This is a genomic window from Phycicoccus sp. DTK01 (assembly GCF_017312765.1).
GTDB lineage: Bacteria > Actinomycetota > Actinomycetes > Actinomycetales > Dermatophilaceae > Phycicoccus > Phycicoccus jejuensis.
Genome location: NZ_BOPU01000014.1, coordinates 1 through 56170 on the forward strand (window position 1 = coordinate 1; position 56170 = coordinate 56170).

At 73.6% G+C, this 56170-nt stretch carries 53 protein-coding genes (1 of these 53 cut by a window edge); 24 read left to right on the forward strand and 29 right to left on the reverse strand.

The window, feature by feature from the left end:
- Positions 1 to 536 precede the first annotated feature (536 nt).
- Positions 537 to 1601 carry a CoA ester lyase gene (locus J3473_RS18600; protein ID WP_207025304.1) on the forward strand — a complete coding sequence of 355 codons (1065 nt, stop codon included), beginning with the start codon at positions 537 to 539 and terminating at the stop codon, positions 1599 to 1601.
- The gene (locus J3473_RS18605; RefSeq protein ID WP_207025305.1) at positions 1598 to 2461 is read left to right on the forward strand and encodes a CoA ester lyase; all 864 of its coding nucleotides are present in this window, start codon (positions 1598 to 1600) and stop codon (positions 2459 to 2461) included. Before J3473_RS18600 ends, J3473_RS18605 begins: the two co-directional genes overlap by 4 nt.
- Before the next feature lie 21 nt (positions 2462 to 2482).
- On the opposite strand, the gene J3473_RS18610 is transcribed toward J3473_RS18605, so the two are convergent.
- From J3473_RS18610 to J3473_RS18625, 4 genes are read right to left on the reverse strand one after another with little or no spacing between them, the layout of a single operon-like run.
- Positions 2483 to 3511, reverse strand: a complete 1029-nt coding sequence (locus tag J3473_RS18610) for a saccharopine dehydrogenase (RefSeq protein WP_207025306.1) — start codon at positions 3509 to 3511, stop codon at positions 2483 to 2485.
- Positions 3512 to 3516: 5 nt separating this feature from the next.
- On the reverse strand, positions 3517 to 4557 hold the full coding sequence (locus tag J3473_RS18615; RefSeq protein WP_207025307.1) for a Gfo/Idh/MocA family protein: 1041 nt from the start codon (positions 4555 to 4557) through the stop codon (positions 3517 to 3519).
- A 9-nt stretch (positions 4558 to 4566) separates the two neighbouring features.
- Complete coding sequence (locus tag J3473_RS18620) at positions 4567 to 5361, reverse strand: alpha/beta hydrolase family protein (RefSeq protein ID WP_207025308.1); 795 nt, start codon at positions 5359 to 5361, stop codon at positions 4567 to 4569.
- Positions 5362 to 5394: 33 nt separating this feature from the next.
- The gene (locus tag J3473_RS18625; protein WP_207025352.1) at positions 5395 to 6240 is read right to left on the reverse strand and encodes a serine protein kinase RIO; all 846 of its coding nucleotides are present in this window, start codon (positions 6238 to 6240) and stop codon (positions 5395 to 5397) included.
- A 292-nt stretch (positions 6241 to 6532) separates the two neighbouring features.
- On the opposite strand from J3473_RS18625, the gene J3473_RS18630 reads away from it, so the two are divergent.
- From J3473_RS18630 to J3473_RS18640, 3 genes are all read left to right on the forward strand, one after another.
- The gene (locus tag J3473_RS18630) at positions 6533 to 7732 is read left to right on the forward strand and encodes an acyl-CoA dehydrogenase family protein (protein ID WP_207025309.1); all 1200 of its coding nucleotides are present in this window, start codon (positions 6533 to 6535) and stop codon (positions 7730 to 7732) included.
- A 70-nt stretch (positions 7733 to 7802) separates the two neighbouring features.
- On the forward strand, positions 7803 to 8390 hold the full coding sequence (locus J3473_RS18635) for a general stress protein (RefSeq protein WP_051750731.1): 588 nt from the start codon (positions 7803 to 7805) through the stop codon (positions 8388 to 8390).
- Between the two features lie 32 nt (positions 8391 to 8422).
- The gene (locus J3473_RS18640) at positions 8423 to 9166 is read left to right on the forward strand and encodes a PIG-L deacetylase family protein (protein WP_207025310.1); all 744 of its coding nucleotides are present in this window, start codon (positions 8423 to 8425) and stop codon (positions 9164 to 9166) included.
- Between the two features lie 13 nt (positions 9167 to 9179).
- Here the strand turns inward: J3473_RS18640 and J3473_RS18645 are convergent, their stop codons facing one another.
- Entirely contained in the window at positions 9180 to 10670 is a 1491-nt protein-coding gene (locus J3473_RS18645; protein WP_207025311.1) for an aminopeptidase P family protein, read from the reverse strand.
- 86 nt (positions 10671 to 10756) lie between these two features.
- Between J3473_RS18645 and J3473_RS18650 the strand changes: the two genes are divergently transcribed.
- Both J3473_RS18650 and J3473_RS18655 read left to right on the forward strand, forming a co-directional pair.
- The gene (locus J3473_RS18650) at positions 10757 to 11830 is read left to right on the forward strand and encodes a DUF2332 domain-containing protein (protein WP_242525963.1); all 1074 of its coding nucleotides are present in this window, start codon (positions 10757 to 10759) and stop codon (positions 11828 to 11830) included.
- Positions 11827 to 13371 carry a class I adenylate-forming enzyme family protein gene (locus J3473_RS18655; protein ID WP_207025312.1) on the forward strand — a complete coding sequence of 515 codons (1545 nt, stop codon included), beginning with the start codon at positions 11827 to 11829 and terminating at the stop codon, positions 13369 to 13371. Before J3473_RS18650 ends, J3473_RS18655 begins: the two co-directional genes overlap by 4 nt.
- 8 nt (positions 13372 to 13379) lie before the next feature.
- Here the strand turns inward: J3473_RS18655 and glpK are convergent, their stop codons facing one another.
- Positions 13380 to 14891 carry a glycerol kinase GlpK gene (glpK, locus tag J3473_RS18660; RefSeq protein ID WP_207025313.1) on the reverse strand — a complete coding sequence of 504 codons (1512 nt, stop codon included), beginning with the start codon at positions 14889 to 14891 and terminating at the stop codon, positions 13380 to 13382.
- Between the two features lie 380 nt (positions 14892 to 15271).
- On the opposite strand from glpK, the gene J3473_RS18665 reads away from it, so the two are divergent.
- Together J3473_RS18665 and J3473_RS18670 are read left to right on the forward strand one after the other, a co-directional pair.
- Complete coding sequence (locus J3473_RS18665) at positions 15272 to 15754, forward strand: endonuclease domain-containing protein (RefSeq protein WP_207025314.1); 483 nt, start codon at positions 15272 to 15274, stop codon at positions 15752 to 15754.
- Positions 15755 to 15914: 160 nt separating this feature from the next.
- The gene (locus J3473_RS18670) at positions 15915 to 16418 is read left to right on the forward strand and encodes a MaoC family dehydratase (RefSeq protein ID WP_207025315.1); all 504 of its coding nucleotides are present in this window, start codon (positions 15915 to 15917) and stop codon (positions 16416 to 16418) included.
- A gap of 4 nt (positions 16419 to 16422) precedes the next feature.
- On the opposite strand, the gene J3473_RS18675 is transcribed toward J3473_RS18670, so the two are convergent.
- Positions 16423 to 17541 (reverse strand): hypothetical protein, encoded by a 1119-nt coding sequence (locus tag J3473_RS18675; RefSeq protein ID WP_207025316.1) that lies wholly within the window; start codon positions 17539 to 17541, stop codon positions 16423 to 16425.
- On the reverse strand, positions 17538 to 18044 hold the full coding sequence (locus tag J3473_RS18680) for a SigE family RNA polymerase sigma factor (RefSeq protein WP_207025317.1): 507 nt from the start codon (positions 18042 to 18044) through the stop codon (positions 17538 to 17540). The genes J3473_RS18675 and J3473_RS18680 overlap by 4 nt, the downstream gene beginning before the upstream one ends.
- A gap of 97 nt (positions 18045 to 18141) precedes the next feature.
- Between J3473_RS18680 and J3473_RS18685 the strand changes: the two genes are divergently transcribed.
- Positions 18142 to 18987 (forward strand): PHP domain-containing protein, encoded by an 846-nt coding sequence (locus J3473_RS18685; protein ID WP_207025318.1) that lies wholly within the window; start codon positions 18142 to 18144, stop codon positions 18985 to 18987.
- Entirely contained in the window at positions 18984 to 19607 is a 624-nt protein-coding gene (locus J3473_RS18690; RefSeq protein WP_207025319.1) for a MarC family protein, read from the forward strand. The genes J3473_RS18685 and J3473_RS18690 overlap by 4 nt, the downstream gene beginning before the upstream one ends.
- A 23-nt stretch (positions 19608 to 19630) precedes the next feature.
- Here J3473_RS18690 and J3473_RS18695 read toward each other — a convergent pair whose 3' ends face one another.
- Positions 19631 to 21019, reverse strand: coding sequence for a HAMP domain-containing sensor histidine kinase (locus J3473_RS18695; RefSeq protein WP_242525964.1), 1389 nt, complete (start codon positions 21017 to 21019; stop codon positions 19631 to 19633).
- Positions 21016 to 21681, reverse strand: coding sequence for a response regulator transcription factor (locus tag J3473_RS18700; RefSeq protein ID WP_207025320.1), 666 nt, complete (start codon positions 21679 to 21681; stop codon positions 21016 to 21018). Before J3473_RS18700 ends, J3473_RS18695 begins: the two co-directional genes overlap by 4 nt.
- A gap of 143 nt (positions 21682 to 21824) precedes the next feature.
- Between J3473_RS18700 and J3473_RS18705 the strand changes: the two genes are divergently transcribed.
- Both J3473_RS18705 and purU read left to right on the forward strand, forming a co-directional pair.
- Positions 21825 to 22406 (forward strand): hypothetical protein, encoded by a 582-nt coding sequence (locus J3473_RS18705; RefSeq protein WP_207025321.1) that lies wholly within the window; start codon positions 21825 to 21827, stop codon positions 22404 to 22406.
- 73 nt (positions 22407 to 22479) lie between these two features.
- Positions 22480 to 23331 carry a formyltetrahydrofolate deformylase gene (gene purU, locus J3473_RS18710; protein ID WP_207025322.1) on the forward strand — a complete coding sequence of 284 codons (852 nt, stop codon included), beginning with the start codon at positions 22480 to 22482 and terminating at the stop codon, positions 23329 to 23331.
- A gap of 21 nt (positions 23332 to 23352) precedes the next feature.
- Here purU and J3473_RS18715 read toward each other — a convergent pair whose 3' ends face one another.
- Positions 23353 to 23523, reverse strand: a complete 171-nt coding sequence (locus J3473_RS18715) for a hypothetical protein (protein ID WP_157577715.1) — start codon at positions 23521 to 23523, stop codon at positions 23353 to 23355.
- Positions 23524 to 23567: 44 nt separating this feature from the next.
- Positions 23568 to 24017 carry a hypothetical protein gene (locus J3473_RS18720; protein ID WP_030529585.1) on the reverse strand — a complete coding sequence of 150 codons (450 nt, stop codon included), beginning with the start codon at positions 24015 to 24017 and terminating at the stop codon, positions 23568 to 23570.
- A 72-nt stretch (positions 24018 to 24089) separates the two neighbouring features.
- Here J3473_RS18720 and J3473_RS18725 point away from each other — a divergent pair, with 72 nt between their 5' ends.
- Positions 24090 to 24524, forward strand: a complete 435-nt coding sequence (locus tag J3473_RS18725; RefSeq protein WP_030529586.1) for a hypothetical protein — start codon at positions 24090 to 24092, stop codon at positions 24522 to 24524.
- A gap of 24 nt (positions 24525 to 24548) precedes the next feature.
- Here the strand turns inward: J3473_RS18725 and J3473_RS18730 are convergent, their stop codons facing one another.
- The gene (locus J3473_RS18730; protein ID WP_207025323.1) at positions 24549 to 25121 is read right to left on the reverse strand and encodes a CGNR zinc finger domain-containing protein; all 573 of its coding nucleotides are present in this window, start codon (positions 25119 to 25121) and stop codon (positions 24549 to 24551) included.
- A gap of 26 nt (positions 25122 to 25147) precedes the next feature.
- Between J3473_RS18730 and J3473_RS18735 the strand changes: the two genes are divergently transcribed.
- Positions 25148 to 26356, forward strand: a complete 1209-nt coding sequence (locus J3473_RS18735) for an MFS transporter (RefSeq protein ID WP_207025324.1) — start codon at positions 25148 to 25150, stop codon at positions 26354 to 26356.
- Here J3473_RS18735 and betT read toward each other — a convergent pair.
- The 4 genes from betT to J3473_RS18755 all read right to left on the reverse strand — a co-directional run bounded on the left by betT (position 26280) and on the right by J3473_RS18755 (position 33162).
- Positions 26280 to 28364 (reverse strand): choline BCCT transporter BetT, encoded by a 2085-nt coding sequence (betT, locus tag J3473_RS18740; protein WP_207025325.1) that lies wholly within the window; start codon positions 28362 to 28364, stop codon positions 26280 to 26282. The two genes, J3473_RS18735 and betT, sit on opposite strands and share 77 nt — an antisense overlap.
- A gap of 22 nt (positions 28365 to 28386) precedes the next feature.
- Positions 28387 to 30066, reverse strand: coding sequence for a choline dehydrogenase (gene betA, locus J3473_RS18745; RefSeq protein ID WP_207025355.1), 1680 nt, complete (start codon positions 30064 to 30066; stop codon positions 28387 to 28389).
- A 53-nt stretch (positions 30067 to 30119) separates the two neighbouring features.
- Entirely contained in the window at positions 30120 to 31589 is a 1470-nt protein-coding gene (locus J3473_RS18750; protein WP_207025326.1) for an aldehyde dehydrogenase family protein, read from the reverse strand.
- Between the two features lie 184 nt (positions 31590 to 31773).
- Positions 31774 to 33162, reverse strand: coding sequence for an L-serine ammonia-lyase (locus tag J3473_RS18755; RefSeq protein ID WP_207025327.1), 1389 nt, complete (start codon positions 33160 to 33162; stop codon positions 31774 to 31776).
- 82 nt (positions 33163 to 33244) lie between these two features.
- Here J3473_RS18755 and J3473_RS18760 point away from each other — a divergent pair, with 82 nt between their 5' ends.
- Positions 33245 to 34096 (forward strand): PD-(D/E)XK nuclease family protein, encoded by an 852-nt coding sequence (locus J3473_RS18760; protein ID WP_242525965.1) that lies wholly within the window; start codon positions 33245 to 33247, stop codon positions 34094 to 34096.
- A gap of 14 nt (positions 34097 to 34110) precedes the next feature.
- Here J3473_RS18760 and J3473_RS18765 read toward each other — a convergent pair whose 3' ends face one another.
- From J3473_RS18765 to J3473_RS18805, 9 genes are all read right to left on the reverse strand, one after another.
- Positions 34111 to 35067: an electron transfer flavoprotein subunit alpha/FixB family protein gene (locus J3473_RS18765; RefSeq protein ID WP_207025328.1), complete on the reverse strand. Its 957-nt coding sequence runs from the start codon at positions 35065 to 35067 to the stop codon at positions 34111 to 34113.
- Positions 35064 to 35837 (reverse strand): electron transfer flavoprotein subunit beta/FixA family protein, encoded by a 774-nt coding sequence (locus tag J3473_RS18770; protein ID WP_207025329.1) that lies wholly within the window; start codon positions 35835 to 35837, stop codon positions 35064 to 35066. Before J3473_RS18770 ends, J3473_RS18765 begins: the two co-directional genes overlap by 4 nt.
- On the reverse strand, positions 35834 to 38359 hold the full coding sequence (locus J3473_RS18775) for an FAD-dependent oxidoreductase (RefSeq protein WP_207025330.1): 2526 nt from the start codon (positions 38357 to 38359) through the stop codon (positions 35834 to 35836). Before J3473_RS18775 ends, J3473_RS18770 begins: the two co-directional genes overlap by 4 nt.
- Positions 38360 to 38478: 119 nt before the next feature.
- A complete protein-coding gene (locus J3473_RS18780) occupies positions 38479 to 40098 on the reverse strand; it encodes a BCCT family transporter (RefSeq protein ID WP_207025331.1) in 1620 nt (539 codons plus the stop codon).
- 142 nt (positions 40099 to 40240) lie between these two features.
- Positions 40241 to 41215, reverse strand: coding sequence for an ABC transporter substrate-binding protein (locus tag J3473_RS18785; protein WP_207025332.1), 975 nt, complete (start codon positions 41213 to 41215; stop codon positions 40241 to 40243).
- A 56-nt stretch (positions 41216 to 41271) separates the two neighbouring features.
- The gene (locus tag J3473_RS18790; protein ID WP_207025333.1) at positions 41272 to 43386 is read right to left on the reverse strand and encodes a proline/glycine betaine ABC transporter permease; all 2115 of its coding nucleotides are present in this window, start codon (positions 43384 to 43386) and stop codon (positions 41272 to 41274) included.
- Positions 43383 to 44462: a glycine betaine/L-proline ABC transporter ATP-binding protein gene (locus J3473_RS18795; RefSeq protein WP_207025334.1), complete on the reverse strand. Its 1080-nt coding sequence runs from the start codon at positions 44460 to 44462 to the stop codon at positions 43383 to 43385. The genes J3473_RS18790 and J3473_RS18795 overlap by 4 nt, the downstream gene beginning before the upstream one ends.
- A 138-nt stretch (positions 44463 to 44600) precedes the next feature.
- Positions 44601 to 45383, reverse strand: a complete 783-nt coding sequence (locus tag J3473_RS18800) for an IclR family transcriptional regulator (RefSeq protein WP_207025335.1) — start codon at positions 45381 to 45383, stop codon at positions 44601 to 44603.
- A 46-nt stretch (positions 45384 to 45429) separates the two neighbouring features.
- Positions 45430 to 46869 (reverse strand): trimethylamine methyltransferase family protein, encoded by a 1440-nt coding sequence (locus J3473_RS18805; protein ID WP_207025336.1) that lies wholly within the window; start codon positions 46867 to 46869, stop codon positions 45430 to 45432.
- A 136-nt stretch (positions 46870 to 47005) separates the two neighbouring features.
- On the opposite strand from J3473_RS18805, the gene J3473_RS18810 reads away from it, so the two are divergent.
- The 5 genes from J3473_RS18810 to J3473_RS18830 are packed head-to-tail and all read left to right on the forward strand — an operon-like array spanning position 47006 to position 51911.
- The gene (locus J3473_RS18810) at positions 47006 to 47773 is read left to right on the forward strand and encodes an IclR family transcriptional regulator (protein WP_207025337.1); all 768 of its coding nucleotides are present in this window, start codon (positions 47006 to 47008) and stop codon (positions 47771 to 47773) included.
- Entirely contained in the window at positions 47770 to 48435 is a 666-nt protein-coding gene (locus tag J3473_RS18815; protein WP_207025338.1) for a corrinoid protein, read from the forward strand. Before J3473_RS18810 ends, J3473_RS18815 begins: the two co-directional genes overlap by 4 nt.
- Positions 48432 to 49325, forward strand: coding sequence for a methyltetrahydrofolate--corrinoid methyltransferase (locus tag J3473_RS18820; RefSeq protein WP_030529605.1), 894 nt, complete (start codon positions 48432 to 48434; stop codon positions 49323 to 49325). Before J3473_RS18815 ends, J3473_RS18820 begins: the two co-directional genes overlap by 4 nt.
- Complete coding sequence (locus tag J3473_RS18825) at positions 49322 to 51298, forward strand: ASKHA domain-containing protein (RefSeq protein WP_207025339.1); 1977 nt, start codon at positions 49322 to 49324, stop codon at positions 51296 to 51298. The genes J3473_RS18820 and J3473_RS18825 overlap by 4 nt, the downstream gene beginning before the upstream one ends.
- A gap of 28 nt (positions 51299 to 51326) precedes the next feature.
- Entirely contained in the window at positions 51327 to 51911 is a 585-nt protein-coding gene (locus J3473_RS18830; protein ID WP_207025340.1) for a DUF1638 domain-containing protein, read from the forward strand.
- Here J3473_RS18830 and J3473_RS18835 read toward each other — a convergent pair.
- Both J3473_RS18835 and J3473_RS18840 read right to left on the reverse strand, forming a co-directional pair.
- Positions 51898 to 52782 (reverse strand): homocysteine S-methyltransferase family protein, encoded by an 885-nt coding sequence (locus tag J3473_RS18835; protein ID WP_030529608.1) that lies wholly within the window; start codon positions 52780 to 52782, stop codon positions 51898 to 51900. The genes J3473_RS18830 and J3473_RS18835 overlap by 14 nt on opposite strands.
- Positions 52783 to 52810: 28 nt before the next feature.
- Positions 52811 to 53677 carry a methylenetetrahydrofolate reductase gene (locus J3473_RS18840; RefSeq protein WP_030529609.1) on the reverse strand — a complete coding sequence of 289 codons (867 nt, stop codon included), beginning with the start codon at positions 53675 to 53677 and terminating at the stop codon, positions 52811 to 52813.
- Positions 53678 to 53778: 101 nt separating this feature from the next.
- On the opposite strand from J3473_RS18840, the gene J3473_RS18845 reads away from it, so the two are divergent.
- The gene (locus J3473_RS18845) at positions 53779 to 54219 is read left to right on the forward strand and encodes a VOC family protein (RefSeq protein WP_207025342.1); all 441 of its coding nucleotides are present in this window, start codon (positions 53779 to 53781) and stop codon (positions 54217 to 54219) included.
- 7 nt (positions 54220 to 54226) lie between these two features.
- On the opposite strand, the gene J3473_RS18850 is transcribed toward J3473_RS18845, so the two are convergent.
- Positions 54227 to 54493 (reverse strand): hypothetical protein, encoded by a 267-nt coding sequence (locus J3473_RS18850; RefSeq protein ID WP_207025343.1) that lies wholly within the window; start codon positions 54491 to 54493, stop codon positions 54227 to 54229.
- Between the two features lie 76 nt (positions 54494 to 54569).
- Between J3473_RS18850 and J3473_RS18855 the strand changes: the two genes are divergently transcribed.
- Together J3473_RS18855 and J3473_RS18860 are read left to right on the forward strand one after the other, a co-directional pair.
- A complete protein-coding gene (locus J3473_RS18855) occupies positions 54570 to 55475 on the forward strand; it encodes a LysR family transcriptional regulator (RefSeq protein WP_207025344.1) in 906 nt (301 codons plus the stop codon).
- 43 nt (positions 55476 to 55518) lie between these two features.
- Positions 55519 to 56170, forward strand: the 5' portion of a protein-coding gene (locus J3473_RS18860; RefSeq protein ID WP_207025345.1) for a ParA family protein. The gene runs 122 nt beyond the window's last position; 652 of the gene's 774 nt are visible here — the first part of the coding sequence; its start codon is at positions 55519 to 55521; its stop codon lies beyond the right edge, outside the window.

Here is a 56170-nt window from a genome sequence, read left to right on the forward strand (position 1 = left end):
GCAAGGCCGGTGGCGACCCCGCCTCGACCCGGACGGCACCGTCACCTGGCACGGCCCCGACGGTGCCACCCGCACCACCGAACCCCAGCACCGCATCACCGGCTGACCACAGCCTCGGACTGCCGACGTCCACCCTCTCGCCCCACGGGGCGGCGTACAGAAATCGACGCTTTCGTCACTTCGTGTCCGGCTCGATGTCGGCACGAGCGGCGTCGCTGGGTGCGCCTGCCGGGCCGCCCTGTCCTCGTCCTGCCGTCCCGATCTCGTCCTGCCGCCCCGATCTCGTCCTGCCGCCCTGTCATGACACCCCGGCGCGGTGAGACGACCCCGGCACCGCGAGCCCGCCCCGACCTCGTCCGGCCGTCCCGACCTCGTCCTGCTGCCCCGATCTCGTCCTGCCGGCCCCGTGTGGCGCCCGGCGGGGCGAGGAGTCCCGCCGCGGCGTGGGTCACACCGTGACGTGGCTCATGCGGAGGGGGCCCGGCCCGCTGCTAGCGTCCGACGCGACCGTGCACCCCGCCTCGGAAGGCTCGACGATGCGCAGCGCCAAGGACTTCTTCGCCCCCCTCGCCGTGGGGGCGCCGACGCCGCTCCGGGAGGTGCCCGCCCGGCCCAGCCGGATGATCCACTTCTTCGACCCGAGCAACCCGAAGATGGCCGCGAAGGTGCCCGACATGGTCGGCACCGTCGACGTGCTCCTCGGCAACCTCGAGGACGCGGTCAAGGCCGAGAACAAGGAGGCCGCTCGCCAGGGGCTCGTCGACATCGCGCGGGCCACCGACTTCGGGGAGCACACCCAGCTCTGGACGCGCGTCAACGCCCTCGACAGCCCGTGGGCGCTCGACGACCTGACCACGCTCGTCACCGAGATCGGCGACCGGCTCGACGTCGTGATGGTCCCCAAGGTCCAGGGCCCGGAGGACATCCACTACGTCGACCGGCTCCTCGCGCAGCTCGAGGCCAAGGCCGGCGTCACGCGCCCGATCCTCGTCCACGCCATCCTCGAGACGGCCCGCGGCATGGCGAACGTCGAGGCCATCGCCGGCGCGAGCCCGCGGATGCAGGGCATCAGCCTCGGCCCGGCCGACCTCGCCGCCGACCGCCGGATGAAGACGACGCGGGTCGGCGGCGGCCACCCCGGCTACCTCGTGCGCCAGGACCCGGTCGACGGCGACGTCGACGGCGCCCGGTCGGTCTTCCAGCAGGACCTGTGGCACTACACGATCGCCCGGATGGTCGACGCCTGCGCGATGCACGGGATCTTCCCGTACTACGGCCCGTTCGGGGACATCAAGGACGTCGTCGCCTGCGAGGACCAGTTCCGCAACGCCTTCCTCCTCGGCTGCGTCGGCACGTGGAGCCTGCACCCGGTGCAGATCGCCATCGCCAAGAAGGTCTTCAGCCCGTCGGCCGACGACGTCGCGCACGCGCGCCGGGTGCGGGCCGCGATGGGTGACGGTACGGGCGCGGTGATGCTCGACGGGAAGATGGAGGACGACGCGAGCCTCAAGCAGTGCCTCGTCATCCTCGAGCTCGCGGACCGCCTGTCCGCCAACGACCCCGAGCTCGCCGAGCTCTACGCCGAGGGGAGCGACGCATGAGCGAGGCCTACCGCCCGCGCCGCTCCGTGCTCTACATGCCGAGCAGCAACGAGCGCGCGCTCGAGAAGGCGAAGACGCTCCCGGTCGACGGCCTGATCCTCGACCTCGAGGACGCCGTCGGCCCGGACGACAAGCCGCAGGCCCGCGAGAACGCCTGCGCGGCAGCGGCGTCCGGCGACTACGGACACCGCGAGGTGACCATCCGCGTCAACGGCCTCGGCACCGAGTGGCACGACGCCGACCTCGAGGCTGCTTGTGCCGCAGGCCCGGACGGCATCGTCGTGCCGAAGGTCGGCTCAGCACAGGAGGTCCGCGACCTCGTCGCCGCGATGGAGCGCCACGGCGCACCGGACCACACGCGCCTCTGGGCGATGGTGGAGACCCCCGGCGCCGTCCTCGACGCCCGCGAGATCGCCGCCGCGTCGGACCGGCTCGCCGTCCTCGTGCTCGGCACCAACGACCTCGTCAAGGAGCTGCAGGCGCGGTTCGTCCCCGGACGAGCGCCCCTGCTCACCGCGCTCTCGACGGTCCTCCTGGCGGCCCGCGCCGCGGGCGTGGCCGTCCTCGACGGTGTGTACAACGACGTCAAGGACACCGAGGGCCTCGAGGCCGAGTGCCGGCAGGGCCGCGACCTGGGGTTCGACGGCAAGACGCTCATCCACCCCGGGCAGGTCGGCCCGTGCAACGCCGCGTTCGCCCCGAGCGCCGAGGAGGTCGAGGACGCCCGCGGGCTGCTCGACGCCTGGGAGGCCGGCGCCGGCCGCGGCGTCGTCACGTACCGCGGCCGGATGGTCGAGAACCTCCACGTCGAGGTCGCCCGGCGCGTCCTCGCGGTCGACGAGGTCGTCCGCTCGCGCTGACGCCGAGCGGCCACCCCGGCCTCAGGCGGTGCGGACCGTCTGGGCGTCGCGGTAGGCGGCCGCCGCCGCGGCCCACGGCCCGCGGCGCCCGGCGAGCGACGGGACGAGCGGGACGAGGTCGGCCGAGAAGGCCACGCTCGCCTCACGCGGCAGGAGCGAGGGCAGGTTGTCGACGGCGATGACGTCGAGCGCCGGGGTGTCGGCGACCCGGCGCGCCGGCTCCTCCCAGGACGTGATCGAGGTGTTGACCGGGACGAGGTTGTGCTCGGAGGTGACGTCGCACGTGACGTCGGCGACGACGTGCAGCGCGCGGTCGGCGTCGAGGTCCTCGGGCCGGACGAACGCCTCCTGCGGCGTCGTCGAGAGCACGCAGTTGACGAGCAGCTCGTGCTCGAGGATCGCCTGGTGGTCGAGCTCGCGGGTGTCCTCGCGGTCCCAGCCGTCGAGGACGGTGCCGGCGGCCACGAGCGCGTCGAGGGCACCGATGCCGCTGCGGCCCTGGGCGCCGATGACGAGCGCCGACATCCCGTCGGCGCCGGCTGAGCGCACGAGGGCGTCGAGCTCGGCCTTCTCCATCGGGTGCAGCGGCTCGAGCCGGCCCCGGGCCGCGAGGACGCCGAGCGAGGCGCCGACGTAGCCCGCCCAGTAGCCGAAGGCGATGACGCGCCTGCCGTCGACGGTCAGGTACTCGAGGTCGAGCAGCGTGCCCCCGCCGGCGGTGAAGCGGCGCAGCAGCGCGCCGGCCCCCTCCTGACCCTTGTAGGCGTGCCCGAAGAAGATGTGGGTGTGTCGCAGCTCGGTCGGGGCGTCCGGGAGCTCCTTGATGCCGAGCACGTACGCGTCGTCGGGGGCGTCGACCCACGACCCGGCCGGCGCGACCTCGCAGCCACCGGTGCGGTAGGCCTCGATGCCGAAGACGCGCTGCGGCGACTCCTCGACGGTGACCCGGACGCCGTCCGCGACGAGGCGCGCCGCGTCGTGGGGGACGAGCGGGGCGCGGCGCTCGGTGGAGCGGGTCTCGTGGCGCAGCCACAGGTGCGGGGACGACATGGGGCTCATTCTCCCGGGTAGACGACGCCGAGCTGGTGGCGGACCTCGTCCATGACCCCCATGGCCCGCCGGGTGGCCTCCCACGGCACCGACCAGGTCTCGCTGCGACCCTCGGTGACGGCGCGGGCGACCTCGGCCGCTTCGTAGCGGAAGCCGTGGTCGGGGTGCTCGGGCTCGAAGGTGTCGACGAGGGTTCCCTCGGGGTCGAGCAGCCGCACGGTGCTCGCCGCGCCGTAGAAGTGACCGGGGCCGGTCAGCTCCAGGCGCCCGGCCGCGCCCGCGACGAGGGCGGCGCACGGCGTCGCGGCCGCCATCGTCGAGGTCATCCGGGCGAGCGTCGACCCCTTGACCGCGCTGATGCCGACGGTGACGTCGACCCCCTCGGGGCTCAGCGTCCCCCGGGCCGCGACGGTGCCGAGCTCGCCGAGGACGTGGTCGGCGAAATGGACCGGGTAGACGCCGAGGTCGAGGAGCGACCCGCCGGCGAGCTCGGGGTCCCAGAGCCGACGGGGACCGTCCGGCCACAGGTGCTGGCCGTGGTCGGCCTGGACGAGCACGACCTCGCCGAGCGTGCCGGCCTCGATGGTGCGGCGGACGACGTCGTACTGGGGCAGGTAGCGGCTCCACATCGCCTCCGCGGCGAGCAGGCCCCCGGCCTCGGCGGCGGCGAGCACCTCGTCGGTCTCCTCGCGGTTGCGGGTGAAGGCCTTCTCGACGAGGACGTGCTTGCCGGCGTGCAGGGCCATCAGGGCGTGCGCGTGGTGCTCGCTGTGCGGGCTCGCGACGTAGACCGCCTCGACGCCCGGGTCGGCCACGAGCTCCTCGTACGAGCCGTACGCGCTCGCGACGTCGTGCCGCTGCGCGAACTCCTGCGCCCGCTCGGCCGACCGGGACCCGACGGCCACGACGCTGGAGCGGGTGCCCTCGCGGACGGCGTCGGCGAAGACGTGGGCGATGCCACCCGGGCCGATGACACCCCAGCGCAGCGGGGGCGCCTCGAGCGGGTCGGGGGTCGTCGGCGGGGCGAGGGAGAGCGGCGACGGCATGGGTGAACCCTAGGCGCTCGCACCCCCGTCGAGCACCGAGCGGATCCAGCGCAGCTGCGGACCGCCGTGGTCGCGCCAGTAGTCACCGGTGTGCCCGCCGTCGTCGATGGTCACGCGCGCCGACGGAAGGACCTGCCCGAAGGCCCGGTTCGCTGCGGCGAAGGGGTCCTCGCGCCCGCAGGCCATGCGTACGGGGATGCGCCCGAGGACCCGGCAGCGGGCCGCGGCGAAGACGTCGTGCTGCTCGAAGTCCTCGCGGTCGTCGAAGGCGCCGGGGGCCGACGCGCCCGGCGAGGTCCACAGCGCCGCGCTCATCGGCGCGACGGCCGCGACGCGCTCCGGCCCGAGCTCGCCGGCCAGGAGCAGCGAGCCGTAGCCGCCCATCGACCAGCCGAGGAACGCGACCCGGTCGGTCGCGCCGTACTCCTCGGCGACGAGGGGGAGGAAGTCGTCGGTGACCATCGCGCCGGAGTCCGTGCCGTCGTCGCGCCGGTGCCAGTACCCGTTGCCGCCGTCCACCGCCGCCACCGCGAGCCCCGTGGCGGCGACGTGGTCGTCGAGGTGGAGGAGGTCGAGGGCCTGCTCGCCGTGCCCGCCCTTGCCGTGGAGGACGACGACGGGGGCGCGCAGCACCGACCGGTCGTGCGGCATCGCGAGGACCCACGGGAGGTCGCGCCCCGGCACGTGGCGCGAGCGCAGGGTGCCGCGGCGGACCTCGACGCCACCGGCCGAGCAGCCCGCCAGCGCCAGCGCCGCGGCCGACACGGCCCCGGCCACGACCTGGCGGCGGGGCGGGCTGGGCACGACGTCAGGCTAGGGCGGGGGCAGTGGGAGGTGTCAGAACCGCGCCGTCGCCTCCGCGACGAGGTCGCCGACGAGCTCGCCCGCGTCGACCTCGAGCCCGCGCCGGGCGAACCACGTGACCATCGTCGTCGCGTCGCGCTCGAGGAACTCGAAGCCCTGCGGGTTGCCGATGACGTCGACGACCTGCGGCCAGTCGATGAGCACGAGGCGCTCGTCGTGGACGAGGACGTTGTACGGGCTGAGGTCGCCGTGCGTCCAGCCGTGGTGGGCGAGCGTGAGCATCACCGACCGCAGCTGCTCGTAGAGGTCGCGCAGCAGCGCGGGCTCGGGGCGCGTCTGGACCAGGCGCGGCGCCGCGACCGGCGTCGGGCCGTCGGTGCTGCCGACGAACTCCATGAGCATCTCGGACTCGTCGAGCTGGACGGGGTAGGGCACCGGCAGGCCGAGCTCCCAGAGGGAGCCGAGCGCGGCGAACTCGGCGGCCGCCCACTGCCCGGCGATGACCTGCTTGCCGAAGTCGGTGCGCCGGGCCATCGCGCGCGCCTCGCGGCTCTTGCGGACCCGGCGTCCCTCGAGGTAGCCGGCGTCGCGGTGGAAGAGGCGGTGGTCGCCGCTGCGGTAGCGCTTGGCGGCCATCGTCGAGACGGTGCCGGAGCCCGGGACCCAGCGGCGGACGACGTGGACGTCCGCCTCCTTGCCGGTCTTGAGGACGCCGAGGTCGGCGTCGACGGCGCCGAGCGCGGTGACGACCCAGCCCGGGCGGGGCTTCGGCCCGTGGGTCGCGCCGTCCCAGGAGGACCAGCGCTCGCCCTCGGGCGGGGCGTCAGGGGAGGTGTCGGTGGAGAGGGCTGCCTGCTTCTGCGGCAGGTGGAACGGCATGTGTGCCAACGGAGTGCTCCTGTGCGAGGAAGGGGATCGGGGCCGGGGTGCGGCCCGGGACAGTCGTGGACATGTCGGCCTCCTTCGTCGTGCGGGAGCACGCGGGGTGCGCGCTCGGACCCCAGCGTGCGGCAGCCGTCCCCGACGGCGCCACTCCTTTTCCCGCGCGGCCGGGGCGTGGGCGGCGTCACACGGTGGGGGGACTCACAGTCGACGGGCGTTCCGGGGCGCTGCTGCCGAAGGCACACTGATCCGCGACACCACCGACCCACGCGAAGGCGGCGATCCGCGCATGTCCCGACTCCAGACCACCGACGGTCTCACCGAGGAGCAGCACGAGCTCATCAAGCTGGTCCGCGAGTTCGTCGACGAGCAGATCCTCCCCGTGGCCACCGAGCTGGAGCACAAGGACGAGTACCCGACGCAGATCGTCGAGGGCATGAAGGAGATGGGGATCTTCGGGCTGATGATCCCCGAGGAGTACGGCGGCCTCGGCGAGAGCCTGCTCACCTACGCGCTCGTCGTCGAGGAGATCGCCCGCGGCTGGATGAGCGTCAGCGGCATCATCAACACCCACTTCATCGTCGCGTACATGCTGCTCCAGCACGGCACCGAGGAGCAGAAGCAGCGCTACCTGCCGCGGATGGCGACCGGCGAGGTGCGCGGGGCGTTCTCGATGAGCGAGCCGGGCCTCGGCTCGGACGTCGCGGCCATCCGCACCAAGGCGGTCCGGGGCGAGGACGGCGGCTGGACCATCGACGGCCAGAAGATGTGGCTGACCAACGGCGGCTCGAGCAACCTCGTCGCGGTGCTCGTCAGGACCGACCTCGGGGAGTCCACGAGCCCGTACAAGAACATGACGACCTTCCTCGTCGAGAAGGAGTCCGGCTTCGGCGAGACCGCGCAGGGCGTCACGGTGCCCGGCAAGATCGACAAGATGGGCTACAAGGGCGTCGACACGACCGAGCTCGTCTTCCAGGGCCACCGCACGACCGACGCGCAGGTCCTCGGCGGGGTCCCGGGCCGGGGCTTCTACCAGATGATGGACGGCGTCGAGGTGGGCCGCGTCAACGTCGCCGCCCGGGCCTGCGGCCTCTCGCGGCGGGCGTTCGAGCTCGGCATCGCCTACAGCCAGCAGCGCGAGACGTTCGGCAAGAAGATCGCCGAGCACCAGGGCATCCTCTTCCGCCTCGCCGACATGGCGACCAAGGTCGAGGCGAGCCACCAGATGATGGTCAAGGCCGCGCGGCTCAAGGACGCCGGCCAGCGCAACGACCTCGAGGCGGGCATGGCCAAGTACCTCGCCGCCGAGAACTGCGCCGACGTCGTCGAGCAGTCCTTCCGCATCCACGGCGGCTACGGCTACTCCAAGGAGTACGAGATCGAGCGCCTCTACCGCGAGGCGCCGATGCTGCTCATCGGCGAGGGCACGGCCGAGATCCAGAAGATGATCATCGGCCGCCGCCTCCTCGAGGACTACAAGGCGCGCTGACCCTCGGCACCGGCGGTTCCGCCCAGCAGGCGTCCAGCCCGCGTCCAGCGGGCGGTGACACACTGGGGACATGAGCACCCAGCCGATGCGCCCGGGCCTGCGCGCCGCCCTGTCGCTGGAGTACCCGATGAGCCTCGGGGTCCACGACACCTACGAGGAGGCGCAGAAGGCCGTCGACTACCTGTCCGACCACGAGTTCCCGGTCCAGGACGTGATGATCGTCGGCACCGACCTCAAGCAGATCGAGCGCGTCACGGGCCGGCTCACCCAGGGCCGCGTCATCGGCGCCGGCGCCCTGTCGGGCATGTGGCTCGGCCTGTTCGTCGGGACGATCTTCGCGGTCTTCGACCCGAGCGGCTTCAACATCGTCTCGATCATCTCGACGGTCCTCTTCGGTGCCGTCTTCGGGATGGTGTGGGCCTGGTTCGGCTACCGGCTGACCCGTGGCCAGCGCGACTTCACCTCGGTCAGCCAGGTCGTCGCCGCCAAGTACGAGGTCCTCGTCGAGCACCGCCACGTGACCCGCGGCCGCGAGCTGCTCGCCCAGATGGACCCGATGAAGGCCGCGCAGGAGCAGGTGCGCCAGGCGCAGGAGGCCGAGCGGGCCCGGCTCGCGACCGAGCACCCCGCGCAGCCGCAGCAGCCGCCGCAGGCCTGACGCGGCGGGTCGGGCGCGCGTAGCCTCGGCCCATGGCCGACGACCGTCCCGACCTATTGCCCCTCGAGGGTCCCTTCCGCTCCGTCCTCTGCGTCGTGGCGCACCCGGACGACATCGAGTACGGCACGGCCGCGGCCGTGCACCGCTGGGTGGGCGAGGGGGCGCACGTCGCGTACTTCCTCCTGACCCGCGGCGAGGCCGGCATCGACACGATGTCGCCCGAGGAGGCCGGTCCGGTGAGGGAGGCCGAGGAGCGCGAGAGCGCCCGCCGGGTCGGGGTCGACGTCGTCGAGTTCGCCGGCCGGGCCGACGGCGCCATCGAGGCCGGGGTGCCGCTGCGGCGTGAGATCGCCGCGGCCATCCGGCGGCACCGGCCCGACCTCGTCGTCGGCCAGACCTGGGCGGAGTTCTTCGGGCCGAACATGGTCAACCAGGCCGACCACCGCGCGGTCGGGCTCGCGACGCTCGACGCCGTGGCCGACGCCGGCAACCGGTGGCTGCACCGCGACCTGCTCGACGAGGGCCTCGAGCCGTGGGCCGGCGTGAAGGTCGTCGCCGTCGCGGGGTCGCCCTCGCCGACGCACGCCGTCGACGTGTCGGGCGAGCACTTCGAGGCGTCCGTGCACTCGCTCGAGGCGCACGCGGCCTACAACGCGGCGCTGCCCGACGACTTCCCGTCCCCGCGCGAGCTGCTCCAGATGATCCTCGGCGGCGGGGGAGAGGCGGCCGGCGTCGAGCACGCGTGGACCGCGCAGGTCGTCATCGACCGACGCTGAGCCGGGGACCGGGTCAACGGCCCTGGACGCGCCTGACCCAGGCCTCGACGTCCGCCGAGCTGCGCGGCATCGCGTCCGACAGGTTCTCGCAGCCGTCCTCGGTGACGAGCACGTCGTCCTCGATGCGCACGCCGATGCCGCGGAAGCGCTCGGGCGCCTTGAGGTCGTCGGCCTTGAAGTAGAGGCCGGGCTCGACGGTGAGGACCATCCCAGGACGCAGCTCGGCGTCCATGTACTCCTCGCGGGTCGCGAGGGCGCAGTCGTGGACGTCGAGGCCGAGGTGGTGCGAGGTGCCGTGCACCATCCAGCGGCGGTGGTACTGGCCGTGCTCCTTGTCGAGGCTGTCCTCGACCGAGACGCCCTCGGGGAGCAGGCCCCAGGCGTGCAGGTGCTCGGCGATGACGCGGATGGCCGCGGCGTGGACGTCGGAGAACTTGTTGCCCGGCTTGACGGCGGCGATGCCCGCCTGCTGCGCGGCGTACACGGCGTCGTAGATCTCGCGCTGGGCGTCGGTGTAGGTGCCGTCGACGGGGAGGGTGCGGGTGATGTCGGCGGTGTAGAGGCTGTCGACCTCGACGCCGGCGTCGATGAGCACGAGCTCGCCGGCGGTGACCTCGCCGGTGTTCTTGATCCAGTGCAGCGTGTTCGCGTGGTCGCCGGCGGCGCAGATGGAGTCGTAGCCGACCCCGTTGCCGCGGTGGCGGGCGGTCAGCCCGAAGGTGCCCTCGAGCCGGCGCTCGCCGCGGGGGTCGCCGACGGCGTCGGGGAGCGCGGCGATCATCGCCTCGAAGCCCGCGTGGGTGGCCGCGACCGCCTCGCGCATCTGCTCGACCTCGTAGTCGTCCTTGCACAGGCGCATGAGGGAGACCTCGTGGGCGAGGGCGTCGTCGGACTCCTGCAGGCCCTCCTCGGCGGCGCCGTTCGCGACGCGGGCGGCGTCGAGGCGGGCGGTCAGCTCGTGGTCGGCGTCGCGGACGACGCGCACGGTGACCTCGCCGGCGTCCTTGGCGACGGCGTCGACGAGACCGTCGACGTGCCGCGCGGTGAGGCCGAGCTCGAGCTCGACGTCCTCGAGGGTCGGCCGGGCGCCGACCCAGAACTCGCCGTAGCGGGCGTCGGCGAAGAACTCGTCGCTGTCGCGGTCGGCGAGCGGGCGGAAGTACAGGACCGCCTCGTGGCCGCCGTCCTCGAGCGGCTCGAGGACGAGCACGGCGTCCGGCTCGCGGTCGGCCCCGAGGCCGGTGAGGTAGGCGAAGGCGGTGTGCGGGCGGAAGACGTAGTCGGTGTCGTTGCTGCGGACCTTGAGCCCGCCCGCGGGGACGACCAGCCGCTGCTTCGGGTAGGCCGCGCTCAGCACGGCGCGGCGCGCGGCGGCCGGGGCCGCGGCGGGCGAGGGGCCCGTGACGGTCGGGCGACGCGGCGCCCAGTCCTCGCGGATGAACGCCCGCAGCTCGTCGGTGGTCGCCCGGGCGCGGTTGTCGGCCTGCTTCTGCTCCTCGCTCACCCACCCCATGCTGCCACGGCCGCCCGACCGCCCGACCCGTGGCGCAGCGTTTGCGGCGTCGGAGCGCACGTTGCGACACTCTGCCGGTGACAGCAGAGCAGGCGGCGCACGGCCACGGGACCGGCGCCGGACAGACCCTGGCGGACCGGTTCCGCGAGCACTTCGGCCACCGTGACCACCTCTACGGGGTGCTCCTCGCCGAGATGGCCGACGACTGGGAGGACGAGGGCGTCACCCGCGAGATCTTCGAGGGCTGGGAGCACTCGGAGGCGCGCCAGTTCGTCCAGCTGCGCCTGCTCGCCGGGCTCTTCCGCATCGTCCTGCGCGGCGACGCCCCGCAGCTCGTGCCCTTCTACCCGGTGCTCGGCGGCGACGCCGACCCCGAGGAGGCGTGGGCGGCCGTCCGGCCGGTGCTCGCGGCGCACGTCGTCGAGCTGAGGGACAGCCTCGACGACGCGCCGCAGACCAACGAGCCCGGTCGGGCCGTGGCGCTGCTCGTCGGCATCTCGGAGGCCGTGCGGCGGACCGGCCTGCGCAACGTCCGGCTGCTCGAGCTCGGGGCGTCGGCGGGGATGGGTCTGCAGGTCGACCGGTACCGGTTCGAGGGCGACGGCTGGAGCGCGGGCCCCGAGGACGCCCCCCTCGTCATCGACGCCTGTGGCGCAGCGGGGTTCGACCCGCAGCCGTTCGAGGTCGTCGAGCGGCGGGGGTGCGACCTCGCGCCGGTCGACGTCTCGACGGAGGAGGGAGAGGCGTACATGCGCTCCTTCGTCTGGCCGTGGATGCTCGACCGCCACCTGCGGTTCGACGGGGCCCTCGAGGTGATGCGCCGGCACCCGGTCACCGTCGACGCCGCGCCGGCCGGGGCGTGGCTCGCCGAGCAGCTGGCCGCCGCCCCGGCGGAGGGGGTGCTGACGGTCGTGTGGCACTCGGTGACCCGGGTCTACTGGGCGGTCGAGGAGGCCCGGGCGGTGGAGTCCGCCATGGTGGACGCCCGGGGCCGCATGCCGCTCGCCCACGTGTCGATGGAGACCCCGTGGGCGGTCTGGGAGTCGGCCGTCGCAAGGCCCCTGCCGCGGATGCCGCGCATCGAGCTCGACGGGGTCCTCCTCGGCACCTGCGACCACCACGGGCCCCCGGTGCAGCTCGAGCGTCGATGACGCCGCGGCTGCCGCCCGTCAACCTCGCCCGCGCGTGCCTCGGCCCGGCGGCGCACCGGCCGGCCGACGGGCTCGGGCTCGTCGTCACGCACGACCTCGACGACCCGTCGGCGGGCGAGGAGCGGTGGACGTGGGGGGAGCTGGCCGACGCCGTGCGCGCCGTCGCGGCGGGGCTGCTGGGCAGCGGGATCCGGCCGGGGGAGCGGCTCGTCCTGCGGCTCGGCGACACGAGCGACTTCGCGCTCGCGTTCTTCGGGGCGGTGGCGGCGGGTGTCGTGCCCGTGCCGACCTCGGACCAGCTGACGGCCGAGGAGGTCGCGTTCGTCGCGGCCGACTGCGGCGCGGTCGCGCTCGCGGTGGCGCCGGGCCTCGAGGTGTCCACCGGGCTGCCGGTGGTGGGGCCGGAGGACCTCGGTCGGTGGCGGGCCGGTGGCGCTCGGGCGGACTGGGCGTCGACGGCGGCCGACGACCCCGCGTTCCTCGTCTACACGTCGGGGACGACCGGCCGGCCCAAGGGCGTGCTGCACGCGCACCGGTCGGTGCTCGGCCGGCGGCCCATGTACGACGGGTGGCTCGGCATCGGCCCGGGGGACGTCGTGCTCCACGCCGGGTCGTTCACGTGGACCTACACGCTCGGGGTGGGGCTGACGGACCCGTGGGCGGTCGGCGCCACGGCGGTCGTCCACAGCGGACGTCGCGACCCTGCAGCGTGGCCTCGCCTCGTGGAGCACTGCGCGGCAACGGTGTTCGCGGCGGTCCCGGGCGTCTACCGGCAGCTGCTGGCCCGGTGCGCGGGTGATCCGCTCGGTGCGCCGGACGGTCCGCTGCGCTCGCTGCGGCACGCCGTCACGGCGGGGGAGGCGCTCACGCCGGCGCTGCTGGAGGAGTGGCGATCACGGACCGGGCTCGAGCTGTTCGAAGCGCTCGGGATGAGCGAGGTCTCGACGTTCGTCTCGTCGGGCCCGTCGACCCCGGTGCGGCCCGGCAGCCCCGGTCGGGCGCAACCTGGTCGGCGCATCGCCGTGCTGCCGGTCGACGGAGGGGAGGAGCCGTTGCCGGTCGGCGAGGCGGGGCTGCTGGCGGTGCGCCGCAGCGACCCGGGGCTGATGCTCGGCTACTGGCAGCGTCCGGACGAGGACGAGTCCGCCTGGCGCGGAGACTGGTTCGTCAGCGGCGACCTCGTCCACGTCGACGCCGACGGCTACGTCCACCACCACGGCCGGGCGGACGACGTGATGACCTCGATGGGGTACCGGGTCTCGCCGCACGAGGTCGAGGCCGTCCTGGCGCGCCACCCCTCCGTCGGCGAGGTCGCGGTGACCGAGGTGGCGGTGCGCGACGGCGTGCGCATCATCACGGCGTTCGTCGTCCCGGCGGCGGACGAGCACCCGGACGAGCAGGTGCTGCTGGCCTTCGCCGCCGAGCACCTGGCCCGCTACAAGTGCCCGCGCGCCGTCCGGGTCGTCGGGCGGCTGCCGCGCACGCCCAACGGCAAGGTCGTGCGACGATCGCTGGCCGGCGGCCCGGAGCCGTTGTCGTAGAGCGACTCTCAGTCGTCGACCCAGTCGAGGGTGCGGTCGACGGCCTTGCGCCACCCGGCGTAGCCGTCGCGCCGCTGCTCGTCGGACCAGGTAGGCTCCCACCGCTCGTCCTCGGCCCAGTTGGCCCGCAGCTCGTCGGTGTCGGCCCAGAACCCGACCGCCAGGCCGGCCGCGTACGCAGCGCCGAGCGCGGTCGTCTCGGCGACCACCGGCTTGCTGACCGGCACCCCGAGGACGTCGGCCTGGAGCTGCATGCACAGCCGGTTCGCGGTGACGCCGCCGTCGACCTTGAGGCACGTCATCTCGACACCGGAGTCCGCGACCATCGCGTCGGCGACGTCGCGCGACTGGTAGCAGATGGCCTCGAGCGTCGCCCGCGCCAGGTGCGCGTTGGTGTTGAAGCGGGACAGGCCGACGATCGCGCCGCGGGCGTCGCTGCGCCAGTAGGGCGCGAACAGGCCGCTGAAGGCCGGCACGAAGTACACGCCGCCGGAGTCCTCGACCTGGGCCGCGAGGCGTTCGACCTCGGAGGCGCCGGAGATGATGCCCAGCTGGTCGCGCAGCCACTGGACGGCGCTGCCGGTCACCGCGATCGAGCCCTCGAGGGCGTACACCGGCTTGGCGTCGCCCAGCTGGTAGGCGACCGTCGTCAGGAGCCCGTTCGTGCTGCGCACGAGCTCCTCGCCGGTGTTGAGCAGGAGGAAGTTGCCCGTCCCGTACGTGTTCTTGGCCTCACCGGGTGCGAAGCACACCTGGCCGACGGTCGCCGCCTGCTGGTCACCGAGCACCCCGGTGATCGGCACCGCGCTCGTGCCGCGCCGGTCGCCCGTGCGCCCGAACGCCTCCGCGTGGCTGCTCGCGCTGATGGTCGGCAGCATCGCGCGGGGGATGCCGAAGAAGCCGAGGAGCTCGTCGTCCCAGTCGAGCGTGGTGAGGTCCATGAGCATCGTGCGGCTGGCGTTCGTCACGTCGGTGACGTGCAGGCCGCCGTCCGGGCCGCCGGTGAGGTTCCAGACGACCCAGGTGTCGGGGGTGCCGAAGAGCGCGTCCCCACGCTCGGCGGCCGCGCGCAGGCCGTCGACGTTCTCGAGCATCCACTGGACCTTGCCGGCGCTGAAGTAGGTGGCGGGCGGCAGCCCGGCCTTCTCGCGGATGACGTCGCCGCGGCCGTCGGCGTCGAGCGCGCGGGCGATCGCGGCCGTGCGGGTGTCCTGCCAGACGATCGCGTTGTGGAACGGGCGGCCGGTGCGCTTGTCCCAGACGATCGCCGTCTCGCGCTGGTTCGTGATGCCGATCGCGGCGAGGTCCCTGGTCGAGAGACCGGAGCTCGTCAGGGCCGAGCCGATGGCGGTCTGGGTGCGGTCCCAGATCTCGAGCGGGTTGTGCTCGACCCATCCGGCGCGGGGGAGGACCTGCTCGTGCTCGAGCTGGTGACGGGCCACCTCGCGCCCGTCGTGGTCGAACACCATGAACCGGGTGCTCGTCGTGCCCTGGTCGACCGCGCCGATGAAGTCCGCCATGACCCGACCCTAGAGCCCCCGACCCTCGACCACCGAGGCTCCGGGCGGGCTTGTCGGCGCCGGGCGGGGTCGTTGTCCCGCCCCGTGCCGACAACCCCGTCCCCGCCGGACCCTGTGGACAAGTCCACGGCTGTGGCGACCGGTTCCAGCACGATCTCGGGATGGACGGTCGACTGACGGCGTTCGCGCTGGCCCGAGGTGGGGTGTTCACCAGCGCGGAGGCGACGGGCCTCGGGGTGGACGCGCTCGGCCGGCGGCCTGCGGGTCCACCCCCGGGAGGACGTCGAGCACGTCGTCGCCGACGGCTACCGGTGCGTCCCCGTCGCGTTCGCCCTCGCGCAGGTCGTCGTCCGGTCGGGCGTGCGTGCGTGCGTGCGGGGATGGTGCCGGTCGACGCCGCGCTGCACTCCGGGCGCATCTCGCGAGAGCAGCTCGGTGAGGCCCTCGGGCGGTTGGCCGGGCGCCCGGCGCAGGTCCTGCGCGCCGAGTCGGTGATGGCTCGGTGCAGCGCCCTCTCCGAGTCGCCGGGCGAGACGCTGACCCGGCTGTTCCTCGTGGACGCCGGGTTCGTGCTGCGGGCGCAGGTGTGGGTCGGGGACGACGACGGTCTCGTCGGTCGGGTCGACCTCCTCGTCGAGGACCGCGTCGTCGTCGAGTTCGACGGGGCCGTGAAGTACGGCGGGGCGGACGGACGTGAGGCGCTGGTCGCCGAGAAGCGCCGGGAGGACCGCCTGCGCGCGCTCGGGTACGCGGTCGTCCGCGTCAGGTGGGCCGACCTGGCGCATCCCGAGCGGGTCGTCGCGCGGGTCCGGCGGGCTCTGGCGGGGTTGTCGGCACGGGGCGTGGCAACAACGGTGTCCTGAGCCGGTTTCCCCGTCACGAAGCAGGGTGGGCCGGTGATGCACCCGCGTCGGGTGCTGGCGGGTCGCTGCGGGGGTGTGGGGAAGGGCACGTCGCGGCGGGCTGCCGCCGGTCGCGGGCTCGCGCGAGGATGTCCGGGACACCGGAGCGAAGGAGATCGACGTGCAGTTCGGGCGCAGCTACGAGGAGTTCGAGGTCGGGGCGACGTACAAGCACTGGCCCGGCAAGACGGTGACCGAGTACGACGACCACCTGTTCTGCCTGCTGACGATGAACCACCACCCACTCCACCTCGACAGCCACTACGCCGAGGAGACGACGCAGTTCGGGAAGAACGTCGTCGTCGGCAACTACGTCTACTCGATCCTCCTCGGGATGTCGGTGCCGGACGTCAGCGGCAAGGCCATCGCCAACCTCGAGATCGAGAGCCTGCGGCACGTCGCGCCGACCTTCCACGGCGACACCCTCTACGGCGAGACGACGGTGCTCGACAAGTGGGAGAGCACGAGCAAGGACGACCGCGGGGTCGTCCACGTCGAGACGATCGGCTACAAGCAGGACGGCACCGTCGTCTGCATCTTCCGGCGCAAGGTGATGGTCCCGAAGCAGTCCTACCTCGACGCCCGCGGCGGCGAGCAGCCCGGCCGCCCGACGCCGCAGTCCTGAGGGATCAGGGCCGCTCGGTGACCGTGCGGCCTCCCTCGTCCCAGGTGATGCTCCGGTAGCCCGGCCCCTCCGGTGCCGCCGGGTAGGAGTAGCGGGTCCACAGCACGGCGAGGTCGGTGCCGGGCACCGGCGCGATCGTCAGCGGGTCCTCGACGACGGTCCCGGCGGCGGGGGTGAAGGTCCCGGCGGTCGTCCCGGCCGGCACGACCGCCGCGAACAGGCCGTCGATGCGGTCTCCCGTGCCCCGGCCGGACCCGAGGAACGGGCGGCCGCTGCTGTTGCGCGAGCCGTCGAGCTCCATCATCGACTGCCCGCCGTCGGCCGAGAAGGTGCCCATCCGGTCGAGGTCCTCGGACACGAAGACAACCGTCCGCTCCGCGTCATCGAGCGTCACGGCGGGCACGACGGCCCCGGTCTCGTCGTGGACCGTCCCGCGACCGTCCCACCAGAGGAGGTGCTGGACCGTGTCGGCGTCGCCGGCCACCTCGAACCGCACGGCGAACGCCTGCCGGCCCGTGCCGGCCAGGGGCGCCCGCGCCGAGGTCGACGCGTGGCCGCCCTCGTCGGACATCGGCGTGACGAGCTGGAACTCCTCCGCCTGCTCCGGGAGCACCCCGACGAGCACGTGCGCGTCCGGGCCGGCGGTGCCCCAGGTCGACGCGAGGGCCGGGACGCCGTCGAGGCTCGAGCCGCCCAGCATCGACGTGCTGCCGTCCGCGCCGACCGCGAGGTACTCGAGGTCCGGCGTGCCGCCGGGCGCGATCCGGACCCCCACCCGCTGGGGGCCCGGGATCGCGAGCGGTTCGCCGTCGGTGCTGCTCGAGAGGTCGGAGAACGGCTCGAGCAGCGCGGTGACGGGGCGCACCGAGGGAGCGCTGGTGCGCGTGGCCGGGACTTCCAGTGCGCGGTCCGACGACCCGTCGAGCGCGGCCCACGAGCCGATCCCGACGACCGTGACGGCGGCGAGCGCGGCGCCGGCCGCGGCCATCCGGCGGCGGCGCACGACGCGGCGGCCGCTGCCGAGGACCTCGGTGGTGTCGATGTCGTGGAACGCGGGGTTCTCGGCCTCGGTGGCGCCGCGCAGCAGCGTGCGCAGCTCGTCCTCGAAGACGTCGTGGCTCATCGGGTGCTCCCGTCGGTCGTGGTGAGCTGGGTGCGCAGGGCGGCGAGCCCGCGCGAGGCGGCGGACTTGACGGAGCCGAGCGAGATGTCGAGCAGGTCGGCGACGGCCTGCTCGCTGAGGTCGGTGTAGTAGCGCAGGACGACGACACGTCGCTGCTGGTCGGGGAGGCCGGCGAGGAGCCGGACGACGAGGTCGCGGTCCTCGCTCGTCGTCGATGCGGACACGGGCGCTTCGGGCACCTCGCCGACGCTGACCTCGCCGCGGCGTCGGCGCCAGGAGTCGGTCCGCTCGTTGACGAGGATCTTGCGCGAGTACGCGAGCGCCCCCTCCGGACGCACCCGCGGCCAGGCGACGTAGGTCTTGACGAGGGCGGCCTGCACGAGGTCGTGGGCCGCGTGGTGGTCGCCGGTGAGGAGCCACGCCGTGCGCAGCAGCGACGGCGACGCCTGCTCGACGAAGGCCGTGAACGCGGCGTCGCGCTCGGCCCTCACCCGTGTGCTCATGGATCCTCCTGATGCTCGGTGTCATCCTCTCTACGGCGGCACCCGGGGAAAGGTTGCCCCGGTCGGGAGGGTCTTCGCTCGCCGATAGCATCTGCGGGTGATCGACCTGCACACGCACTCCACCGCGAGCGACGGCACGCAGCCGCCGGCGCAGGTCGTGGCCTCCGCGGTGGAGGCCGGCCTCACGACGGTCGCGCTGACCGACCACGACACGACCCTCGGATGGACCGGGGCGTCCGAGGCCGCCCGCCGCCTGGGCATCGCGCTCGTGCCCGGCATCGAGGTGTCCTGCGCCCGCGGACGCCGGTCCGTGCACCTGCTGGCGTACCTGCCCGACCCCACGCACCCGGCCCTCGTCGCCGAGCTCGAGCAGGCGCGTGACAGCCGCGAGACCCGCCTGGACCGGATGGTCGACCGGATGGCCGCCGACGGCCTGCCGGTGTCGGTCGAGTCGGTGCGCGCCGAGGTCGAGGAGGGGGCGACCCCCGGGCGGCCGCACATCGCCGACGCCCTCGTCCGGGCCGGCGCCGTCGCCCACCGCGACGAGGCGTTCGCCCACCTGCTCTCCGACCGGGGCCCCTACTACGTCGGCCACTACGCCCCGGACCCCGTGCGGGCCGTCGAGGTCGTCCGGGCGGCCGGCGGGGTGCCGGTGGTCGCGCACCCGCTGTCGGTCACCCGGGCCGGCACGGTCGGGGACGAGCTGCTCGAGGAGATGGTCGCCGCCGGGATGGCCGGCATCGAGGCGCACCACCGCGACCACGACCCCGACGCGGTGCGCCACCTCGTCGACCTCGCCGCGTCCCTCGATGTCCTCGTCACGGGCTCCAGCGACTACCACGGGGACGGCAAGCGGAACCGCCTCGGCGAGCGCACGACGACGCCCGAGGTGCTCGAGCGGATCGAGGCGCTGGCCACCGGGGCCGAGGTGGTCCGGCCGTGAGCTGGTTCGACGTCTCCGCCTTCACGACGACGTTCGTCACCCTCGTCGTCATCCTCGACCCGCCCGGCGCCATCCCGATCTTCCTCGCGCTGACCGGCCCGCTCACCAAGGAGCAGAAGGTCTCGGCGGCCCGCCGCGCGAGCCTCGTGGCGCTCGGCGTCATCGCGTCGTTCGCGGTCTTCGGCCAGCGGATCCTCGACTACCTGCACATCTCGCTGCCCGCGCTGCAGGCGTCCGGCGGGCTGCTGCTCCTCATCGTCGCGCTCCAGCTGCTGACCGGCGCCGAGTCCGAGCAGCACGCCGACGCCGGGGTCAACGTCGCCCTCGTGCCGCTCGGCACCCCGCTGCTCGCGGGCCCCGGCGCCATCGTCGCGACGATGCTCGCCGTGCAGAACGCCGACGGCACCGGCGGGGTGGTGGCCGTCGCGGTGGCGCTCGTCGCCGCGCTCGGGCTGGTCTTCGTCGTCTTCCGGTTCGCGACCCCGCTGGCCCGGCTCCTCAAGGACAGCGGCATCGTCCTGCTCACCCGCATCGCCGGCCTGCTGCTCTCGGCCATCGCCGTGCAGATGGTCGCCGACGCCGTCATCGCCTTCGTCCAGGGGGCCGGCGCCGCCCACTGAGCCCCGTCGAGGCGGCCCGGGCATCAGGGCAGGGTCAGCTCGAAGGCCGCGCCGGTGCCGGTTTCGAGCAGGCGCAGCTCCCCGCCGTGTGCCCGGGCCAGCCCGCGCGCGATCGGCAGCCCGAGGCCCGCGCCGCCGCGGTCGCGGGAGCGGGCCTCGTCGAGGCGGACGAGCCGCTCGAAGATGCGCTCGCGGTCCGCGCGCGGTACGCCCGGCCCGTCGTCGGCGACGACGACGCGCCCGCCGGGGCCGACGTCGAGGTGCACGCGGCCGTCGGGGCCGGCCGCGCGCCGGGCGTTGTCGACGAGGTTGGTGAGGACCTGCGTGACGCGGTCGGGGTCGGCCTCGACGAGCGCCGGCCCGTGCGCGGTGCCGACGGTGACCGCCGCGCCCGGCCGCCCTGCCGCGGAGGCGGCCACGTCCTCGGCGAGGTCGTGGAGGTCGACCGGTCGTCGCTCGAGCTCGACCCCGCGGTCGATCCGGGCCATGAGCAGGAGGTCGTCGGCGAGGCGCCCGGCGCGCTGCGACTCGCGGACGACCCCGGCGAGCAGGCGCTCCTGCTCCTCGCGCTCCGGCCGCCCGAGCAGCAGCGCCTCGGCGGAGGCCTGCACCCCCGCGAGGGGGGTCCGCAGCTCGTGCGCCGCCTCGAGCACGAAGTCGCGCACCCGCGCCTCGGCGGCGACGGCGCGGCCCTCGGCGCCCTCGACGGCGTCGAGCATCTCGTCGAAGGCGCCGGCCATCCGGCCCAGCTCGGTCTGGGGGCGGTCCGGCCGCAGGCGGCGCCCGCGGTCGCCGGCCGCGATGGAGCGCGCCGTCGTCGTCATCGTGTCGAGGGGGCGCAGGAGCCGGCCGGTGAGCAGCGCGACGAGCAGCGCGGCCACGAGCAGCACGCCGAGCGACGAGAGCGCGAGCACCCAGCGCACCTGGGTGAGGGTCTGCTGCAGGCCGCCGGAGTCGGTCGTCAGCAGCAGCTCGCCGACGGGCAGCCGGCGCTCGACGCTGTAGACGTCGCCGCTGCGGACGACGGCGTCGGGGGCGGCCGGGCCGGGCCTGGGCCGCGGCCCGCCGGGGGAGGGCGTGGTGGACGGCGCGGCGCCCTGCGGGCCGGCCGTCAGGACCTCGCCGTCGGACGTCGTCAGCCGCACCGAGACGCCCTCGCCGCCGATGCGGTCGACGAGGTCCTGCGCCGACACCTGGTCCGCGAGGGCCTGGGCCACCGCGACCCGGTCGAGGAGGCGCTGCTCGAGCTGCCCCTGGGTGCGGGAGGTGAGGACCCGGTCGACGGTGACGGACAGGACGAGCAGCAGCACGACGAGCAGGCCCATGACCGCCGCGACGACGCGCCAGCGCAGCGAGCCCGTGGGCAGCGGCGCGTCGGCCCGCTCGGCCTCGGCCGGCGGAGGGCCGCTCACGCGCGCACCACGTAGCCGATGCCGCGGACCGTGTGCACGAGCCGGTCGCCGTGCGCCTCGAGCTTCTTGCGCAAAGCCGAGACGTGGACCTGGACGAGGTTCTCGGCGACGTCCTCGTAGCCCCACACCTGGGTGAGGATCTGCGTCGTCGACATCGTCCGGCCGCGGTTCTCGACGAGGAAGCCCAGCAGGCGCAGCTCGGTCGCCGTCAGGTCGATGCGGTGGCCGGCGCGGGTGACGACGGCGCCGTCGAGGTCGACGACGAGGTCACCCACCTCGACCGTCGAGGGCACCCGGCCGAGCCGGCGCAGGAGGGCGCGGAGGCGGGCGAGCAGCTCCGCCATCGCGAATGGCTTCGTCACGTAGTCGTCGACGCCGGAGTCGAACCCGCGCAGCCGCGAGGACACCCCGTCGCGGGCGGTGAGCATGACCACCCCGACGTCGCCGAACCGCCGCACGACCCGCGCGAGGGTCGGGCCGTCGCGGCCGGGGAGCATCCAGTCGAGGACGACGAGGTCGGGGCGGAAGGCCTCGAGGTGGTCCTCGAGCGACGCGCCGTCCGGACGGGCCGCGACCTCGTACCCCTCGTCGCGCAGCGCCACGGCGACGGCGTCGCGGATGGCGTCGTCGTCCTCGACGAGCAGGATGCGTGCGGTGGCCATGGCTCCAGTCTGGGTCGCCGGCCTCAAGGTTTCCTCAAAGTGCGCGCACCGGTCCCCGGCTTGAGGCTCGCTTGAGGATGCGTCCGCAGGCTCGATGTCGACGGCCCGCCACCGGGGTGGGCCCCGCACCGAGGAGTCCGCCCGTGGACGACAACCTGTACCGCAACCAGCCCGACCGCGACCCGCAGTGGTGGGACACGCACGAGATGGCGGCCCTGCCGTCGTCGGCCGCTCCCGTCGCCGAGGCGCCCGTCCGGCGCACCCGCACCCGGTTCACCGTCGCCGCCGGCGTGGCCGCGGCCGCGCTCATCGGCGGCGGGATGTGGATGGGCGCGGCGTACGCCGACGGCCCGTCGACCCCGGCGAGCACGACCGCCCCGTCCGTGACCGTGCCCTCGACCGACGGCTCCGGGACGACGGGTGACGGGTCCGGCGCGACGGGCGACGGTTCGACCGCCCCGTCCGACGGCACGACCGGGACGGCCTGCGGCTGCGCGACGCCCCCCGCGCCGCCGGCCGACGGCCAGGCCCCGACCCCGCCGAAGGCCGGCGAGGCCCCGACCCCGCCGAAGGAGGGTGCTGCTCCCGCCGCGCCCGAGGACGGCGCTGCCCCGGCGGCGCCGAAGGAGGGTGCTGCTCCGGCCGCCCCCGCCCCGCCCACCGGTGGCGCGGACTGCGCGCCGGCCCCCGCCCCCTCGGCGGCGCCGTCGACGTCGGGCAGCTGACCCCACCCGGCACCGGCACCCGGCCCGGCGGACGCGCACGCGCCGCCGGGCCGGACCTCCGTACGGTGGACCCGTGCCCGAGTACGTCCTGCTCCTGTCCTGCCCCGACCGACCCGGCATCGTCGCGGCGGTCACGACCCTGCTCTTCGAGCACGGTGGCAACATCGAGGAGAGCCAGCAGTTCGACGACGTGCGCACCGACCAGTTCTTCCTGCGCATCCGGTGGTCCGTGGCGGGGGAGGACCCCGGCGTCGAGCGCTGGCAGGAGCTGCTGGCCCCCGTCGCCGAGCGCTTCGCGATGCAGTGGTCGCTGCGCGACGCGCACACGCCGACCCGTGCGCTGCTCATGGTCAGCCGCTTCGGGCACTGCCTCAACGACCTGCTCTTCCGGTGGCGCAGCGGGCAGCTCAACCTCGACGTGCCGGCCGTGGTCTCCAACCACCGCGACCTCGAGCCGCTCGTCGCCTCCTACGGCATCCCGTTCGTCCACGTGCCGGTGACCGCCGACACCAAGGCCGAGGCCGAGGCGCGGCTGCGCGAGGTCGTCGCCGAGCACGACGTCGACCTCGTCGTCCTCGCCCGCTACATGCAGGTCCTCTCGGACTCGCTGGCGCGCGACCTCGAGGGGCGGGTCATCAACATCCACCACTCGTTCCTTCCCTCGTTCAAGGGCGCGAAGCCCTACCACCAGGCGCACGAGAGGGGGGTCAAGCTCGTCGGGGCGACCGCGCACTACGTGACGCCGGACCTCGACGAGGGGCCGATCATCGAGCAGGACGTCGTGCGCGCCGACCACCGGATGACGCCCGAGGCGCTCGTCCGGGCCGGCGAGGAGGTCGAGTCGCGGGTGCTCGCCCGGGCCGTCCGGTGGCACTGCGAGTCGCGCATCCTCCTCAACGGGACGCGGACGGTCGTCTTCGACTGACCTGTCGGGCCGCCCTGCGGCTCAGGGCGTGCGGTGCCGCGCGACGCCGAGGTGCGGCAGGTGCGCCGCCGCCGGCCGCGGGATGCGCGGAAGGTGCAGCTGCCGGGGCGGGGCCTCGCGGCGGGCGAGCTGCTCGGCGGTCCAGTCGGACGGAGTGACGGCGCGGGCGATGCCCGGGGTGATGGTCCTCATGCGGTGAGGAGCACCGGGTGGGCCGCGGTGATACGGGCGTGTCCTCAGCCGCGCGAGGAGTCCTCCGGGGTGGCGGCGTGGCCGGCGCGGCCCGCGGTGCGGCGGTCCTCCTTCATCTCCGCCTCGAAGACGTGCCGGCGGCCCTCCATCAGCTCCTCGCGGGCGCGCCGCTCGTGCTCGCGGAAGGTCGCGTAGTACCCGTCGTCGTACTCCTCGACGACCTGGAAGGACCAGCGTCCGGCGAGGACGTTCCGGCCCACGAGGTCGGTCTCGACGCGGTCGGCGAGCTCGGTGTGGCCGGCGTCGCGCAGCGCGTCGACCGCCTCGCCGAGGGTGAGGTCGGCCGTCCCGCAGCGGCGGTGGAAGGCGTAGAGGTGCCCGCGGGCCTCCTCGACGACCTCGAGGGCCTCCGAGAGCTTGCCGAGGGCGGCGACGGTGGCGTCGCTCGTGCCGGCGGGTCGGGTGTGCGCGTCGTCGACGGAGTCGTGGGCCATGGTCCGACGCTACGGGCGCGGCCCTGTGGAAAACCCTACGGCGCTCGCGTGGGTTTCGGCCACGCTCGAGGCATGAGCTTCGACGACCTGCCCGAGACCTGGCCCGACCTGCCCCTCGACGACCCGCTCCTCGCGGCCGACGTCGTCGACCTCGTCGTGTCCCACGCCGACCGCGTCGACGGGTGCGCCGGGTTCCTCCTGCTCGACGACACCCTGCGGCTGCGCACGCCGCTCGTCATCGGCGACACCGGGGACGAGCACGACCCCTGGGAGCTGCGCGACGGCCTCGTCGAGGCGCTGCGGCCCCTCGACCTCGGCGGGGTGGTGCTCGCCCGCGGTCGCGACGGCTCGGTGCTGCTCACCGACACCGACCGCGCGTGGCACGAGATGGCCCTCGACGTCTGCCGCCGGCTCGGGGTCCCGCTCGTCGCGGCCTTCGTCGCCACCCCGGCGGCGGTGCGGCCCTTCCCGGCGCCGCTGCGGGCGGCCGACGACCTCGCATCGTGAGCGCCGGTCGGGACCGGCCGCGGCTCAACCCTGCCGGGTGCGTCGGCGGTGCGCGGCGGCCTTGACCCGGTTCTGGCAGCGCGTGGAGCAGAAGCGCCGGTGGGTGTTGCGGCTGCGGTCGACCCACACGCGGTCGCAGCCCGGCGCCCGGCAGACCCCGAGCCGCGAGCCCAGGTCGCCACCGATCGCCATCGCGAGCCCGGCGGCGATGCCCGCGGACCACCCGCGCGCGAAGGAGGTGTCGGGGCCGTGGAAGTGGATGGCCCAGCGCCCGTCGGGGGAGCGGTCGAGCTCGGGGTGGGCCTGCGTCCGGCGCAGCATGCGGTTGACGAGGTCGGCGGCGGCGTCGTCGCGCCCCGCGTCGAGGTGCTCGACGACCTCGCGGGCCGCGTGGACCTCCGGCAGCAGGTCATCGAGGTCCCGGGCCGACGGGCGCGGGTCGTAGCCGTCGTAGCGGACCGCCTCGACGACCGCGCCGCGCAGGGCGGCCCGGGGCGGTGCCGGGTGCTCGCGGCCGCCGTCGGTGCCCGGGGTCAGCGCGTTGACGAGGCGGACCGTCGTGTCGAGCACGGCGTCGACGTGACTGTTGAAACGCATGACTGAAGGTACCTACTCTCCCGTGCGTGTCACTGCTGAAGAAGCCTACGTCAGTCATCGGCGTCCTTGTCGCCGCCCGTGTCGTCAACCGGCTCGGCGGCGCCGGGATGGGGTTCCTCGGCGTCCGGCTCACGCGCGACCTCGGGGTGCCGCTCGGCACGACCTCGGTCGTCCTCGCGCTGTTCGGCGCGGCGACGATCCCCTCGCGGGTCCTCGGGGGCGTCGTGACGACCCGGTGGGGCCCGCGCGCCGCCCTCGTCGCCGGGTTGGCCGCGGCCGGGGTGGCCCAGACGGTCGTGGCGGCCGGGGAGGACCTCCTCGTCGTCGGGGCGGGCGTCGTCGCCCTCGGCCTGGCCTACGAGGTCGTCGAGCCGGCGACCCAGACCGCCGTCGTCGCGGGCGTCGAGCCGGGGCGGCGGGCCTCGCGCTTCTCGCTGCTCTGGGCGAGCCTCTCGGTGGCCGGGGTCGTCGCCGGCGTGCTCGCCGCCCTCGTCACCCGCTGGGGCGTCGGTGCCCTCTTCGCCGTCGACGCCGCGAGCAGCCTCCTCGCCGCGGCGCTCGTCGCGCTGCTCCTCCCCGCGCTGCCACGGCCGTCGCGGGTGCCCCGCGCCTGGCGGTCCGCGCTGCGTCCGCCGGTGCTCGGGTGGGCCGGGCTGTGCACGGTCTCGGCCACCGTCGTCATGGTCGTCGTGCTCGTCCTCCCGCTGGCCGTCGAGCGGGCCGGCCACCCGCCGTCGACGACCGCCTGGCTCCTCGTGGCCGGCGCGCTGTCGGCGGTCGCCACGCACCGGGTCCTCGCGCGGGTCGAGGTCGACGCCCCGGCCCACCGGGTGCTCGCGGCCGGGTTCGCGCTGCTCGGCGCGGCGCTCACGGCGTGGGCGGTCGGTGGCGTGCCCGCGCTCGTCACCGGCGCGGTGCTCGAGGGCGCCGCCGGGACGCTGGTCGTCGGGACCCAGCAGGCGGTCGCGTCCCGCCTCGCCGTGCCCGGCGCCGAGGCCGCCGTCATGACGGTCCAGGGCCTCTCGTGGGGGGTCGCGACGCTCGTCGCACCGCTGCTCGGGGGTGCGCTCCTCGGGCTGGACCCCGCCGCGCCGTGGCTCGCCGGCGCGGCGGTGGCCCTGCTCCTCGCGGCCGGTCACGCCCGGCCGCCCGCGGCGCTCAGGCCGGGGTGGTCGGCTCCGCGAGCCGCAGGAACTCGAGGTGGCGCTCGTAGTGGTCGAGGCAGTCGTGGATGACCTGCGCCGCCGACCAGCCCATGACGTCGTAGCCCTGCCCGCCGTCGGCGAGGTGCACCTCGAGGCGGGCGTAGGAGTCGCGGCTCTGGACCATCCGACCCCCGTAGGTCGGCACCGGGGCCATCTCGACCTCGACGCGGTAGACGAACGGCGGCTCGGCGGCCGGGGTGCGCAGCGTGACCGACGGGGCCGTGCCCCCGAGGTCGACCTCGCACGTCGTCTCGACCTCGTGGCGGCACAGCTCCTCGCCGACCTCGGCGAGCGCCGGGGCCACGACCCCTTCGAGGTGCCGGACGGCGTCCCGGCGGTCGACGAAGTTCGTCGCCCGCGCCACGCGCGCCCGCCACGAGGTCGCGCGGTCCTCGCGGCGGGTCGTCGCGGCCCGCGCCGAGAGCAGGCCGTACATGCTCTGGGTCCGGCTGTCGGCCCGGCGTCCCTCGACGCGCAGGGCGCGCACGAGCCCGACCATGACGAGCACGAGCACGACGGCGAAGGGCAGGCCGAAGATGATCGTCGCGTACTGCAGCGCGGTGATGCCGCCGACGAGGAGCATCGCGATGGTCAGCAGGCCGGTCGCGGCCGCCCACGTGATGCGCAGCCAGCCCGCCGCGTCCTCGGTGAGGTCACCGAGCCGGCTCGTGAGGTTGGCCATGACGAGCGCGCCGGAGTCGGCGGAGGTGACGTAGAAGAGCAGCCCGACGAAGAACGCCAGCGCGATGACGACCTTGCCCGCCGGGTACTGCGAGAGCAGGTCGTAGAAGCCGACACCGGTGAAGTCCTGCGCGGTCTGCGCGAAGGTGGTGTCGCCGCCGCGGATCCGCTCGATCGCGGCGTTCCCGAAGATCGAGATCCACATGACGATGTAGGCGAACGGGATGACGAGCGTGCCGAGGACGAACTGCCGGATGGTCCGGCCGCGCGAGATCCGGGCGAGGAAGAGCCCGACGAACGACGCCCACGCGACCCACCAGGCCCAGAAGAAGAGGGTCCACGTGCTCATCCACGTCGCGTTGTCGACGAACGGGAAGGTCTCCATCGTCTTGGCCGGGAAGGTGCGCAGGAAGTCGCCGACGTTGGCCACCGCGCCGTTGAGGAGGAGGCCGGTGTTGCCGGTGACGAGCACCCACGCCGCGAGGCCGAGGGCGAGGAGCACGTTGAGCTGCGACAGGAACCGGATGCCGCGGTCGACGCCCGTCGTCGCCGAGACGGCCGCCATGACGACCGCGAGAGCAGCGAGGGCGATCTGCGCCCCGGTGCCGACGCCGACACCGAAGAGGACGTTGAGCCCGACGTTGAGGAAGACCACGCCGATGCCGAGGGAGGTCGCGACGCCGAAGATCGTCCCGAGCACCGCGGCGGTGTCGACGGCGTGGCCGAGCGGGCCGCCGATCCGCTTGCCGAGCACCGGGGCGAGGGCCGAGCGGACGGCCAGCGGCAGGTTCTTGCGGTAGCAGAAGTACCCGAGGGCCAGGCCCATCAGCGCGTACATGCCCCAGCCGGTGACGCCGTAGTGGAAGAGCGTCCACACCGTCGCGTCGCGCGCGGCCTCGATGCTCTCGGGGGCCGGCCCGCCCGCGGGCGGCGCCATGTACTGGGTCGCCGGCTCGACGACGGAGTAGAACATCACGTCCGTGCCGATGCCGGCGGCGAAGAGCATCGAGGCCCAGGCGAACGTCGAGAACTCGGGGCGTGAGTGGTCCGGGCCGAGCCGCACGTGCCCGTAGCGCGAGAGGCCGAGCCAGACGACGAAGCCGAGCACCGTCGTGGCCAGCAGGACGTAGAACCACCCGAACCACTCGGTCGCCCACGTGGTGAGGGCGCCGAGGGCGCTCTCGGCGGACGACGGGGCGACCAGCGCCCAGAGCGCGACGACGAGCACGCCGGTCAGGGACGCGACGAAGACGGGCATCCGGACCGGTGGCCCGCCGAGGAGGCCCGTCGTGCCGCCGCCGTCCGGTGGCCCGGCCTCGGGGGTGTCGGTCGGCGGGGTGTCGGTGGCGGCGCTCATCGGGTCCTCCTCGGTGGGGCGGTCAGGACGTCGGCGGGTCGAGCGGGCTCCCGGCCCGCAGGTCGTACCAGGGCGCGTCCGACGGCGGGAGCGGGGTGGCCCCGGTGATGAGGTCGGCCGCCTTCTCGGCGAGCATGACGACCGGCGCGTAGATGTTGCCGTTGGTCACGTACGGCATCGCGCTGGCGTCGACGACGCGCAGACCCTCGGTGCCGTGGACGCGCATCGACGTCGGGTCGAGCACCGACAGGTCGTCGGTGCCCATCCGGGCGGTGCAGCTGGGGTGCAGGGCCGTCTCGGCGTCGGCGCGCACCCAGTCGAGGATCTCTTCGTCGGTCTCGACCTTCGACCCGGGCGAGATCTCGCCGCCGTCGTAGGGGGCGAAGGCCGGCTGGGCGAGGATCTCGCGCGAGACGCGGATGGCCTCGACCCACTCGCGCCGGTCCTGGTCGGTCGAGAGGTAGTTGAACTGCATGGCCGGCTTCATCCGCGGGTCGGTGCTGCGGATGCGCAGCCAGCCGCGGGCGTCGGAGTACATCGGGCCGATGTGCACCTGGTAGCCGTGGCCCTCGACCGGGCTGGAGCCGTCGTAGCGGATCGCGATCGGCAGGAAGTGGAACATGAGGTTCGGGTAGTCGACGTCGTCGTTGCTGCGGACGAAGCCGCCGCCCTCGAAGTGGTTCGTCGCCCCGAGGCCCTTGCGCAGGAAGAGCCACTCGGCGGCGAGCTTCGGGCGGTTCTTGTAGGCGAGCCCCGGTGCGATCGAGACCGGCTGGGTGCAGGCGTGCTGGATGTACACCTCGAGGTGGTCCTGGAGGTGCTCGCCGACCCCGCGCAGCCCGGAGACGACGTCGATGCCGAGCGGCCGCAGCAGCTCGGGGTCGCCGACGCCCGAGAGCTGGAGCAGCTGCGGGGTGTTGATCGCGCCGCCGGAGAGGATGACCTCGCCGGCGCGCACCGTGTGCCTCCGACCGAACGCGAGGTACTCGACCCCGACCGCGCGGGTGCCCTCGAAGAGCACCTTCGTCGTCATCGCGAGGGTGCGGACATGGAGGTTCGGGCGGTCGATGACCGGGTGGAGGTAGGCGCGCGCGGCGGAGAGGCGGCGGCCGCGGTGGACGTTGCGGTCGAAGGGCGCGAACCCCTCCTGCCGGTAGCCGTTGACGTCGCTCGTGCGCGGGTAGCCGGCCTGCTCGGCGGCGTCGAAGAACGCCGTGAACAGGGGGTTCGTCGCCGGGCCGCGCTCCATGACGAGGGGTCCGTCGCCGCCGCGCCAGGTGTCGGCGCCGGCGAGGCAGGTCTCCATCCGCTTGAAGTACGGCAGGCAGTGCGCGTAGTCCCAGTCGGACATCCCCGGGTCGGCGCCCCAGCGCTCGTAGTCCTTGGGGTTGCCGCGCTGGAAGATCATCCCGTTGATCGAGCTCGACCCACCGAGGACCTTGCCGCGCGCGTGGTAGATCCGCCGGCCGTTCATGTGCGGCTCGGGCTCGGACTCGTACTTCCAGTCGTAGAACCGGCTGCCGATGGGGAAGGGCAGCGCGGCCGGCATGTGGATGAACGGGTCGAGCTTGAGGTCGTTGCGGCCGGCCTCGAGGACGAGCACGCTCGTGCCGGGGTCGGCCGAGAGGCGGTTGGCGAGGACGGACCCGGCGCTGCCCCCGCCGACGACGACGTAGTCGACCTGGTCGGGGACCTCGGCCATCGTGGTCCGGTCGCGCAGGCTCCGGGCGGTGTCGGTGACGCGGTCGAGGACGCTCATGAGAACCACCCCGTCGGGGCCGGCTCGGTGTTCTCCCACACGTGCTTGGTCTCCTGGTACTCCTCGAGGCCGAGCTCGCCGAGCTCGCGGCCGATGCCGGACTGCTTGTGGCCGCCCCACTCGGCGGGGGCGACGTACGGGTGGTAGTCGTTGACCCACACGGTGCCGAGGCGCAGTGCCCTGGCGACGCGGCGGGCCCGCTCGGGGTCGCCGGTCCACACCGCGCCGGCGAGGCCGTAGCGGGTGGCGTTGGCGAGGCGGACCGCCTCCTCCTCGGTGCGGAAGGTCTCGACCGTGAGGACCGGCCCGAAGGACTCCTCCTGGACGACGTGCATGTCGACGTCGCACCGGTCGAGGACGGTGGGGAGGTAGTAGTAGCCGCTCGCGAGCCGCTCGTCGTCGGGGCGGGCGCCGCCGCAGCGCAGCCGGGCGCCCTCGGCGATCCCGGTCGCGACGTAGTCCTCGACCTTCTTCAGGTGCTCGGCGCTGGTCAGCGACCCGGTCTGCGCGTCCTCGTCGAACGGCGGGCCCATCCGGATGGCCCCGGCGCGCTCGACGATCGCGTCGACGACCTCCTGCGCGACGGACTCCTCGACGAGCAGCCGGGCGCCGGCCGAGCAGACCTGGCCGGAGTGGAGGAAGACCGCCGTCATCGCGTTGTCGATCGCGGCCTCGCGGTCGGCGTCGGCGAACACGATGTTGGGGTTCTTGCCGCCGAGCTCGAGGGCGACCCGCTTGACGGTGTCGGCTGCCTGCTTCATGAGGTGCTTGCCGACGGCGAGGCTGCCGGTGAACGACACGAGGTCGACGCGCGGGTCGGTGGACATCGGGCCGGCGCACCCGGGGCCGGTGCCGAGGACGAGGTTGGCGACGCCGGCCGGCACGCCGGCCTCCTCGATCGCGCGGACCATGAGGATCGTCGAGTGCGGCGTGATCTCGCTCGGCTTGAGCACGAACGTGCTGCCCGCGAGCAGGCATGGTGCGACCTTCCAGCTGGCCTGCAGCAGCGGGTAGTTCCACGGCGTGATGAGCGAGCAGACGCCGATCGGCTCACGGAGGACGCGGCTGCGCACGTGCGGCTGGCCGGGGTCGACCTCGCGGACGCGCTCGACGTCCTCGCCCTTGCCGGCGTAGAAGCGGAAGACGCTGACGACGTCGGCGACGTCGAGCTTCGCCTCCTCGAAGCGCTTGCCGGTGTCGAGGGCCTCGGCGCGCGCGATCTCGTCGGTGTCGCGCTCGAGGAGGTCCGCGATGCGCCCGAGGGCGGCGGCCCGCTCGGTCGGTGGGGTGTCGCGCCAGCGGCCGTCGTCGGCCGCGCGGCGGGCGGCGTCGATCGCCGCGAGGGTGTCGGTCTCGTCGGCCTCGTCGACCTCGCCGACGGTCGTGCCGTCGGCAGGGCAGACGATGGTCCGGCGACCGCCGGCAGCGGCGCCGACCCAGGCGCCGTCGAGGTACAGGTCGGCCATGGTCGTCCTGACTGTCGGGGTGGGGACGGATGGACCAGCCTGTCGGAGAACCGCTCCGACCGTCAAGGAGTGCAGGTCAGGCGAGCGCGCACCCCGTCGAGCGAACAGAACACGCCGTCGGGCAAGCGGTCCGGACGGCGTGTTCTGTTCACTCGACGGGTGGGGAGGGAGAGGTGGCCCGGGCTCAGCACTCGATGACGTTGACGGCGAGGCCGCCGCGCGCGGTCTCCTTGTACTTGACCTTCATGTCGCGCCCGGTGTCGCGCATCGTCTTGATCGCCTTGTCGAGCGAGACGACGGCGGAGCGGCCGTCGCCGCGCAGCGAGAGCCGGGCGGCGGTGATGGCCTTGACCGAGGCGACGGCGTTGCGCTCGATGCACGGGATCTGGACGAGCCCGCCGACCGGGTCGCAGGTGAGCCCCAGGTTGTGCTCGATGCCGATCTCGGCCGCGTTCTCGACCTGGCCGGGGGTGCCGCCGAGGACCTCGGCGAGGGCGCCGGCCGCCATCGAGCAGGCCGAGCCGACCTCGCCCTGGCAGCCGACCTCGGCGCCGGAGATCGAGGCGTTCTCCTTGTAGAGCGTGCCGATGGCGGCCGCGGTCAGGAGGAAGCGCACGACCCCGTCGTCGTCGGCACCCGGCACGAAGCGCGTGTAGTAGTGCAGGACCGCCGGGATGATGCCCGCCGCGCCGTTGGTGGGAGCGGTGACGATGCGCCCGCCGCTGGCGTTCTCCTCGTTGACGGCGAGCGCGTAGAGGGTGACCCAGTCCATCGCGGCGAGCGGGTCGCCGGCGTGCTCGCCGCGCAGCTGGCGCACCAGCCGGGGCGCGCGGCGCTGGACGCGCAGGCCGCCCGGGAGGACGCCGTCGGTGCGGCAGCCGTTGTCGACGCACTCCTGCATCACCTCCCAGAGGTGCAGCAGCCCGGCACGGACCTCGGCCTCGGTGCGCCACGAGAGCTCGTTGGCGAGCATGACACCGCTGATCGGCAGGCCGGTCTCGGCGCACCGCTCGAGCAGCTGCGCCCCGGTGGTGAACGGGTACCGGACGGGCGTGTGGTCGGGGACGATCTCGTTCTGGCCGACCTCGTCCTGGTCGAGGACGAAGCCGCCGCCGACCGAGTAGTACTCGCGGGTGCGCAGCGGCTCCTCGCCCTCGGCCGGGTCGGCCGAGGCCCACGCGGTGAAGCGCATCCCGTTGGAGTGGAAGGGCAGGGTCGCACGGCGGTGGAGGACGACGTCGACGTCGGGGTCGCAGGTGACGTCGTGGCTGCCGCCGAGGTGCAGCGTGCGCGCGGCACGGACCTCGTCGACGCGGTTCTCGGCGGCGCGCGGGTCGGTGGTCTCGGGCGCCTCGCCCTCGAGGCCGAGGAGCACGGCCTTGACCGAGCCGTGGCCGTGACCGGTGGCGCCGAGCGAGCCGAAGAGCTCGGCCTTGACCCGGCCGACGCGGGGGAGCAGGCCGTCCTCGCGCAGCGCCGTGACGAAGGTGTGGGCGGCGCGCATCGGGCCCACGGTGTGCGAGCTGGAGGGACCGATGCCGACGGAGAACAGGTCGAAGGAGGAGATGGCCATGAGGCGCTCAGTGTGTCATCCGCCGGGAGCACCTGGGGACGGCCCTGCGGGCGCGTCGGAGGCACCGGCTACCGTCGGTGCCGTGACGGGCACGGGGGAGCGGGCGCAGCCGCAGCAGGCGGCGTTCCCCGGCATGCCCGAGCCCCTGTGGGGCGGCAGCCCGAGCAAGCTGCTCACCTTCCTCGACTGCCCGCGCCGCTACCGCCTGGCCTACCTCGACCGCCCGCGCCCGCCGGCCCGGGCGCAGCGGGCCCACACCTCGCTCGGGAACGCCGTGCACAACGCCCTGCGCGACTGGTGGGACCAGCCCGAGCGCACCCCGCAGGTCGGCGCGCGCCTGGTGCAGAAGGCGTGGATCGACGTCGGCTTCCGCGACGCCGCCCAGTCCGCTCGCTGGCGGGCCCGGATGCAGGACGCGGTCGTCGCCTACCTCGAGCGCTCCGGCCCGCAGCAGCGGCCCGTCGGCATCGAGCGCACGGTGTCGTTCGTCAGCGACGACCTGCGCGTGCAGGGCCGCATCGACCGGCTCGACGACCGAGACGGCGAGCTCGTCGTCGTCGACTACAAGACCTCGCGCCAGGTCTCGACCGACGACGACGCGCGCACCTCGCTGCCGCTCGCCCTGTACGCCGCGGCCGTCTGGAAGATGTTCCGCCGCCCGGTCCGCCGGGTCGAGCTGCACCACGTGCCCTCGGGCACGGTCGCCGCCCACGAGCACACCGGTGAGTCGATCGGCCGGCACGTCGAGCGGGCACGCTCGATCATGCGCGACGCGCGCCGGGCCGACGCCGACTTCGCCCGCCACGGGGCGGAGTCCTCGATGTTCCCCGCCGTCACCGGGCCGCTGTGCGGCTGGTGCGACCTGCGGGCCCACTGCCCCGAGGGGCAGGCCGCGGCGCCCGAGAAGGCGGACTGGGCCGCGCTCGAGGACTGAGGGCGCCCGCCCGCTCAGCCGAGCTCCTCGAGGACGGCCGGCAGCACCTCGTGCATGTCGCCGATCACCGCGTAGTCGGCCTTGGTCACCATCGGGGCGTCGGCGTCGGTGTTGACGGCGATGATCGTCCGGCTGGAGGCGCAGCCCGCCCAGTGCTGGATCGACCCCGAGATGCCGCAGGCGAGGTAGAGGTCCGGCGCGATGCGCGAGCCGGTCTGGCCGACCTGCTCGTGGTGCGGGCGCCAGCCGAGCGAGGTGACGACGCGCGACACACCGACGGCCCCGCCGAGGCGCTCGGCGAGGGCGTCGACGGCCGCGAAGCCGTCCGGCCCGCCCGCGCCGCGCCCCGCGCCGACGACGACCTTGGCCGCGGTCAGCCCCGAGCTGTCGCCCTGCTCGCGCCGCTCGACCCGGACGACCTGCGCGCGCAGGTCCTTGGGGTCGACGGCGACGGCCAGCGGCTGCACGCGCGCCTCGCCGGGAGCGTCCGCGGGGGTCGGCTCGACGGCGTGCCCGGCCATCGACAGCAGCCGGACCCGGCTCGGGACCGTCGCCCGCTCGAGGGCGGCGCCGCCGACGACCTGGCGCTGGACGACGAGCGGCGAGAGCGACTCGACGGCGACGACGTTGGCGGCCATCCGCAGCCCGCGGCGGGCGGCGACGTGGGCGAGGACCTCGTTGCCGCGGCCGGTGCCCGGGGCCACCACGAGGTCCGCGCGGGCGGCCCGGCCGGCCGTCTCGACGGCCGCGGCCCAGGCCGCGGCGGCGTACCGCTCGAGCGCGGGGTCGGCGGCCTCGTGGACGACCACGACCCCGGCCTCGCGGCAGTCGGCGAGGACGGCCCCGGACGCGGACCCGACGACGAGGGCGTGCAGGTCGCCGGCGCCGAGGGAGCGGGCGAAGGCGAGGGTCTCGCGGGAGACGAGCGAGGCCCGTCCCTCCTCGACCTCGACGAGGACGACGACGCTCACGAGTGCACCACCTTGAGCTCGCGCAGGACGGCGACGAGGGCGGGCGCGGCGGTCGGCCCCTCGCCGAGGACGGTGACCTGGCTCGGTGGCGCCTCGGGCACGGTGAGGGCCTCCCGGCCCGACCCACCGGGGGTGCCCGACCACGTCATCCGCTCGACCTCGGCCTTCTTCGCGCGCATCCGCCCCATGACGCTCGGGTACTTCGGCGAGACGCCGCCCTCGAGGACGGTGACGACCGCGGGCAGGGCGACCTCGTAGACCTCGGTGCCCTCCGGCCCCTCGGCGTGCAGGGTGGCGACGTCGCCGTCGACGGTGACGGTCTGCACGCCCGCGACGACGGGACGGTCGAGGAGGTAGGCCAGCCGCACGCCGACCTGGAAGTCGCCGGTGTCGGCGGCGTCGTTGCCGAGGAGCACGAGGTCGTACGTCGTCCCCGCGTCCGAGCGGGCCCGGACGGCCTCCGCGACGGCCTCGGCGACGTCGGCCGGGCCGAGGAGGTCGGCGTCGGCCTCGACGAGCACGCCGTCGGTGGCGCCGACGGCGATGCCGGCGCGCACCTGCTCGAGGCTGTCCTCGAAGCCGACCGACAGCACCGTCACGGTGCCGCCCGAGGCCTCGGCGACCTGGACGGCCAGCGCGACGGCGGCCTCCTCGTGGGCGCTCGTCGTGTAGCCGGCGTACCGGCCGTCGACGCGCAGCCCGTCGGGCGTGAGGACGACCTCGCCGGTGGGGTCGGGGACGCGCTTGACGCAGACGAGGACGTTCGTCACGCCCGCCCCCGGATCCGCAGGTTCTCGGGGTCGAAGAGCGGGGTCGCGTCGGCCGCGGCGACCGTCACGGGGTAGAGCTCCTCCATGTACGAGACGGCCAGCTGCGTGCCGACGGTGGCGACCTCCGGCGGGAGGAAGGCCATGAGCACGTGCTTGCCGAGGCTCGGGGCGGAGCCGGCCGTCGTCACGTACGGGTGGCGGCCGTGGCCGTCGGTCAGCGTGTCACCCTCGCGGGTGAGGACCGGCTCGCCGCCGAGCATGTAGCGCTTCACCCCGGACGCCGACGTGTGGTCGTCGACGGTGAGCGAGCAGAGGACCGCCTTCGGGGCCGCGTCGGCCTGCGCGAGCACCGCGTCCTTGCCGACGAAGTCCTGCTCCTTCCACTTCGCCCGCGACATGCCGGTCTCCATCAGCGTGCGCTCGGTGTCGAGCTCGTAGCCGTAGGCCCGGTAGCCCTTCTCGATCCGGCCGGTCGTGCCGTAGACGCCGATGCCCACGGGCACCATCCCGAGGGGCGTGCCGGCGTCGAGGAGCCTCTGCCACAGGGCGGCTCCCGCCTCGATGGGCACGTAGAGCTCCCAGCCGAACTCGCCGACGTACGAGATGCGCGAGGCGAGCACCGACAGCGTCCCGACCTCGATCTCGCGGCAGGTGCCGAAGGCGAAGCCGCCGGGCGAGACGTCGGCGTCGGTGAGGCCGGAGAGGATCTCGAGGGCCTTCGGGCCCCAGAGGCCGATCGTCGTCCAGCTCGAGGTGAGGTCGACGACGACCGCGCCGCCGTCCTCGGGCATCCGGTCGGCGAACCACTTCTTGTCGGCCATGCCGTGCGCGCCGCCGGTGACGACCCGGAACCGGTCGTGCGCGAGGCGCATCACGGTGAGGTCGGAGCGGAACCCGCCGCGCTCGTCGAGCACCGGGGTGTAGACGACCCGGCCGATGCGGACGTCGGCCTGCGCCACGATGATCCGCTGCACGGCCTCGAGCGCCCTCGGCCCGACGACGTCGAAGATCGCGAACGCGGAGAGGTCGACGAGCCCGGCCGCCTCGCGCATCTGCAGGTGCTCGGCGTTGATGATCGGCGACCACCAGCGCGCGTCCCACTCGTGCTCGCGTGGCATCGTCTGCTCGGGGCCGAACTTCTCGACGAGCCCGGCGTTCGAGGTGTACCAGTGCGGCCGCTCCCAGCCGGCGGTCTCGTAGAAGACCGCGCCGAGCTCCTGCTGCGAGGCGTGCATCGGCGCGAGGCGGACGTCGCGGTTGCTGCCGTACTGCTCCGCGGGGTGGACGATGCCGTAGGTCTTGATGAACGACTCGGACGTGCGCGCCTTGACGTGCGCCCGCGTCTTCTGGTGCGGGTGGAAGCGCGCGATGTCGCTGTGCCCCAGGTCGATCTCGGGGTTGCCGTGGGTCATCCACTCGGCGACCGCGCGGGCGGTGCCCGGGCCCTCCTTGATCCACACCGCGGCGCACGACCAGAGGCCCTTGACCTCGGGCGTCTCGCCGAGGATCGGGTAGCCGTCCGGCGTGAGCGACAGCAGGCCGTTGATGGCGTAGCGGATCTCGGCCCGCTCGTCGCCGAGCAGCTCGGGCATGAGCTCGAGGGCCTGCTCGAGCTGCGGGTCGAAGTCGTCCTCGGTGAACGGCATCTCGGTGGGGGAGAGCTTGCTCTGCTCGATCGAGGGGATGTCCTCGGGGTCCCAGAGGATCGCCCGGTGCGCGTACGAGCCGACCTCCATGTCGGAGCCGTGCTGGCGCTCGTAGCAGAACGTGTCCATGTCGCGCACGATCGGGTAGCTGATCTCGCCGGGCTTCTCGGCGAGCACCTCGCAGGGGCCGACCGAGATCATCTGGTGGACCGCGGGGGTCAGCGGGATGTGCGCGCCGGCCATCCGGGCGATCTTCGGGCTCCACACGCCGCAGGCGACGACGACGGTCTCGGCCTCGATGCGGCCCTGGGTGGTCTCCACCGCGCGGATGCGGCCGTCGACGACCTCCATCCCGGTCACCTCGACGTTGGGGACGGTCGTCAGGGCGCCGCGCTCGACGGCGCGCTCGCGCATGATCGTGCCGGCGCGGAGGCTGTCGACGACGCCGACGGTCGGGAACCAGGCGGCGCCGATGATGACGTCCTTGTCGAGGAAGGGCACCTTCTCGGCGACCTGCTCGGGGGTGACGAGCTCGGCGGGGATGCCCCACGCCTTCGCGCTGCTCATCCGGCGGCGCAGCTCCTCCATCCGCTCCTCGGTGCGCGCGACCTCGTACCCGCCGGACTCGGTGAAGACCCCGAGCTCCTTGTACTGGCGCATCGAGTCGAGCGTGATGTCGGCGAACTCGCGCGAGTGGTCGACGGGGAAGATGAAGTTGCTCGCGTGGCCCGTGGAGCCGCCCGGGTTCGGCAGGGGTCCCTTGTCGAGCTGGACGATGTCGGTCCACCCGAGCTCGGCGAGGTGGTGGACGAGCGAGTTCCCGACGATGCCGGCGCCGATGACGACGCAGCGCGCGGAGGCGGGGAGAGCGGCCATGGGGGGTCCTTCCGTCACGCCGGTGGTGCGTATCGCGCAACCCGGCGCTCATCGTGCAACACGTCCGCACAGCATGGCAGACGGCGGACGCCGTGCCAACCGGTCGTCCGCCGTCCGGCTCAGACGTCCTGGCGCGCCGCCGGGTGCTCGCGCAGGTGCCGCCGGATCGGCCCCTGGAGGGTCGACTCGAAGGTCTCCTGCCGCAGCGCCTTCCACAGCGAGACGCACAGCGCGATGAGCACCATGAGGAACGGGAAGCCGATGATGATGACCCCCGTCTGCAGCGCCCCGAGCCCGTCCTCGCCGCCGGTGACGAGCAGGACCGTCGCGACCGCGCCGGTCGCGACGCCCCAGAAGACGACGAGCGAGCGCCGGGGCTCCTCGTCTCCGCCCTGGCTGAGCATCCCCATGACGATCGAGGCCGAGTCGGCGCCGGTGACGAAGAAGATGGCGATGAGGAAGACGGCGAGCACGACGGTGACCGTGGCGAGCGGGTAGGCCCGCAGGGTGCCGAAGAGCGTTGTCTCGAGTCCGGAGTCGACGAGCGCCTTCATGTCCTCGCCCTGGGTCAGCTGGAGGTCGAAGGCGGCGCCGCCGAGGATCGAGAACCAGACGAACGAGACGAGCGAGGGGATGGCGATGACGAAGACGACGAACTGGCGGATGGTGCGGCCCTTGGAGATGCGGGCGATGAACATCCCGACGAAGGGGGTCCACGACACCCACCAGGCCCAGTAGAAGATCGTCCAGCCGTTGAGCCACTCGCCGCCGCCGAAGACGCCGGTGCGGAAGCTCATCGTCGGCAGGTGCGTCAGGTAGCCGCCGATCGACTCGGTGAAGGTCGAGAGGATGAACACGGTCGGCCCGACGACGAAGAGGAAGAGGGCGAGCAGCGCGGCGGCGACGGCGTTGGCGTTGGAGAGCCACTTGATGCCGCGGTCGATGCCGCTGACCGCCGAGACGACGAAGCAGAGCGTGAGGACGGCGATGACGGCGACCGCGGCGGCCGTGCCGTACTCCCGGCCCGAGAAGACGTCGGAGAGGCCGCCGGTGATCTGCAGCGCCCCGAGGCCGAGCGAGGTGGCCGAGCCGAAGAGGGTCGCGAGGACGGCGAGGGTGTCGATGCCCTTGCCGGCGGCGCCGTCGACGCGGTCGCCGAGCAGCGGCCGGAACGCCGCGCTGATGAGGTTGCCCGAGCCCTTGCGGTAGGCGAAGTAGGCGATGGTCAGCCCGATGACGGCGTACATCGACCACGGGTGGAAGCCCCAGTGGAAGAACGTGTACTCCATCGCGAGGTGCGCGGCCTCGTCGCTGCCCGGCTCGGCGAGCCCGAGCGGTGGCGTGTTGAGGTGGGTGAGCGGCTCCGCGACGCCGTAGAACATCAGCCCGATGCCCATGCCGGTCGCGAACATCATCGAGACCCACGAGAAGGTCGAGAACTCGGGCACCGAGTCGTCCGGGCCGAGCTTGATGTTGCCGTAGCGGCTGACGGCGAGGAACGCGCTGAAGACGACGAAGCCGCCGCTGGTCAGGACGAAGAACCAGCCGAAGTTCGTCGTGATCCAGCCGAGGATGCTGCCGCCGGTCTCGCCGAAGCCCTCGCCGTCGACCGCGCCGTAGACGAGGAAGAGCAGCGAGAGGGTCGCCGCGACCCCGAAGACCACCTTGTCGACGGGGGAGTGCCGGGGCGGCTCCGGCGCCTGCTCGGTGGTCAGCGGGGGTGGTGTCGTCGTCGCCATGGCCGTGCCCCTCAGTTGCGCTGGACGGAACGCTGTGCGCATCGCACAACAGCAGCAGTGTGAGGTGGATCACGTCGTCCGTCAACGGCCGCGTGCCGCGGCGCCCGGGTGGGCGCCGCGGCACGGCGGGGTCGGACGGGGGTCAGGACAGCCAGGCGGCGACCTTGTCGGGGTTGGCCTCGACCCACTTCTTCGCCGCGTCGTCAGGACTCATGTTCTGGTTGGCGATCATCTCCGAGACGGCGTTCTGGTCGTCGTTGGTCCACTGGAACTTCTTGATGAGGTCCACTGCGGGAGAACCGGACTCGGCGAACTTCGTCGCGATGAGCTTGTTGAGCGCGTAGGGCGGGTAGTCGCAGGCGACCTTCTTGGCGTCGGCGTCGCAGCCGTCGGTGTACTCCGGGAGGTTGACCTTGACGAGCTTCATCTCGGAGAAGAACCACTGCGGGTCGTAGAAGTACGCCAGCAGCGGCGTCTTGTTCTTCTCGGCCTGCCGGAAGCTCGTGATGAGCGCGGCCTCCGAGCCACCGGTGACGACCTTGTAGTCGAGCTTCAGGTTCGTGACGAGCGCCTCGTCGTTGGTCACGTAGGAGGGGTCGCCGTCGAGGAGCTGGCCCTTGCCGCCGGACTCGGACGTCTTGAACATCGACGCGTACTTGTTGAGGTTCTTCCAGTCGGTGATGTCCGGGTACTTCTCGGCCATCCACGGCGGCACGTACCAGCCGATGATCCCCTGGTTGCCGGTGAGGCCGGCGTCCTCGACGGTCTTCTGCTCGTCGACGTACTTCTTCGTGAGGTCGGCGTGGCCCCAGTTCTCGACGATGGTGTCGATCGACCCGGAGGCCATGCCCTGCCAGCCGACCTCCTCCTTGACGTCGGGGTAGGTGACCTTGCAGCCGAGCTTGGTCTGCGCGACGTAGCCGATGACGTGGGCGTTGCTCACGTACCCCGTCCACGGGTTGACGGCGATGCGCAGGTCGCCGCACTCCTTGCCGCCCCCGCCGGCGGACCCGGAGGCGCTCGGCTGCTCGATGTTGCCGCCGCCGCAGGCACTCAGCCCGAGGGCGAGGGCGGCGGTGGCCGCGACCAGCGCGGTCCGGTGGGTTGCTCGTGCCATGGGCTGGACCTCTCTCCTGTCCGCGGTCGTCCGCGGGTCGTGGTGGGGTGCCCGGCTCATCGGCCGAACCGGGCGGCGGCGTGGCGGGCGATGCGGTCGAGCATGATCCCGAGCGCGGTGATGGCGATGCCGGCGGCCAGGCCCTTGCCGAAGAGCTGGCCCTGGACGAAGCCCTGGACGATGAGGTAGCCGAGGCTGCCGCCGCCGACCATCCCGCCGATGACGACCATCGACAGGACGTAGAGCAGGCCCTGGTTGGTCGCGAGCACGAGGGCCTCGCGGGCCATCGGCAGCTGGACCTTGGAGATCATCTGCCACCGGGTGATGCCGGTGGAGCGGGCGGCCTCGACGGTGGCCGGCGAGACGCCGCGCACGCCGTCGGCGACGAGCTTGGTCGCGATCGGCACCGCGTAGGCGACGGCGGCCATGATCGCCGTGAAGCGGGTGGCGGCGAAGAGCGCGAGCGCCGGCACCAGGTAGACGAACGCGGGGATGGTCTGGAAGCCGTCGAGGAAGGGCCGGATGACGGTGTCCGCCCGGCGCCCCCGACCCATCGCGACGCCGAGCACGACGGCGACGAGCATGACGATGACCGTCGCCACGAGGGTCATCGTCAGGGTGACCATCGCGTCGTACCAGAGGCCGGTGCCGAGGACGACGGCCTCGCAGACGAGGGTGACGACGGTGGGCCGCCAGCCGCCGAGGAGGTAGGCGACGGCGAGCAGCACGAGGGCCATGACCCACCACGGCAGGTCGGACATCAGCGACTGCAGCGGGTTGAGCATCACGGCCGTCACGAGGTCCTTGAACCCGTTGGTCACGCCGGAGATCGCGTCGACGACGGCGTTCGTCAGGTCGTTGATGTGCCCGCCGAGGGGGCCCGCGGTCAGCTCGCCGAGGACCGGGACGCCGGAGAGGTCGGGGAACTGCGAGAGCTGGAGGTAGCGGGTCGAGTAGTAGGCCCCGACGAGGACGGGCAGCAGGAGCACGGCGAGGACGAGCCGCCGGCCGCTCGAGGTGAGGAAGCGGCGGTCGGTGCCGCGCCCGCCCTCCTCGGTGGCCCAGCGGGGCAGCTTCTCGAGGACGAGGGTGCGCCCGCCGAAGATGCCGGGGGAGCCGACGGCCGCGACCCGCTGGCCCGCGGGGGAGGAGCGCTCGCTCGCCGCGGTCGTCGTGCGGTCGAGCATGATCGCGATGAGGACGATGCCGAGGCCCGCCACCGCGGCGGCGCCGACGTTGAGGGTCTGCAGGGCGGCGATGACCGGCTTGCCGAGGCCGGGGCCGTTGACGAGCGCCGCGATGGTCGCCATCGACAGCGCCGCCATCGTGCACTGGTTGATGCCGACGACGATCGTGCGCTTGGCCATCGGCAGCTGGACCTGCCGCAGCAGCTGGCCCTTCGTCACCCCGAGCGAGCGGCCGGCCTCGACGGTGTTCTCCGCGACCGAGTTCAGCCCGTGCTCCGTGATGCGGACCAGCGGCGGCAGCGCGTAGACGAGCGTGAGGACGATGGCGCACGCCGGGCCGATCCCGAAGAACAGCGCGATCGGCGTGAGGTAGGCGAACGACGGCATCGTCTGCATCGCGTCGAGCACCGGGGTGACGACCGCCGAGGTGCGCCGGCTGCGCGACATCGCGATGCCGAGCGGCAGCCCGACGACCATGCAGATGACGACCGCGACGATGGTGACGATGAGGGTGTCGATGCCGTCGGTCCAGAGGCCGGCGAGACCGAGGAAGAGCAGGACGACGGTCACGAGGAGCGTCGAGCGCAGCCCGGCGAGCGCGTAGGTGACCCAGGCGGCGAGCAGCAGCACGCCGAACCAGCCGAGCCAGTCGCCCGGCGTCACCGAGCTGAGGTGCTCCTGGAGCACGCCGACGAACGTGTCGAGCCCGCTCGCGATCGTCCCGAGCACGCCGTGGAAGAACCAGTTGTCCTGCCCGAGGAGCTGCACCCGGTCGCGGACGTCGTTGAACCAGTCGTGCAGGCCGGTCGTGTCGGCGTTGGCCAGCTCGAGGGTCTGCCGGCCGCGCAGGGTGGCCCACGCGAGGACCCAGAGGGCGAGGACGGCCAGCAGCTTGCGCCCGGTGCGGCGCGAGGTCGCGCGCTCGGCGACGGGCTGCGCCTCCTTCGTCGGGGCCGGACGGGCCGGCTCCAGGGTCGTGGTCACCGCGCGCCGGCCGGGGCGTGCTGCTCGACGACGACGACCCGGAGGATGTCCTCGTCGTCGACGACCCCGACGACCGCGCCGCTCGCGTCGACGACGCGCACCGGCCCGTCGGCCGCCAGGACCGCGCGCGCGGCCTCCCGGACCACCGTCGTGTCCGGCAGGGCCGGGGCGCCGGCGCCCTCGTCGGCCGAGCCCGGCGGGCGCATGACCCAGCGCAGGGTCAGCACGTGCGACTTCGGCACCTCGGCGGTGAAGTCGCGGACGTAGTCGTCGGCGGGGGCGCCGATGATCTCGTCCGGGGCGCCGACCTGGACGATCTCGCCGTCGCGCATGATGAGGATGCGGTCGCCGAGCTTGAGCGCCTCGTCGAGGTCGTGGGTGATGAAGACCATCGTCTTGCCGACCTCGTGGTGCAGCCGGATGACCTCCTTCTGCATGTCGCGGCGGATCAGCGGGTCGAGCGCGCTGAACGGCTCGTCGAACATCAGCACCGCCGGGTCGCCGGCGAGGGCGCGGGCGAGGCCGACGCGCTGCTGCATCCCGCCGGAGAGCTGGTCGGGGTAGTTGAGCTCGTAGCCGGTGAGGCCGACGAGGTCGACCATCTCCTGGGCGCGCGAGCGGCGGCCCGACTTCTCCTCGCCGCGGATCTCGAGGCCGAAGGCGATGTTGTCGATGACCTTGCGGTGGGGGAGCAGGCCGAAGTGCTGGAAGACCATCGACACCTTGCGGCGGCGGATCTCGCGCAGCTGGTCCTCGCCCATCCCCGTGAGGTCCTCGCCGTCGAGGACGACCGTGCCGGCCGTCGGCTCGATGAGGCGGGTGAGGAGCCGCACGAGCGTCGACTTGCCCGAGCCGGACAGCCCCATGACGACGAACACCTCGCCGGGGGCGACGTCGAACGAGACGTCGCGCACGCCGATGACGTGCCCGCTCTTGGCCTGCAGCTCCTGCCGGGACAGCTCGAGGTCGGGGGTGCCGAGGAGCTTGTCGGCGTTCGGTCCGAAGACCTTCCACAGGCCCCGGACGGAGAGGGCGGCCGAGGTCGCGTCCGTCGCGGATGTCGTCCTGCTGCTCACGGCCAGGTCCGTCACGCTCCACCTCCGCAGAGTTGCGCGATGTGCAACACCGCGTGTTCTGCGCAACAGGATGGCGCTCAGGGGTCGCCGCGGTCAAGGACCATTCCTGCGGGTGGTCCCCGGCGTCCTCAGGTTCGCTCAGCGCTCCACGGGCTGGTGGGCGATCCGGGCCGACGCCTCCTCGGTCGCGGCGAGGAGCAGCGGGACGAGCTCGTCGACCCGGTCGGCGCCGAAGCGGAAGGTCGGCCCGGAGACGCTGATCGACGCGACGACGTCGCCGTGGGCGTCGCGGACGGGCGCGGCCAGGGCGGTGAGGCCGACGTCGAGCTCGTCGGTCGCGAGGGCCCACCCGCGCTCGCGGACCTCGGCGAGCTGGGCGTCGAGCACCGCACGGTCGGTGACGGTCGAGGGCGTGTACGGCGTGAGCTCGCCGAGGGTGCGGGTCAGCTCGGGGTCGTGCTGCTCGCTGACGAGGACCTTGCCGTTGCTCGTCGCGTGGATCGGGATGTGCTGGCCGACCCAGTTGTACGACGAGAGGGTGGAGGAGCCCGACACCTGGTCGACGTAGAGCGCGGCGCCGCCCGAGAGCACCGCGAGGTTGACCGTCTCGCCGGTCTCGGAGGCCAGGCGCCGCACGACCGGGCGGGCCTCCTTCGCGAGGTCGAGCCGGGCGTTGGTGGCCCCGGCGAGCTTGAGCACGCCGACGCCGAGCCGGTAGCGGCCCCGCTCCTCGACCTGCTCGACGAGCCGTCGCCGCTCGAGCGCGGCGACGAGCCGGCTGGCCGTCGACTTGTGCACCCCGAGCTCGCGGGCCAGCTGCGTCGTCCCGGCCTCGCCGTGCAGGGCCAGCAGCTCGAGGATGGTGACGGCCCGGTCGACGGACTGGACGGTCGAGCCGGCGTCCCGCGAGGTGGTGCGCATGGCGCAACGGTAGCGAAGGGCGCAACCCTCGCCGACGGCCCCCGGGTCAGTCGCCGAGCTCGCGCCGGCGCCGCACGACGTACTCCTCGAGCTCGGCGCGCACGGCCTCGTCGAGCGTTGGCTGCTCGTACTCCTCGAGGCGCTTGCGCCAGATCGCCTGTGCGCGCGTCGCCGTGTCCTGCGCCCCGTTGCGCATCCAGCGCTCGTAGTTCTCCGAGGAGTTGAGGAACGGCCGGTAGAAGCAGGTCCGGAAGCGCTCCATCGTGTGCATCGAGCCGAGGAAGTGCCCGCCGTGCCCGACCTCCTGGTGGGCGTCGAAGCCGAGCGAGCCCTCGTCGATCTCGAGGGGCGTGAACTCGTGCTGGAGCATCTCGACGATCTGGCAGTCGATGACGAACTTCTCGAAGCCCGCGACGAGGCCGCCCTCGAGCCAGCCGGCGCTGTGCATCACCCAGTTCGTGCCCGCGAGGAAGGTCGGGAGCAGCGTCATCAGGGCCTCGTAGCCGGCCTGCGCGTCCGGCACCTGCGACGAGGTGAGACCGCCACCGGTGCGGAACGGCAGGTTGAAGTGGCGGGCGATCTGACCGGTGCACAGCAGGCCGATGCCCGACTCGGGCGTGCCGAACGTCGGTGAGCCCGACTGCATGTCGATGTTCGAGAGGAACGAGCCGAAGATGACCGGGCAGCCCGGGCGGATGAGCTGCGCGAGGGCGATGCCCGACAGCGCCTCGGCGATCTGCTGGACGAGCGCCGCCGGGATGGTGACCGGCGACATCGCCCCCATGAGGATGAACGGCGTGAGGACGACGGGCTGCGCGGCCGCGGCGTACTCGAAGAGCGCGTCGAGCATCCGGTCGTCCCAGCGCAGCGGGCTGTTGCAGTTGACGAGGCTGATGCTGACCGGCGTCCGCTCGATGGCCTCGCGCCCGCCGAAGAGGATCTCGGACATCGCGATGACGTCGCGGGCGTTCTCGCCGGAGACGACGTTGCCCATGAACACCTTGTCGGTGATCGTCATCAGGGCGTAGGTCATGTCGAGGTGGCGCGAGTCGAGCGGCGCGTCGTTGGGCTCGCAGACCACGCCGCCCGCGGAGTCGAGCACCGAGAACGACTGCGAGAGGCGGGCGAAGTTGCGGTAGTCCTCGAGCGTGCCGTCGCGGCGCGTCTCGCCCTCGCGGACGAACGGCGGCCCGTACACGGCGCCGAAGGCCATCGAGTCGCCGCCGATGTGGATGCTCCGCTCGGCGTTGCGCGCCTGGACGTCGAACTCGCGCGGCGCCTTCGCCACCTGCTCGAGGACGAACTCGGGGTCGAGGAAGACGGTGTTCTCCTCGACCCGCTGGCCGGCCTGCCGGAACAGCTCGAGAGCCCGCTCGCTCATGAACTCGACCCCGATCTCGGTGACGAGCCGCCGCCAGCCGGCGTCCAGCTGCGCCATCGCGTCCGCGGAGAGGATCTCGTAGCGCGGCATCCGGTTCGTGAACATGCGCGTGGGCCTCCACAGGGCAGGACGAGCGTTGACGGTGAGCCGCGCCACATCCTAGCCTCATCATGTGGGCGCACAAGGCCCACATCGTGAGCGGCGGCAGACGGTCGCCGCCGCCCTGCGAGAGGACCCCCCCGTGCCGACCCCGCCCCCGACCACCGGGACCCAGTCGATCGACCGGGCCGCCGACCTCGTCGCCCGGGTGGTCCACGCCGACGGGGGGCTGACGGCCGCGGCGCTCGCGGACTCGACGGGGCTCGCGCGCTCGACCACCTCGCGGCTGCTCGCGGCGCTGGAGCGGGCCGACCTGCTCGCGCGGGACGACACCGGCTCGTGGGCCCCCGGCCCGCTGTTCGACCTCTACGCGACCCGGCGCACCGGCGACGAGGTGCTCGCGGAGGTCGCCGGCCCGACGATGCGCGAGCTCGGCGAGATCACCGGCGAGACGGTGAACCTCGGTGTGCCGCGCCGGGGCACGGTCGTGCAGGTGGCGCAGGTCGACTCCTCGTACTACCTGGGCTCGCGCGACTGGGTCGGCACCGACGTGCCCGCCCACGCCTCCGCGCTCGGCAAGGTCCTCTACGCCCACGGCGCGCTGCCCGTGCCCACCGGCCCCCTCGACCCGCCGGCCCCGGACGCCGTGACCAGCGGCGCCGAGCTCGCCGCGCAGCTGCCCGGCATCCGCCGCGCCGGCTACGCGACGACCGTCGACGAGCTCGAGCCCGGGCTCACCGGTGTCGCGGCGCCGGTGCGCCACCGCGGGTCGGTCGTCGCCGCCCTCGGCATCTCCGGCCCGACGTCCCGCCTCGTCGGCGACCTCGCGTCGACCGGCGCCCTCGTCGCCACCCACGCCGCGGCCCTGTCCGCCCGGCTCGAGCACCACCCACACGAAGGAGCGGCATGACACCCGACGACATCCTCAAGGGCCTCTACGACGAGACGCTCGTCGGCAACGGCCCGGCGGTGCTCGACCTCACCCACCAGGCGCTCGGGATGCAGATGGCCCCCGGCACGCTGCTCTTCGACGCGCTCATCCCGGCGCTCGAGGAGGTCGGCGCGCGCTTCGAGCGCGGCGACTTCTTCGTGCCCGAGATGCTCATCGCCGGCCGGGCGATGGCCGGCTCGATGGAGGTGCTGCGCCCGCTGCTCGCCGACACCGGCGTCGAGACGATCGGCAAGTTCCTCATGGGCACGGTCAAGGGCGACGTCCACGACATCGGCAAGAACCTCGTCAACATCATGCTCGAGGGAGCCGGCTTCGAGGTGATCGACCTCGGGGTGCAGGTCGCCCCCGAGAAGTTCGTCGCCGCGATCGACGAGCACCAGCCGGACATCGTCGGCTTCTCGGCGTTCCTCACGACGACGATGCCGATGTTCAAGGCGAACATCAACGCCCTGGAGAAGGCGGGGATGCGCGACTCGGTCATCGTCATGGTCGGCGGCGCGCCGGTCACCCAGGAGTACGCCGACGCGGTCGGAGCCGACGGCTACGCCGCGGACGCCTCGGCCACGGTCAAGCGTGCCAAGGCCCTTCTCGCCGCGCGTCGTTCGCAGGTGCCCGCGTGAGCGCCCCGCTGCGGCACACCGTCCTCCGGTCGGCGACCAAGGAGGTCGTCATCGGCGCGGACAAGCCGTTCTGCGTCATCGGCGAGCGGATCAACCCGACCGGCCGGCCGGTCTTCCAGGCCGCGCTGCGCGAGGGCGACCTCTCGATCATCGCCAAGGACGTCGCGGCGCAGGTCGCGGGCGGCGCCGACGTGCTCGACATCAACATGGGCGTGCCGCTCACCGACGAGGCGGAGCTGCTGACCAAGGCGATCCAGCTCGTGCAGTCGCTGACCGACCTGCCGGTGTGCATCGACTCCTCGGTGGTCGAGGCGCTCGAGGCGGGCCTGTCGGTCTACCAAGGTCGCGCGCTCGTCAACTCGATCACCGCCGAGGACGACCGGATGGCGGCCATCCTGCCGCTCGTCAAGAAGTACGACGCCGCCATCGTCGCGCTGCCGAACGACGAGGACGAGATCCCGATGGAGGCCGAGAAGCGCCTCGCCCTCACCGAGAAGATCGTCCGGGTCGCGACGCAGGAGTACGGCATCGCGATCGAGGACATCGTCATCGACCCGCTCGCCATGCCGATCGGCGCCGACTCGACGGTAGGTCGGACGACGCTCGAGGTCATCCGTGGCATCCGCGAGCGGTGGGGCCTCAACACGACGTGCGGCGCCTCGAACGTCAGCTTCGGGATGCCGGGCCGGCACGCCATCAACGCGGCCTGGCTGCCGCTCGCGATGTCGGCGGGGATGACGAGCGCCATCATGGACGCGCGCACGCCGCACGTCGTCGACGCGGTGCGGGCCTCTGACCTCCTCCTCGGCAACGACGAGTGGGGCATGTCGTGGATCGGCGCGCACCGGGCCAGGCAGGCGGCGGAGGCCGCGGCCGCCGGAACGGCGTGACGGGCGAGCGCGGGCCGGACCAGCCCTTCGAGGACGTCGTCGAGGGCCTGCGACGCGAGGGGCTGCTCGAGCCGCCCGCACCGCTGACCCCCGACGTCGACGACACCGAGCTCGCCGGAGCCGGCCGGGTCACGTTGTCCTTCAGCCCGGCCGAGCGCGTCGTCCGTGTGCCGCCGGGGGTGTCGGTGTTCGACGCGGCGTCGTGGAACGGCATCGCCGTGGACTCGACCTGCGGCGGGCACGGGACCTGCCGCAAGTGCCGGGTCCGGCTCACCCGCGGCACGGCGCCGGTGACCCGGCACGACGGGCGGACCTTCACGGCCGACCAGATCCACGACGGCTGGCGCCTCGCGTGCCTCGTCCGCGCGACGCACGACCTCGACGTCGAGGTGCCGCCGCTCGTCACCCGGCCCAAGGCCTCGACCGTCGGCGTCGGCCGGCAGGTCATCCTGCGGCCGTCGGTGCAGAAGCGCTACGTCGAGCTGACCGAGCCGACGCTCGCCGACCAGCGCACCGACCTCGCGCGGCTGCGCGACGCCGTCGACGACCTCACCCTGAATCCCGACCTGTACGCGCTGCGCCGGCTGCCGGTCGTGCTGCGGCAGAACGACTTCAAGGTGACGGCGGTCGTCGTCGACGAGACGCTGGTCGACGTCGAGCCCGGTGACACGACGGGGCGGCGGCACGCCATCGCCTACGACCTCGGCACGACGACGGTCGTCGCGACGCTGCTCGACCTCGAGACGGGGACGCCGGTCGCGGTGTCGTCGGTGCTCAACCGGCAGCAGCCGTTCGGCGGCGACGTCATCACCCGGATCAGCGCGACGATGATGGACCCGCAGGCGCTGCCCCGCCTCACCGCGCTCGCCCGCGAGACCCTCGCCGGGCTCGCCGCCGAGGTGTGCGAGGAGGGCGGCGTCGACCCGGCCGGCGTCTACGAGGTGGCCCTCGCCGGCAACGCGACGATGACCGCGCTCCTGCTCGGCGTCGACCCCGAGCCGCTGGGCGTCGCGCCCTTCGTCCAGGCGACCGCCGACTGGCCGGTGCTGCTGGCGTCCGACCTCGGGCTCACGCTGCACCCGGGCGCGCGCGCCGTCGTCTTCCCGGCCCTCGGTGCCTACGTCGGCGGCGACATCGTCGCCGGGATGCTCGCCAGCGGCCTCGACCGCGACAAGCGGGTCCGGCTGTTCGTCGACGTCGGCACGAACTGCGAGATCGCGCTGACCGACGGTGAGCGCATCGTCACGACCGCCGCACCCGCCGGGCCGGCGTTCGAGGGCGGCGCCATCCGCTGCGGGATGCGCGCGGCCGACGGGGCGGTGGAGGTCGTCCGGCTCGACCCCGAGGCGGAAGACCCCTCGCTCGCGGTCGCGCTCGGGGTCATCGGCGACGTCGAGGCCCGCGGGGTGTGCGGGTCGGGGCTCGTCGACGCGGTCGCCGAGCTCGCCCGCGTCGGCCTGCTCGACTCCTCGGGCCGGTTCGTCACCGACGAGCGCGCCGCCGAGCTCGCGCCGGTGCTCGCCGACCGGATGGCGACGGTGCGCGAGGGGGAGCGGGTCTTCGTCCTGCACCGGCACTCCGCCGACGCGCCCGTCGAGGAGTCGGTCTACCTCTCGCAGAGGGACGTCCGCGAGCTGCAGTTCGCGAAGGCGGCCATCTCGACCGGCTGGTCGCTGCTGCTCGAGGAGCTCGGGCTCGAGGCGTCCGAGGTGCAGCAGGTGCTGCTCGCCGGCTCGTTCGGGTCCTACCTCTCGCCGTCGTCCGCGGTCCGCATCGGGCTCGTGCCGAAGCTGTCGGTGCTGCGCATCGTCTCGGCCGGCAACGTCGCGGGGGAGGGCGCGAAGATGGTGCTGCTGTCGGCCCGGGAGCGGGCCGGTGCCGACGCGCTGCTCGAGGAGGTGCGCTATGTCGAGCTCTCGGACCGCCCCGACTTCAACGACCGCTTCGTCGACCAGCTCGCCTTCCCCGTCTGAGGGGCGCGACCCGGGGCGCGTCGCCCTCGTGGCCTGCGGGGCCATCGCGCAGCCGGCGGCCGAGGCGGCGGCCCGTCACGGGTGGCCGCTCGACGTCCATCCCTTGCCACCGTTGCTGCACAACCGGCCCGAGCGCATCGCGCCGGCGGTGGCCGAGGCCGTCGCGGACCGGAGGTCGAGGTACGACCGCGTCGTCGTCGGGTACGCCGACTGCGGCACCTACGGGGCACTCGACGCGGCCTGCCGCGAGCTCGGGGTGGAGCGGCTCCCGGGGCTGCACTGCTACGACCTGTTCGCGGGACCGGCGACCGTGGAGGCGCTGTCCGCGGAGGAGCCCGGCACCTACCTGCTCACCGACTTCCTCGTGCGGTCCTTCGCGCGGACGGTCGTGCGCGAGCTGGGGCTCGACCGCCATCCCGAGCTGCGCGACGACTACTTCCGCCACTACGCGCGCGTCGTCTGGCTCGTGCAGACGCGGGACCCCGCGGAGCAGGCGGAGCTGCGCGGGCTCGCCCAGGAGGCCGCGGAGTCCATCGGCCTGCCGCTCACGGTGCGGCACACCGGGTCCGGCGGGCTCGAGGCCGCCCTGGCCGCGCTGGTCAGCCCGCGGTGAGCGCGGCGGCCATCGCCCGCAGGTGCGCGGGCGAGGAGCCGCAGCACGCGCCGACGACGTCGATGCCGAGGTCGCGCAGCTCGCGCGCGTGGTCCGCCATCGCCTCGGGCCCGACGGTGTAGACGAAGCGGTCGCCGTCGAGCTCCGGCAGCCCGGCGTTGGACTGGGCGACGAGCAGCACCCCGTCCGGCCGCGCGGCCACGAGCTGCTCGGCGATGGTGCGCATCTCGTCCGGGCCGCGGCCGCAGTTGGCGCCGACCGCGTCGACGCCGTCCGCGGCGAGGGCGGCCACGGCGGCGGCCGGGGTCACGCCCATCATCGTGCGCAGGTTGGTGTCGAACGACAGCGTGACGACGAGGGGCAGCTCGGGGGCCTCGGCGCGGGCGGCGGCGACGGCGGCGCGTGCCTCCTCGAGGTCGCTCATCGTCTCGACGAGGAGCAGGTCGGCGCCGCCGTCGCGCAGGCCGCGGACCTGCTCGGCGAAGAGCTCGCGGGCGGCCTCGGGGGTCAGGGCGCCGAGCGGCTCGAGGAGCTCGCCGGTGGGGCCGATGTCTCCGGCGACGAGGGCGTCGTGGCGGCGGGCGACGGTGGCGCACAGGGCGGCCGCGGCGCGGTTGACCTCCTCGGCCTGCCCGGCGAGGCCGTGCTGGGCCAGCCGCGGCTCGGTGGCGCCGAAGGTGTTCGTCGTGAGCAGGCGGGCGCCGGCCACCGCGTACTCCTCGTGGAGGGCGGCCACCGCGTCGGGGTTCGTGAGGTTCCACGACTCGGCGCACTCGCCCATCGGCAGCCCCCGCTCCTGGAGCAGCCAGCCGTAGCCGCCGTCGGCGATGGCCGGGCGCCCGGCGAGGAGGGTGGTGAGTCGGTTGGTCACGTCGACCACGGTAGCGACTGTGCGGCGGTCATCCCGGCGGTCTGACCCGGGCGGACACGGCCTCGTCGAGCATCCGCCGTCGCCACGACTCGATGACCGCCACCTGGTTGAACGTGAAGACGTGCAGGCCCTCGATGTCGAGCGCGGGGTTGGCGGCGAGCGCGGCGACCCGGCTGACGAAGCGGTCGGTCGAGAAGCCGGGGGAGGCGATGCGGGCGAAGACCGACTTCTGCTTGCGCAGGAAGCGCAGCGACTCGCCGACGCCGATCTTCGTCGCCATGCCGAGCAGCTTGGTGCGGTCGACCGGCCCGGGGACCCCGACGAGGATCGGCAGGGTGACCCCGCGGCGGCGGACGCGCTCGGTCCAGGTGCCGAGGTGCTCGGCGTCGAAGGTCATGTTGGACACGACGTGGGTGGCGTAGCGGCGCTTGTCCCACATCGACTGGACGGTGACGTCGTCGTCGATGCTCGGGTGCGACTCGGGGTAGCCGGTGATGCCGACGTGGGTGAAGGGGTGCTCGAGCGCGGCGAGGTCCTGGAGGAGGTCGAGGGCGGAGGTGTAGTCGCCGGCCGGGGGGTCGGCGTCGCCGCCGGGGACGAACACCGCGGTCACCCCGGCCTCGGCCAGCCGGGAGACGACGTCCTCGAGCTCGGCGCGGCCGGTGACCATGCGCGCGGCGAGGTGCGGGACGACCCGGTAGCCGGCGGTCGCGAGGGCGACGGAGGTGTCGAGGGTGGCGGCCAGGCCCTTGCTCGGGGCGGCGGTCACGGTGACGGTGAGGGTGGGGGGCACGTGCTCGAGGACGGCCTCGGTGATCGAGGGAGTGGGCATCACCTCGTAGCGCGCCCCCTCGAGGAGGTGGGCGAGGGCCACGGTGGGGAGTTCGTTGCTCATCGTGCAACCCGTCTCGTCATACGCACCGACGGGAGCCAGCGTAGGGGTGGGGGTGCCTCGGGCGCCAGAGCCGTGTCGGGTGGTGGTGGCAGGCTGCCGGGATGGAGCAGCGCATCTCGTTCGTCACCCTGGCCGTTGCCGACCTCGCGACCTCGCGGCGCTTCTACGTCGACGGGCTCGGGTGGGCGCCCGAGCTGGAGGTCGACGGCGAGGTCGTGATGTTCCCGGCGGGGGAGCGGCTCGTGCTCTCGCTCTGGGACCGGGCGCACTTCGAGGCCGAGGTCGGCGGCGTCACGGTGAGTGGGCCCGGCCTGCTGCCGCTCACGCTGTCGCACAACGTCGAGACGCCGGCCCTCGTCGACGAGGTGCTGGCGCTCGCCGCGGCGGCCGGGGCGCCGGTCGGGACGGGGGTCGAGCGGGAGTGGGGTGGCTACTCCGGCTACTTCGCCGACCCCGACGGCGTGCGCTGGGAGGTCGCCTGGAACCCGGGCCCGATCGGCCGCCGGGTCGTCCCGGGCACGGAGCCCGTCGTCCCGGGCTGAGGGGCGGTCAGAGACCGGCGGCGCGGCGGACCGGCGACTGGGTGCCGTAGTACGCCTGCAGGTTCTCCTGGAGGATGGAGCGGATGAGCGGGGCCTCCTCGGTCGCGATGCCCTGCGCCTCCTGGGTGTCCACGGCGACGAGGAGGTCCTCGATCTCGTGGGGGGTCCGGTAGTGCGAGAGGTCCTCGCGCAGCCGGCGGACCGCGGCGCGCTGCTCGCGGCGCTCACGGAGCTCGTCCTTGACGGTGGTCCAGAGTGCGGTGGTGTTCGTCATGCATCCAGTGTGCGAGCGACGCCATCCATGCGTCCAATGAAAACGACGCAAGCTACACATGACGTATCGTCATGGGATGGACACCGAGTCGCTGCGCTGGTTCCAGCTCGTCGCCGACGGCTACACGGTCACCGAGGTGAGCGACGTCTTCGGCGTCAGCCAGTCGGGGGTCTCGCGCGCGCTGGCCCGGCTCGAGGACGAGGTCGGCACCCCGCTCCTGCACCGGCAGGGCCGGGTCCTGCGGATGACCTACGCCGGCTCGGCGTTCAAGCGCCACGTCGACGCCCTCGTCAACAACCTCGACGACGGCCTCGCCGCGGTCGGCGAGATCGTCGACCCCGAGAGCGGCGTCGTCACCCTCGCCTACCCGCTGAGCCTCGGCAGCTGGCTCGTCCCCGGCCTCGTCGGGGCCTTCCGCGAGCAGCACCCTCGGGTCCGGGTTGTCATCGAGCGCACCGCGGTCGGCGAGGATGGGCGCATCTCCACCCAGCTCGCGACCCGCCGCGCCGACCTCGAGCTGACCGCCGCCCGCGTCGCCGGCCAGGGCGTCGTGTGGCAGCACGTCCTCGACGAGCCCTTCGTCCTCGCCGTCTCCACCGACCATCCGCTCGCCGGCCGCTCCGAGGTCGCCCTCGCCGAGGTCGCCGGGGAGCCGTTCGTCCTGCGCGCCCCACCGTCGGGGATGCGCCAGCAGACGCTCGACCTCTGCCGGGCCGCCGGCTTCATCCCCGCCGTCGCGATGGAGGCCGAGGACCTGCCGACCATCCGCGGCTTCGTCGCGGCCGGTCTCGGGGTCTCCGTCGTCCCCGCGCAGGGCCTCTCCGTGCCGGCGACCTTCGCTCGCACCCGGCTCCTGCCCCTGACCGACGTCGGCGCGCACCGCGAGGTCGGGCTCGCGTGGGTCGACGGGCGCCCCCTCCTGCCGTCGGCCGAGGCGTTCCGCCGCTTCGTCCTCGCGTCCGGGCGCCGCCGCGCCGGATGAGAGGATCGGGCCGTCCCCGACGACGATCCGAAAGGGCCGCCCCATGGCGCCGAAGCGCAAGGCCACGATCATCGCCCTCGCCAACCAGAAGGGCGGGGTCGCCAAGACGACGTCCGTCGCCTCGCTCGGCGCCGCGTTCGCCGAGGTCGGCAAGCGGGTGCTGCTCGTCGACCTCGACCCCCAGGCCTGCCTGACCTTCAGCCTCGGCGTCGACCCCGACACCGTCGAGTCCTCCGTCCACGACGTCCTCCTCGGCGCCGCCGAGCTCGCCGACGTCGTCCAGACCTGCGCCGACGGTGTCGACCTCGTCCCCAGCTCGATCGAGCTCGCCGGCGCGGAGGCCGTCCTCCTCGGCCGGCCGGCGCGCGAGTACGTGCTCCAGGGCGCCCTCGACACCGTCCGCAAGGACTACGACGTCATCCTGCTCGACTGCTCGCCGAGCCTCGGCGTGCTCACCCTCAACGCGCTGACCGCCGCGCAGGGGCTCGTCGTGCCCATGCCCTGCGAGATGCTCAGCCACCGCGGCGTCGGCCAGCTGCTCGACACCGTCGCCGACGTCAAGAAGATCCTCAACAAGAAGCTGCGCGTCATCGGCATCCTCCCGACGCTGTACGACGGCCGCAGCACCCACGCGCGCGAGGTCCTCGAGGACGTCGGCCAGCGCTACGGCCTGCCGGTGCTCAGCCCCCCGATCC

Excerpts from the sequence above, each read along its gene's own strand:
- J3473_RS18855 (WP_207025344.1), top strand. The coding sequence starts at position 54,570 with ATGGACACCGAGTCGCTGCGCTGGTTCCAGCTCGTCGCCGACGGCTAC.
- J3473_RS18845 (WP_207025342.1), top strand. The coding sequence starts at position 53,779 with ATGGAGCAGCGCATCTCGTTCGTCACCCTGGCCGTTGCCGACCTCGCG.
- J3473_RS18680 (WP_207025317.1), bottom strand. The coding sequence starts at position 18,044 with ATGAGCACACGGGTGAGGGCCGAGCGCGACGCCGCGTTCACGGCCTTC.
- J3473_RS18840 (WP_030529609.1), bottom strand. The coding sequence starts at position 53,677 with ATGAGCAACGAACTCCCCACCGTGGCCCTCGCCCACCTCCTCGAGGGG.
- J3473_RS18635 (WP_051750731.1), top strand. The coding sequence starts at position 7,803 with ATGAGCACCCAGCCGATGCGCCCGGGCCTGCGCGCCGCCCTGTCGCTG.
- J3473_RS18675 (WP_207025316.1), bottom strand. The coding sequence starts at position 17,541 with ATGAGCCACGACGTCTTCGAGGACGAGCTGCGCACGCTGCTGCGCGGC.
- J3473_RS18665 (WP_207025314.1), top strand. The coding sequence starts at position 15,272 with ATGGTGCCGGTCGACGCCGCGCTGCACTCCGGGCGCATCTCGCGAGAG.
- J3473_RS18625 (WP_207025352.1), bottom strand. The coding sequence starts at position 6,240 with ATGCCGTTCCACCTGCCGCAGAAGCAGGCAGCCCTCTCCACCGACACC.
- betA (WP_207025355.1), bottom strand. The coding sequence starts at position 30,066 with ATGGCCGAGGTCCCCGACCAGGTCGACTACGTCGTCGTCGGCGGGGGC.
- J3473_RS18775 (WP_207025330.1), bottom strand. The coding sequence starts at position 38,359 with ATGGCCGCTCTCCCCGCCTCCGCGCGCTGCGTCGTCATCGGCGCCGGC.
- J3473_RS18725 (WP_030529586.1), top strand. The coding sequence starts at position 24,090 with ATGAGCTTCGACGACCTGCCCGAGACCTGGCCCGACCTGCCCCTCGAC.
- J3473_RS18715 (WP_157577715.1), bottom strand. The coding sequence starts at position 23,523 with ATGAGGACCATCACCCCGGGCATCGCCCGCGCCGTCACTCCGTCCGAC.
- J3473_RS18805 (WP_207025336.1), bottom strand. The coding sequence starts at position 46,869 with ATGTTCACGAACCGGATGCCGCGCTACGAGATCCTCTCCGCGGACGCG.
- J3473_RS18755 (WP_207025327.1), bottom strand. The coding sequence starts at position 33,162 with ATGGCCATCTCCTCCTTCGACCTGTTCTCCGTCGGCATCGGTCCCTCC.
- J3473_RS18610 (WP_207025306.1), bottom strand. The coding sequence starts at position 3,511 with ATGTCGTCCCCGCACCTGTGGCTGCGCCACGAGACCCGCTCCACCGAG.
- J3473_RS18750 (WP_207025326.1), bottom strand. The coding sequence starts at position 31,589 with ATGGCCGACCTGTACCTCGACGGCGCCTGGGTCGGCGCCGCTGCCGGC.
- J3473_RS18700 (WP_207025320.1), bottom strand. The coding sequence starts at position 21,681 with ATGGCCACCGCACGCATCCTGCTCGTCGAGGACGACGACGCCATCCGC.
- J3473_RS18780 (WP_207025331.1), bottom strand. The coding sequence starts at position 40,098 with ATGGCGACGACGACACCACCCCCGCTGACCACCGAGCAGGCGCCGGAG.
- betT (WP_207025325.1), bottom strand. The coding sequence starts at position 28,364 with ATGAGCGCCGCCACCGACACCCCGCCGACCGACACCCCCGAGGCCGGG.
- J3473_RS18640 (WP_207025310.1), top strand. The coding sequence starts at position 8,423 with ATGGCCGACGACCGTCCCGACCTATTGCCCCTCGAGGGTCCCTTCCGC.
- J3473_RS18605 (WP_207025305.1), top strand. The coding sequence starts at position 1,598 with ATGAGCGAGGCCTACCGCCCGCGCCGCTCCGTGCTCTACATGCCGAGC.
- J3473_RS18615 (WP_207025307.1), bottom strand. The coding sequence starts at position 4,557 with ATGCCGTCGCCGCTCTCCCTCGCCCCGCCGACGACCCCCGACCCGCTC.
- J3473_RS18850 (WP_207025343.1), bottom strand. The coding sequence starts at position 54,493 with ATGACGAACACCACCGCACTCTGGACCACCGTCAAGGACGAGCTCCGT.
- glpK (WP_207025313.1), bottom strand. The coding sequence starts at position 14,891 with ATGGCGGACTTCATCGGCGCGGTCGACCAGGGCACGACGAGCACCCGG.
- J3473_RS18600 (WP_207025304.1), top strand. The coding sequence starts at position 537 with ATGCGCAGCGCCAAGGACTTCTTCGCCCCCCTCGCCGTGGGGGCGCCG.
- J3473_RS18655 (WP_207025312.1), top strand. The coding sequence starts at position 11,827 with ATGACGCCGCGGCTGCCGCCCGTCAACCTCGCCCGCGCGTGCCTCGGC.
- J3473_RS18785 (WP_207025332.1), bottom strand. The coding sequence starts at position 41,215 with ATGGCACGAGCAACCCACCGGACCGCGCTGGTCGCGGCCACCGCCGCC.
- J3473_RS18630 (WP_207025309.1), top strand. The coding sequence starts at position 6,533 with ATGTCCCGACTCCAGACCACCGACGGTCTCACCGAGGAGCAGCACGAG.
- J3473_RS18800 (WP_207025335.1), bottom strand. The coding sequence starts at position 45,383 with ATGCGCACCACCTCGCGGGACGCCGGCTCGACCGTCCAGTCCGTCGAC.
- J3473_RS18730 (WP_207025323.1), bottom strand. The coding sequence starts at position 25,121 with ATGCGTTTCAACAGTCACGTCGACGCCGTGCTCGACACGACGGTCCGC.
- J3473_RS18815 (WP_207025338.1), top strand. The coding sequence starts at position 47,770 with ATGACACCCGACGACATCCTCAAGGGCCTCTACGACGAGACGCTCGTC.
- J3473_RS18720 (WP_030529585.1), bottom strand. The coding sequence starts at position 24,017 with ATGGCCCACGACTCCGTCGACGACGCGCACACCCGACCCGCCGGCACG.